This window comes from Bacillus silvicola (assembly GCF_050524305.1).
GTDB classification, from domain to species: Bacteria; Bacillota; Bacilli; order Bacillales; family Bacillaceae_G; genus Bacillus_A; species Bacillus_A cereus_AT.
On the sequence record NZ_JBNGVC010000012.1, the window covers coordinates 1,797,501 to 1,853,701 of the forward strand.

Genomic DNA, 56,201 nt, shown 5'->3' on the forward strand with positions numbered 1-56,201 from the left:
GATCAAACGTTATTAAAAGCTAATATTACAACGGCTCACACTATATTAATAACAGCAGATAAAGAAAAAAATGAAAGCTTAGCTGATACACAGTCCATTTTAAATATTTTAACTGCAAAAGGGCTCAACCCAAATATTCACTGCATCGCTGAACTTCTTACTTCTGAACAAATCCAAAACGCAACGAGAGCTGGTGCATCAGAAATTATAGAAGGAAATAAATTAACGAGCTATGTATTTACTGCATCTCTTTTATTCCCTTCCATTTCAGGTGTACTATTCTCACTTTATAATGAAATCTCTGATAACAAATTACAACTGATGGATCTCCCTTCGTCCTGCACCGGACAAACCTTTGCAAATTGTAGCTATACTCTTTTAAAGCAAAACATTCTCTTACTAGGTGTAAAGCGCGACGAGCAATATATGATCAATCCAGTTCATTCTTCCATTCTTATCGAAAGCGACATACTCATTGTTATTCACCATTAAAAAAATGATTTTCTAGTTCTTGTACCAATACTTTACCAATATTGACATACTTTCTCTTCACATCTCCATCTGGATCTTGCGGCTCCGCAAATTGATCCAATCCACTCGTTCCAGCTGTTAAAGCATTAACATTATCATCTAGTTCGTCTTGATATACGTGCGAAAGAATATACGGTGTTTCAAGACGGACTATTACACCAGGCACATCTAGTTCCCCATCCACCGCTGTAAATGGTACGCGTAAAAATTGATACCCTTCTTCTTCGTCGATTTTATAATCAAAGCATCCTTTATCATAATCCCAATTGCCGCCAATACTATATCCAAGTGGTTTCATAACCTCTTCTAACTTATATAACGCATATGTACTTCCTTCTAAATTTGATTGAATCGGAATCAAGCCCATCCCTCCTAGACTTTTCCTTTAGCATGTCCATTCCATTCTGAATATATATGAGATTCAACACAGAATGTAAGTTACTCGCCAAAAAATCACAAAAAAAACTGTTGGGGGCTCGTCCCCAACAGTTTTTTTATTTTAAACGCTCTTCTAATTCTGCTTTTAATTCTTCAAATCCTGGTTTACCAAGTAAAGCAAACATGTTTTTCTTGTATGCTTCTACTCCTGGTTGGTCAAATGGATTTACGCCTAATAGATAGCCGCTCATCGCACATGCTTTTTCGAAGAAGTATACAAGGTAACCGAATGTGTACTCATTTAATTCAGGGATGTTTACGATTAAGTTTGGTACTCCGCCATCGCTATGTGCAAGTAATGTACCTTCGTACGCTTTTGTGTTTACGAAGTCTATCGTTTCACCAGCAAGATAGTTTAATCCATCTAAATCGTTGTCATCTAATTCGATTTTTAGTTCGTGTGTAGATTTACCTACTTTAAGAACTGTTTCGAATAGATCACGGCGACCTTCTTGAATGTATTGACCTAATGAGTGTAAATCAGTTGAGAAGTTTGCTGAAGATGGGAAAATACCTTTTTGATCTTTTCCTTCACTTTCACCAAATAACTGTTTCCACCACTCAGAGAAGTAGTGAAGTGCTGGCTCATAGTTAACAAGCATTTCAATTGTTTTCCCTTTATTGTATAGGGCATTACGAACTACTGCGTATTGGTAAGCTGGGTTTTCTTCCAGTTCTGATGTCCCGAAGTCATCCTGACCAGCAGCTGCACCTTTCATCATCTCTTCAATATTTAAGCCACTTGCCGCGATTGGTAATAAACCAACTGGCGTTAATACAGAGAAGCGGCCGCCAACATCATCTGGAATTACGAATGTTTCGTAACCTTCGTTATCAGCTAATGTTTTTAATGCGCCACGTGCTTTATCTGTAGTTGCATAAATACGCTTGCGAGCTTCTTCTTTTCCATATTTCTCTTCTAATAACTTACGGAAAATACGGAATGCGATTGCAGGCTCTGTTGTTGTACCTGATTTGGAAATAACGTTAATAGAGAAGTCTTTACCTTCTAATACATCCATTAAATCTTTCATGTAAGTGGAGCTAATGTTTTGTCCAACAAATAGCACTTGTGGAGTTTTACGTTGTTCTTTAGATAGCGTGTTGTAGAAAGAATGGTTTAACATTTCGATTGCTGCACGTGCTCCTAGGTAAGAACCACCGATACCTACAACAAGTAAAATGTCAGAGTCATTTTTAATTTTTTCTGCGCATTTTTGAATGCGAGCAAATTCTTCTTTGTCATATTGAAGCGGAAGGTCTACCCACCCAAGGAAATCGTTCCCAGCTCCAGTTTTTTCGTGGATTGCATGATGTGTTACTTTCACTGCATCACGCAAATAAGTTAGTTCATTTTCACCGATGAAGGATAACGCTTTAGAATAGTCGAACGTTACATGTGTACTCATCTTTTTCCCTCCAATTATGTATATGTATTTCTGTATTCACTTTAGCGAAACTAAAGTTGTAAATCAAGCGATTCAACAATTGTAAACGTAACCAATATATATTTTTTAGAAAAAGTTCATTTTTTGCATAAAAATTCGCTTTTTCGGTATAGATGTATATACATCCTTTTTAAACACATTTTTTATGTATAAAAACAACATAACTGCACCATTCTATAAAAGAGTTGATTAACTCAGCTCTTGCTCATGCTTCACAATTAAGGGGGGCTTTTTCATGAGTACATTGCAACGTATCGCATTAGTCTTTACTGTAATTGGTGCTGTAAACTGGGGACTAATCGGGTTCTTCCAGTTTGACTTAGTAGCAGCCATTTTCGGCGGACAAAACTCAGCTCTCGCACGTATTATTTACGGCATCGTTGGTATATCTGGGCTTATCAATCTTGGTTTACTCTTTAAACCATCTGAAAATCTTGGTACACACCCAGAAACAAACGAAATTCGATAACCAGTATGTCCTCTTCACCTCCGACATACGAATATGATTGCATGCAATCATATTTGCAAATATATATCATAAGATAAAGTAAAAGAGGAACGCTCATATGCGTTCCTCTTTTACTTTGTTAACTCGGACTCTTCAATCCATTCTGTCAGCTTTTCTCGCAACGTATTAAATCCGTCCTTAGATGGATTCGGTATAAGAATCCTTCCTTGTTTTCTTTTCGCCGCTTTTAACGATAAACTCATTTTTCTGTGCTCTTCATCAATTGAAAGTACTTTTACTTCTACTGTATCGCCGACTTTCAAAAAGTCATGAATATCCTTTACATATCCATTTGTAATTTCAGATATATGCACAAGTCCTTGTGTTTCTGCATCTAACGCTACAAATGCACCGTAATCTTGAATTCCAGTCACTTTCCCTGTTACAACCACTCCTGTTGTATATTGTTCTGACATATGAAACACTCCCATACGTTTACCATTTTCTCTACAAATGTAGATTGCAAAACAGATGTACTTATTATTAAATATCCGATTGGTGAATAAGTACCTTAAGTAAAATACCTAGGATACTCACACCTTATATTAGTAAATTATACCACTATGATAGAACTCATTCAAAATTCACGAAAAAATTTCCTGCAATACGTATAATTCTCCAATATTAGGATAGAATACTAACACATGGCTTTCTAGTATTCCCCCCCTTTTATGGACAAAACGTATTATGTTTTGTCCTTTTTTTATTCTCTATGAACCGTTCCATTCTCTTCATCGCTTCCATAAGTTGCTCAAGCGATGTTGCATATGAACAACGAATGAATCCTTCACCACTCTCACCAAACACACTTCCAGGAACAACAGCCACTTGTTCTTCTAATAATAATTGTTCTGCAAATTCTGCTGAAGATATTCCGGTTGAAGCTATAGAAGGGAAAACATAAAATGCCCCGCCTGGTACATGACATGTTAAGCCCATTTCATTGAAAGATGTCGCCATAAAGTTACGGCGTTTCTTATAGCTATCTCTCATTCGAATTACTTCATCATTTCCCCCACGTAATGCTTCAAGTGCTGCAAATTGAGACATCGTTGGTGCACACATCATTGAATATTGGTGGATTTTGAGCATTAATTCTGAAAATTGCACAGGGGCTGCAATCATCCCAAGACGCCATCCTGTCATCGCAAATCCTTTTGAAAATCCTGAAATTAAAATCGTATGTTCACGCATGTTTTGAATGCTCGCGAAACTTGTATACACTTCGTCATATACAAGCTCTGCATAAATTTCATCAGATAATACGATTAAATTGTGCTTCTCAACAATAACTGCTAGCCTTTCTAATTCAGATTTGTTTAACATTGCACCTGTTGGGTTATTGGGGGAGCAAAGTAATATTGCCTTTGTTTTCGCTGTAATAGCCGCTTCAATTTGTTCTGGTTGTACTTTAAACTCGTTTTCTAAAGTAGTCGCTACAGGAACTGGAACTCCTCCAGCTAATGATACAAGCGGTGCATAAGAAACGAAGCTCGGTTCAATAACGAGCACTTCATCATCAGGATTTATAATGGCGCGCATCGCTACATCTAACGCCTGGCTTGCTCCAACCGTAACAATGATTTCATCGTTTGGATCATAAGATACTGCAAATTGTTTTTTTAGATACTTTGCTATTTCTTGACGGAGCTCCAATAATCCTGCATTTGCTGTATATGACGTATACCCTTGTTCCAAAGAACGAATACATGCTTGCCTTACATTCCAAGGTGTAACAAAATCCGGCTCTCCTACCCCGAGAGAAATAACACCTTTCATATTTGCTGCTAAATCGAAAAATTTCCGAATACCAGATGGTTTTAAAGATTCTGCTGATCTGGATAGTTCAAATCGCTTCATGGTGTCACCACAATTCGCTTATCATCATCGTCTTTTTCATAAATAACGCCCTCATGTTTATACTTCTTCAAAATGAAATGAGTAGTTGTAGAAACGACAGATTCAATTGTTGCTAATTTCTCAGAAACAAACATCGCTACTTCCCCCATCGTTTTCCCTTCTAATGTAATAGAAAGATCATATGTCCCTGACATTAAATAAACGGATTTCACTTCTGAATAACGATAAATTTGTTCAGCAACCGCATCAAACCCAACGCCGTGCTTTGGCGTAACTTTCACATCGATCATCGCCGTTAAACCTGTATGTTCTTTCACCTTCGTCCAATCAATATGTGTTACATAATCCACAATAATCTTTTCATTTTCTAATCTCGCAACCATCTTCTTCACTTCTTCTACCTCTATATTTAACAGCTTCGCTAATGTATCTACAGATAATCGACTACTCTTTTCAAGACAAGCTAATAATTCTAATTCTTTTTCTGTCACCATATAAATCATCCTTCCTTTTCGTTTGTGCCTAAATTATACAAATACCTTTTCCTGTTTGAAAAGAAGATTTTTTTAGAGAATTATGTCAAAATGAAGTGAAACTTTAATCAGCGGGGGTTTTATTCATCCCCACTGATTATCAGCTGCACCAATCGGGATTAAGAGGAAAGGGGATGGAACCGTGAAACCAAAAGTATATATTGCCGAACCAGTTCCAACATTTGTAGAAAACTATTTATCAGAACACTGTGATTTTGATAAATGGGATCAAAACGAGAAAGTACCTCGTGATGTTCTATTGGAGAAAATAAAAGATAAAGATGGGTTATTAAATTTCGGATCTGCTATTAATGAAGAATTGTTAGATGTAGCTCCTAACTTAAAAGTAGTGAGTAACATTTCTGTTGGTTACGATAATTTTGATTTAACAGCGATGGAAAAGAAAAATGTTATCGGAACGAATACTCCATATGTATTAGATGATACAGTAGCTGACCTCGTTTTTGCTCTTATGTTATCTGCTGGTCGCCGTGTTTGCGAACTCAATTCCTATGTAAAAAATGGTGAATGGAACGCTGAAATCGGAAAAGAACACTTCGGACTAGATGTACATCATAGTACGATCGGTATTATCGGAATGGGACGAATCGGAGAAGCTGTCGCAAAACGAGCGAAATTTGGATTTGATATGGATGTCCTTTACTATAACCGTCGCCGTAAAGAAGAAGCCGAACAAAAATTTGATGCTACATATTGTGATTTACAAACTCTAATCAAACAATCTGACTTTATTATTCTTCTTACGCCATTAACAGATGAAACATATCATCTTATCGGGGAGAAGGAGTTTTCATTAATGAAAGAAACAGCAATTTTCATTAATGCCTCTCGCGGGAAAACAGTAGATGAAACTGCATTAATTCATGCATTAACAGAAAAGCAAATATTTGCAGCCGGTATCGACACATTTACACAAGAGCCTATCCAAAAAGATAATCCGCTCTTATCATTACAAAACGTTGTAACTTTACCGCACATCGGATCTGCAACATTAAAAACAAGACAACAAATGGCAATGACAGCTGCTGAAAATTTAGTTGCAGGATTACAAGGAAAAACACCACCTAATATTGTTCGTAGGTAATTATAAAGTGAAACTTTAATCACCCCTCACCAATCGGGCTCTTACGGGCAGTAAGACTCCCACAAATAGCGGGATAAATAAGCGAAAGGCAAGATGACGATGTCATCTTGCCTTTTTTTGTTAACATATTTTTTTCGCCCTTGGAGATGATATGAACAAAAATCAATGGAGTGACAAAAAATGAACCATGAATGCAAATGTCCTTACTTCACTTTTTCCACTCGCGGCACTACTATTCATTACGAATTGTATGAACATAATAATAAAAAAGAGCGACCTACTTTCGTACTCGTTCACGGCTTCTTATCTTCCTCATTTAGCTATCGACGGCTCATTCCTTTACTAACAAAGGAAGGTACAGTAATCGCCCTTGATTTACCACCATTCGGAAAAAGTGATAAATCTCATCTCTTTAAGTATTCTTATCACAATTTAGCAACAATTATTATCGATTTAATTGAACATTTATCACTCTCAAATATTGTATTAGTTGGTCATTCTATGGGTGGGCAAATTTCTCTCTATGTAAACCGTATACGTCCTGAACTAATCTCAAAGACGATTTTACTATGTAGCTCTAGCTATTTAGCACGCGCAAACTTACCTTTAATGTATACTTCTTATTTACCGTTCTTTCATTTATACGTAAAGAACTGGATTATACGGCGCGGTATTGTTCACAACTTAATGAATGTCGTTCATGATCACTCATTAATTGACGATGAAATGAAAGAAGGTTACTCCGCCCCTTTTTATGATGATCGTATATTCCCTGCCTTAACTCGAATGATAAGAGACCGTGAAGGTGACCTATCTTCAAGCGAATTACAAAAAATCGAAACACCAGTATTACTCATTTGGGGTGAAAAAGATCGCGTCGTTCCTGTACATGTAGGACACCGTCTTCATAAAGATTTACCTAATTCAACATTTATCTCTTACGAAAATACAGGGCACTTACTACCAGAAGAAAAGCCCGAGCATGTTTATGAAGAAATCATGACATTTTCCGCACTGTGAAGCCAAACTTTAATCAATCCGAACGAACTAAAATAAACAAAAAGGCTGTCGTAAATTCCGACAGCCTACAATGAACAACTTCCGCCCTCTTTTAGTACAAGTAACTCCACAGCTAATTTCTCACATTTTTCAAGTGCAGGTACTTCCTCAAAAGACATAAAGTATATATGTTGAATCTTCTTTGCGATATATTTTGGATCGTCAAACACACTTACAACGTTCACAACATCGCTCGCTTCTGTTTCATAAAACTCCGGTCCCATTTGAAACGGGTCCCAATTTTTCACAAGCTCAATCATCTTTTCATATGCACCCATCTATTCCCCGCCTTTTCACTTTTTAATACTTTTCTTTATCCTATCACATCAGCTATTCTATAAGAAGAGAGAGAGAACTTTCATAACTTAACGGTTTTACAGAAGAAGGGGGCAAACATATGCAACTATTTCATAAAACGGTAAATCGGCGTGGTACACACAGCACAAAATGGGACACATATAAAAACGAAGAACTTCTCCATTCCTGGATTGCAGATATGGATTTTGAAGTACCAAAACCAATTCAAACTGCATTACAACAGCGTATAGAACATCCTATTTTCGGCTATACAATTCCTCCAGAAAATATTGGGGATATTATTTGCGATTGGACAAAAAGCCAATACGGTTGGGATATAAAAAAAGAGTGGATTGTATTTAGTGCAGGCATCGTTCCAGCTCTTAGTACGAGCATACAGGCATTAACGCAAGAAGGAGAATTTGTACTCGTACAACCTCCTATTTATCCACCATTTTTTGAAATGGTCAAAACAAATAATAGACAATTATGTGAGAGTCCCTTATTTAAACAAAATGGCACATATAAGATAGACTTCGAGCATCTAGAAACTCAATTTAAACAAGGTGTAAAACTAATGCTTCTCTGTAGCCCTCATAATCCTATTGGACGTGTTTGGACGAAAGATGAACTAACAAAACTCGGTTCGTTATGTACGCAGTATAATGTAACCGTTGTCGCCGATGAAATTCACGCCGATATTATTTATAAAGGCCATACTCATACACCGTTTGCTTCTTTATCTGAAGAATTAGCAGCATGCACTATTACTTGTATGGCTCCGAGCAAAACATTTAATATCGCAGGATTACAAGCATCTACCATTATTATTCCGAATGAAAATCTCCGTAATGCCTTTATGTCTATCCAACATAGACAAGGATTCCACGGATTAAATACATTTGCTTATACAGCAATGCAAAGCGCGTATACAGAATGTAATGATTGGCTAAATGAAATTCGATTGTACGTTGAAGATAATGCTCAATTTGCTTGTGAGTATATTCAAAATCACATACCAGCTCTTTCTGTAATTAAACCAGAAGGTAGTTTTTTACTGTGGATTGATTGTTCCCGCTTGAACCTTTCTCAAGATGCACGAACAGCATTACTTGAAGAGAAAGGTAAAATCATCGTTGAACCTGGTGAGAAATACGGGACAGGCGGGGAAGCCCATATCCGAATTAACATCGGCTGCCCACGATCTGTTTTAGAAGAGATTTTAAACAGACTACACCATACATTCTCATAACAACAAAAGCTACCTTTCACGGTAGCTTCTACTTTTTCTTCATATCCGACGCTTTTTTAACAATAACACCACAAGCAATTCGGTCACCAGATTTTCCTACTGGTTGTGTCATGCCATCATCAGCGTTTTCTGTAATAATAATAGACGCCCCATCTTTTCTATGAATCGTCGTTTTTCCTTCTTCAAGCGTTATATGCGGTGCATCGATTTCTGCTTTAATCTTTCCAGAACCATCTGCCACTACATTCGGTAAATCACCATTTTCCGCACCTTTCGGATTGAGGAGCCCATGTTTTTTATTATCTGGATTAAAATGATTCCCGGATGATTCGAAACTAGGCGCCTTACACTCTCCGATTTCGTGTACATGTAGCCCGTGTGGCCCTGGTGTAAACCCTTCCGCTTTGATCGTAATTTTCACTCCACTTGTTTGCTGAACTACTTTTGCAGTCCCCACTTCATCACCTGAAGCATTATGTAATTTCACATCAATTTCTTTCGGCTTCCCTTGGTCACAACCCGCCATTAGAAATAATAAACAACAACTGAAAAAAAGCCGTTTTTTCATTCTATTCCCTCCAAAATACTTTCTGCCCTTAGATTGTCCGAGCATAAAGGGAAACATACAATAATGAATTACTGTTTCTTTTCAGCTAAAAGCTTTTCTTCTACTTTCTGCAATCGCTCTGCTTCTCGTTTTGATACACGAATAAACATACGCCATGTAGCAACGGCACCAATGATAAATAGAACGCAAACAATACCTGGAATAATATACTCCGTTTTATCTTCAGGAAAATATAAAGGCATCATATAAAACACTCCTTATCAGGGAATTTATGAAAAGAATTATCATCAGAATTTTCTGTCATATTATTTTAAATTATAGTTGAAGCCTGTCATATTCTCAAGGACATTCAAAAATCAACTGATTTCTTTGACTCCTTCTTATACTTTCCTTACTATAAACTTGAGGTGAAAAATATGAGAGAAACATTTGAAATTGGTGAAATCGTTACGGGTATTTATAAAACGGGAAAATACATAGGCGAAATTACAAATAGCCGTCCTGGCAGTTACGTCGTAAAAGTATTAGCTGTTTTAAAACATCCGGTGCAAGGTGATTTACATAATGTAAAACAAGCTGATGTACCATTCTTCCATGAAAGACGCGCTTTAGCTTTTCGTGAACAGACGAACATTCCAGAGCAAATGGTGAAAAAATATGAAGGAGAAATTCCGGATTATACAAAGTCACTAAAATTAGCATTAGAAACACAAATGAATTCATTTTCTGAAGATGATTCACCTTTTGCGGGGCGTAGTCTAGAAACACTTCAGCAATTGAAGCAAGATTACAAACTTTAAAAAACAAAACGACCAAATTACATGTTGTGCAATTTGGTCGTTACTGTGTACTCACGTTCTTTAACACTTTCGAAAAATCAACAAGTTCGCCTAATGTCGGAGGTGCTGGTTTGACTAAATACTCTTTATCTTTTTCTACTAATTTAAAAATATTATATGTCGTCATCGCATCATCAAGCGCACAATGATGCTTTCCTGTTCCTGCTTTTCCATATGCCTCAATTGCTTTCCACAGCCCTGTTTGATTTCTCTCTCCAAAAAACTTCTTATACTCAAGCGATAAATCACGACACTGTCCAAAGAATGGAAATTCTAAACCCGCCATTTCGCAGTTATGCTTTAAGACTTTCATATCCATATTTCCCCACGTTACAATTGTCGGTTTACACCTCTTTTCATATTCTGCAAGTTTCTCAACAAGTTCATGAAAAGAAATTCCTTTGTCCACTACTTCCTGTTTAATTCCTAAAAATTTTTTACATCGATCCGTTAAGGACGGAAATGTTTTTGGCCTGACATGTGATGCATACGTATCTTCCACCTTACAACCAACAACTGAAACGAGTCCTACCTCAATAATTTCCGGGAAAAAACCTTTTGGCTTTTTTCTATGCTGGGGCATCGTAAACTCAAAGTCTAAAAATAAAAATCGTTGTTCATCCATACGATCCCTTCCTTATCATCTTTGTCATTCCTTTCTATTTGACACTCCTACACGAACAAGCTCGAATGCTGATTCCATTTGAAATATTCAGATTGGATGTATCTTATATATATGTCAAATGCCCACAAATATTTTTAAAAATAAGAAAAAATGACCTATGCAGAAAATATGACAAAATAAACCCTTTCATTTACATCCGCCATTTTTCTACTTTATAATGGCGTTATGTGTGTTTCATCTAGTTAATTTTTTGACACACTAAGAAAAGTGAATGAAAGGAGATGAGAGTTTTGCATGAAACAACGCAAGAGCTCGCAAACTGGCAGTATTATTTCGCTATCGCAGTCTTTTTAATTACATATGCCATTATTATTTCTGAAAAAATTAACCGTGCTGTCATCGCACTTCTTGGTGCAGCATTCATGGTAATTGCAGGGGTCGTTGACTTACACAATGCCTTTACGAAACATATTGAATGGGGAACTATTACGTTACTCATCGGTATGATGATACTAGTAAACATTACAAGTAAGTCAGGTGTCTTCCAATACGTTGCCATTAAAGCCGCAAAAGGAGCACAAGGAAATCCAATTAAAATTTTAATTTCACTTTCCTTACTTACCGCGCTTGGCTCCGCATTTTTAGATAACGTTACAACAGTACTTCTTGTTGTTCCAGTTACTTTATCTATTACGCGCATCTTGCAAGTAAATCCTGTTCCATATTTACTTTCTGAAATTATTTTTTCAAATATCGGAGGAACAGCAACATTAATTGGGGATCCACCAAATATTATGATTGGTTCTGCAAATAAGCATTTAGATTTCAATGCTTTCTTACTAAACTTAGCACCAATTGTAATTATTATCATTGCAGTAACAGCAACAATGCTTTACTTCATGTACCGTAAGCAATTAATTGCTGATCCTGTACAAATTAAGAAATTAATGAGCTTAGATGAAAAACAATACATTAAAGACCCAGTATTAATGAAAAAATCTTTAACAGTACTTGGACTTACGATTGTAGGTTTCATGACTCATTCTATTTTCCATATTGATGCAGCTATCATCGCCTTAACTGGTGCTACTGTCCTTATGTTAATCGGTGTGAAAGAACATGAAATTGAAGAAGTATTCGCTAGCGTAGAATGGGTAACAATCTTCTTCTTCGCGGGACTATTCGTACTCGTTGGAGGACTTATCGATATCGGTCTTATCAAAACGTTAGCTCAAAAAGTAATCGGAATAACAGGCGGGGATATTTCTCAAGCATCTATCCTTATTCTATGGGTATCTGGTATCGCCTCTGCAACAATCGATAACATTCCATTCGTTGCAACAATGATCCCACTTATTAACGATATGGCAGTTGGGCTAGGTTTATCACCTTCTGATGCACAAATCGACGTACTATGGTGGGCATTAGCATTAGGTGCTTGCCTAGGTGGAAACGGAACATTAATTGGGGCTTCTGCTAACGTAATCGTAGCCGGAATCGCAAGTCGTGAGGGGCATAAATTCAGCTACATGGAATTCCTTAAAGTCGGCTTCCCCATTATGATCGTTTCATTAATCATTTCTCACATTTACATTTATTTCCGCTACCTTATGTAGTAGAAAAAGCGCCCTGTTAAGCAGGGCGCTTTTTTATGTCTCATTCAGTACCGATTTTTGGAAAAGTTACTCGTTATACCTCATCGGCTCATTTCGAATAATGAATAAATGAATCGGCAAGAAAACCGAAAATGTGATTACATGAATAATCGTAAATAATATCGCATTCGTTCCATATCTGTCCAAAATAGCGTAAATGAGATAAATAGACAGTACAATCGACACAGCCGCTGCTAGCAGACTTATAATTGGTACATAATTAAAAATAAAGCATGCGACATATATACCGAATACTTTCCACCCTGCTTCTTCTTTCAAGAAATCCGGCAATTTATCTTTCGCTAAGTCCCCCCATGTCTTACTATTTAAAAAAGGAATAAAAGCAAGAACACCATCCGTCGCCCCATCATTTTTCGCCATCGTATAGAGTGCAAAAGCCGTTAACAAGTACGAAATAATTGCCCAAATTATTATAACAAGAATAAACGCAAAGCTAAGAGCAAAGAAACCTGCTAGTACGCCTTGATCTTCCATCTTATCCTCTCCTCTCTCTTCTCAACATATTTCATTACAGTGCAAGTTATGTTTTAAAATTCACCCAAACTCTTTGTATAATAAGAGAAGAAAAATAATAAGAGAGGAGCACATACCTATGCATCCATTTGTAAAGGCATTACAAGAGCATTTTACAGCTCATCAAAATCCCGAAAAAGCAGAACCGATGGCACGTTATATGAAAAATCACTTCCCTTTTCTAGGTATTCAAACACCTGAAAGAAGACAATTATTAAAAGACGTTATTCAAATACATACTCTCCCAGATAAAAAAGACTTCCAAATTATCGTACGTGAGCTTTGGGATTTACCAGAACGTGAATTTCAGGCAGCTGCACTTGATATTATGCAAAAATATAAAAAGCATATAAATGAAACTCATATCCCATTTCTAGAAGAACTTATTGTCACGAAATCTTGGTGGGATTCTGTAGATAGCATCGTTCCTACCTTTTTAGGTGGTATCTTTTTAAAACATCCAGAATTAATTTCTGCATATATTCCAAAGTGGATTGCATCAGAAAACATATGGTTACAACGTGCCGCAATTTTATTCCAGCTAAAATATAAACAAAAGATGGATGAAGAACTTCTTTTCTGGATTATCGGACAACTACATTCTTCAAAAGAATTTTTCATTCAAAAAGCGATTGGGTGGGTCCTTCGTGAATACGCAAAAACAAAGCCAGATGTAGTATGGGAATACGTTCAAACTAACGAACTTGCCCCGCTCAGTAAACGTGAAGCTATTAAACACATTAAACAAAACTATGGAATAAATAATGAAAAAATAGGCGAGACTCTATCATAGATAGACACGTTCCTCTATTGAGATTTAAAAAAGAACGTGTTAGAATATGTTCATTATTATTAATATAAGTAGCGATGACGGACTTATAAGTACTTGCACAAAAAGCGATTTGGGGATAGTGAAAGCCTGAAGCAGCAAGGAAACGGCAGTCTCGAGCAATACATTATAAAGTGGATGTGCATTTTGTACATCAACTAGGGTGGAACCGCGGGCAAACGCTCGTCCCTAGGCGAATAAGCCTTGGGATGAGCGTTTTTTTATGTTTTTTAAAGCATATACTGCTCGTTTCACAAGTACCAGAGTACGTCATCGCAAATACGTTAACTTTCAAAAGGAGGATTTTATTATGTATTCAATGGAACAAGTTGTAAACTTAGCGAAACATCGCGGTTTCGTTTTCCCTGGTTCTGAAATTTACGGTGGTCTTGCAAACACATGGGATTACGGTCCACTTGGAATCGAATTAAAAAATAACGTTAAAAAAGCTTGGTGGAAAAAGTTCATTCAAGAGTCTCCACACAACGTTGGTTTAGATGCAGCTATTTTAATGAACCCAAAAACTTGGATCGCTTCTGGTCACGTTGGTAACTTCAACGATCCAATGATCGACTGTAAAAAATGTAAAGCTCGTCACCGTGCTGACAAATTAATTGAAGATGCATTAGATGCAAAAGGCATCGAAATGGTTGTTGACGGTCTTACTTTCGACCAAATGGCTGACTTAATGAAAGAACATGAAGTAAAATGTCCTGATTGCGGTAGTGAAGAGTTCACTGAAATCCGTCAGTTCAACTTAATGTTCAAAACATTCCAAGGTGTTACAGAATCTAGCACAAACGAAATCTTCCTTCGTCCTGAAACAGCACAAGGTATTTTCGTAAACTTTAAAAACGTACAACGCTCTATGCGTAAAAAACTTCCATTTGGTATCGGCCAAATCGGTAAAAGTTTCCGTAACGAAATCACACCTGGTAACTTCACATTCCGTACACGTGAATTCGAACAAATGGAACTTGAATTCTTCTGTAAGCCTGGTGAAGATTTAGAATGGTTCGCATTCTGGCGTGAAACTTGTAAGAACTGGTTACTTTCACTTGGTATGCACGAAGAAAGCATGCGTCTTCGTGACCACGGTGAAGAGGAATTATCTCACTACAGTAACGCAACAACTGATATTGAATTCAAATTCCCATTCGGTTGGGGCGAACTATGGGGCGTTGCATCTCGTACAGACTTCGATTTAAAACGTCACATGGAACACTCTAACGAAGACTTTAACTATATCGATCCACAAACGAATGAGCGTTACGTACCATACTGCATCGAGCCATCTTTAGGTGCTGACCGCGTAACATTAGCATTCTTATGTGATGCATATGAAGAAGAGCAATTAGAAAACGATTCTCGTACAGTTCTTCGTTTCCACCCTGCTTTAGCACCATATAAAGCAGCAATCTTACCATTATCTAAAAAGCTATCTGAAGGCGCTACTGAAGTATTCGCAGAACTAGCTAAAGACTTCATGGTAGACTTTGATGAAACTGGTTCTATCGGTAAACGTTACCGTCGTCAAGACGAAATTGGTACACCATTCTGTATCACTTATGACTTCGACTCAGTTGAAGACAAAGCTGTTACAGTACGTGACCGCGACACAATGGAACAAGTTCGTATGCCAATTAGCGAACTAAAAGGTTTCTTAGAGAAGAAAATCCAGTTCTAATTATAAAAAAGAGGCCGCTCTAATGAGCAGCCTCTTTTCTATTTTTCACGTTTTTCTTTAATAGCTACTGTACATCTTGAAATACATAATAAGTCATCATTTTCATCAATGATACGAATATCCCAAACCATTGTTGAATGCCCTCTATGTATAGGTGTCCCAATCGCTGTTACAATTCCATCTTTCTTTGAACGAATATGATTTGCATTAATTTCTAAACCAAAACAAATACATTTCTCTTGATCAATTAAATTGTATGAACCAACGCTTGCTACCGTTTCTGCTAATGCAACCGATGCACCACCGTGTAAAAATCCAAATGGCTGATGCGTACGCTCATCAACAGGCATCGTAGCAACCACCTTATCTTCTGTCATCTCTAACAACTCAATTCCAAGCGAATCCATTAAAGTTTTTGACATATCGTTTCCCCCTTTTCCTCACTTTTAATCAAATGTATATTTTTACCTGTTTAATTTCAAACTACCTATAACACTTATATAAGGAGGTTTCACCTAAATGAAACAAAAATTTTGTATACTATCGCTTATATTCTCCTTGCTGACTATTGTACCAAATTGTGCACTAGCAGCCAAAGCATCTAACCTGACAATCGATGTTCAGACTGTAACGCAAAAAGGTAAGAAACCTTATATAGAATATCAAATTAATAGGCCTTCCTTTCACAACTTTTCTGACTCAAAATTTCAAAATAAGCTGAATTTCTATTACAAAAACTCTACTGCCAAATTTAAAAGTAAATTAGAAAAAGAAGCAAAGAAATATTATAAAGAAACAGAAGGATCTAGTACCCCTTTCCATCCATACGTTGCAAATGTTGACTATAAAGTAGCTTTAAACAAACGACCTTTTCTAAGTCTATATGTGAATTACTATCAATATACAGGCGGAGCGCATGGACTTTATACGTGGAAAGCAAATACATTTGATTTAAACGAAAAAAAGTTATTACACTTAGACGATTTATTTCAACAAGAGGATACATATAAAGAAATAATTCGTACGGAGATTGTAAGACAAATTAAACAAAATGAAGGCATTTATTTTCCTGATGCAGTCGAAAAAGTAACGAGCACAAAAAAGTTTCACTATTTTTTAGAACCAGATAATCTTGTGATTTATTTCCCTTTATATGAGATTGCTCCTTATTCAAGCGGAATCCCGCAATTTCATATTCCATATACGTTGCTAAGAGACTATTTAAAGCCTTCTTATCAAAATATTTTGATTGACAACAAGTAAATATTTTCGCTACGATAATGTTAACCTAAAAACAACAGGAGGTTAACATTATGAGAAGATTTCATGTTTTAGATTTAGCATTAGCTGCCATGTTCGTCGCTCTTATGGCTATTGGTGCAAACATTGTATCTTGGGCACCATTCTTGCAAGTAGCGGGCATCCCATTATCTATGCAACCATTTTTCGCAATTTTAGCAGGGCTTCTTCTTGGAAGTAGACTTGGCGCATTATCAATGACTGTTTATATGCTTGTTGGAGTAGCAGGTGCGCCAATCTTCGCTAACTTCAAAGCTGGATTTGGAGCACTTTTAGACCCTACTGGTGGTTTTATTATCGCATTTATTATCGTTGCTTACGTATCAGGAAAAATAGTAGAACAAAAAGAACGACCAACATTCAGCACCTTTGCAATTGCTTCGTTCACAGGAATCATTTTAACGTATATTATCGGTACTACTTACATGTACGGAGCGGTCAATATTTTCATGGGTGGTAATATGAGTTATAAAGCTGCGTGGATGATTATGATGTGGTTCGCAGTAAAGGACATTGCATTTACAATTATCGGTGCTATTATCGCACCCCGCATATACTATGCTGTACGTCGCTCGGCTTATCAGCATTCTCATTCGACGATTTCATAAGAAAAAGGAGTTGTTCCAGTAGGAACAACTCCTTTTTTATATTAAGACTCTTGATTCGTTTGCTCTTCTAAAATTTTCTTCATCATTGTGACCATGTCATCGCGTAATTCTGGGTGTTGCAGAGCCATTTCAATTGTCGTTTGAACGAATCCTAACTTTTCACCTACGTCGTAGCGTTTTCCTTCGAAGTCGTAAGCAAATACACGTTGAATTTCATTTAAGCTTTGAATTGCATCCGTTAACTGAATTTCGCCGCCCGCTCCAACTTGTTGCTGTTCTAAGAACATAAAGATTTCAGGTGTTAAAATGTAACGTCCCATAATCGCTAAGTTTGAAGGTGCAGTACCTTGCGCTGGCTTCTCAACAAAATTACGAACTTGATAACGACGACCCTCTTGCTCTAACGGATCGATAATTCCGTAGCGATGTGTTTCTGCTTCAGGAACAGTTTGCACACCAATAACAGAAGAAAGTGTTTTGTCATACTCGTCCATTAATTGACGTAAACATGGTTTTTCAGCTTGAACGATATCATCGCCTAATAATACTGCAAACGGCTCATCACCAATAAATTTACGCGCACACCAAACAGCATGTCCTAATCCTTTTGGTTCTTTTTGACGAATGTAATGGATATCTACCATTTTAGAAGAAGCTTGTACTTTTTCAAGTAACTCATACTTTTTCTTCTCTAATAAGTTTTGCTCTAATTCAAATGCATTATCGAAATGATCTTCGATAGAGCGCTTTCCTTTACCAGTAACGATAATAATATCTTCGATGCCTGATTTTACTGCTTCTTCTACGATGTATTGAATTGTTGGTTTATCTACAATTGGAAGCATTTCTTTTGGCATTGCTTTCGTTGCTGGTAAAAAGCGTGTTCCTAATCCCGCTGCCGGGATAATTGCTTTTCTCACTTTTTTCATGACAAATACCCTCGCTTTTCCTTTTAATTCTCTTAGTAAGGTGCAAATTTATAACATTATCTCTTAATAATCCTCTACATCATACAAAACTATAAGAAAAGAGGAGGCCGTTCTCCGTTCTCCCCTTTTCCTATCAGTAGCACTCTATTCTATTATAAACGATTCATAATATCTTCTTTAATAGTAAGTAACTTTTGTTCACTATTTTGTAAGGAATCATCTTGTACACCAAAGTAGAATTTAATTTTTGGCTCTGTGCCCGATGGACGTAAGCAGAACCAAGAACCATCTTCTAATTGATATTTTAACACATTTGATTTCGGTAAGTGAATCTCTTCCTTATTTCCACCTTGTAACGTTGTAATGATGCTCTCCTTATAATCCTCAACTGCAACGACTGTGAAACCAGCTACTTCTTTCGGAGGATTCCCGCGGAATGTTGCCATCATCTTTTGAATCTGTTCAGCACCGTCTTTTCCTTTTAACGTTAACGATACAAGATCTTCACGGAAGAAACCATGTTTCTCGAATACTTCTAACAGACCATCATATAACGTTTTGCCTTGTGATTTGTAGTACGCAGCTACTTCACATGCAAATAGAACAGATTGCACCGCATCTTTATCACGGCAGAATGGACGGATTAAATAACCGTAGCTTTCCTCATAACCGAATTGGAATTCATATTGTCCGCTTTCTTCATACTGTTTAATTTTCTCACCGATAAATTTAAATCCAGTTAACGTATCAACTGTATCTAAACCGTATGCTTTTGCGATTGTACGGCCAATTTCAGACGTTACGATTGTTTTTAAAACAACACCGTTTTCTGGAAGCGTTCCGTTTTCTTTCTTTTGTGATAATAAGTAATCAAGCATTAACGCACCTGTTTGGTTCCCAGTTAACACTTGGAACTCACCATCGTGATTACGAACTGCTACGCCTAGACGGTCTGCATCAGGATCTGTTGCGATTAACACGTCTGCGCCTACTTTTTCACCGTCGCGAATTGCATACTCAAACGCTGCATGCTCTTCTGGGTTTGGTGATTTCACTGTAGAGAAGTTTGGATCTGGTAACTCTTGCTCTTTTACAACTGTTACATCTGTAAATCCAACTTCTTCTAAGCCACGGCGTACAGAAATATTTGAAGTTCCATGTAATGGTGTAAAGACGATTTTTAAATCTTTTCCTACTTCTTTCACCATCTCTTTATTAATAATGACATTGTTCAATTCTGCTGCATATGCATCATCTACTTCTTGTCCAATTATATGTAATAAACCGTCAGCTTTTAATTGCTCTACATCAGCAACTTCAACTGTTAATTCATCTTCTACTGCATTTACGTAACTAATTAACTCATCAGCTTCTTTTGGAGGCAATTGTCCACCATCGTCACCATATACTTTATAACCGTTATATTCAGGCGGGTTATGGCTTGCCGTAAGAACGATTCCACTTACTGTATGTAAATGACGAACTGCGAAAGAAAGCACTGGCGTTGGGCGTAAGCTTTCAAACACATATGTTGTAATACCGTGTGCACCTAGTGTAGCGGCTACTTCCATTGCAAATTCAGGTGATTTATGACGAGAATCATACGCTACAACAACACCACGTTTCTTCGCTTCTTCACCTAATTTTTCAATAAATTTCGCTAATCCTTGTGTCGCTTTACGAACTGTATATACATTTAATCGGTTCGTACCAGCACCAAGTTCACCACGCATACCACCTGTGCCGAACTCTAGATTTTTATAAAAGCTATCCTCGATTTTCTTCTCATCTTGCTTCATGTTTTCTAGCTGTTCTTTTAATTCTACATCTAATTCTGCATATGAAAGCCAGCGACTAAATTCTTGTTTCCAATCCATACTTCTATCTCCTCCCGCTTGTCATACCTTTATTATATGAAAAAAACAACCTGTATCTCAATATTTTATAAAATCTAGCAGGATTTTACTAGGAATATTTGTATACACTATGATTAAATACTCCACCAAAGGGAATGAGGATTATGCAAGAATGGGGCTTGTCAGAAGAACTCAAAATACAAACAAAACAAATGATTGAAATTGCTGAAAAAGAATTATCAATTATGAGACAGGCAATTGATAAAGAAGATGAATGCATTTTATGCAAAATGGAAGATATTCATCACATGTTAGCAAATGTACAAACATTGGCAGCTACATACTATATTCAGGCGTATTTATCACCTTATACAGAAAGCTCACATTTTATCACAACTGCTGTCCAACATTTAAGTGCCCGCAAACACGGTGCTCTTATCGTTGTGGAACGAAACGAGACGCTTGAATCTTGTATTCAAACTGGGACCACATTAAACGCTCATTTAACCGCACCGTTACTCGAATCAATTTTTTATCCAGGTAATCCTCTTCATGACGGAGCCGTTCTCGTTAAAAATAATCATATTGTTTCAGCAGCTAATATTCTTCCGTTAACGAAAAGTACGGAAGTTGATCCTGAACTAGGAACACGTCACAGAGCTGCAATTGGCTTATCAGAAAAAAGTGATGCACTTATATTAGTTGTCTCTGAAGAAACAGGACGCACTTCCTTTGCTTTAAGTGGGACCTTATATACGATTTCTTTATAAGACGAGTCTTTCACTATGTCATACGTTATTAAACGGCATAATAGTAAATGAAATGGTATCGACTTACCAACAAAAACTAATCATACTCGTACCATATCAATAAGAAAAGACTGTCTCAAATGTTTGAGACAGTCTTTTCTTCAAAAATTATTCTTCCTCGAAACGCTCCACAAGTGTTGCAAGTGTACGTACCATTGCACCTGTTGCCCCGGCCGGCCCTAAATCATGCGCTCCTGATGTTTCAGATGTTCCAGCGATATCTAAGTGTACCCATGGTGTGTCTTCAGCGAATTCACCTAGGAATGTCCCAGCCATAACCGCATGTCCTTCACGACCTGGTGAGTTATTTAAATCAGCAAATTTACTGTTTTTGACACGTTCTTTATCGCGCTCGAAAATCGGTAATTGCCAAATTGGCTCATCCGTTTCCATTGATGCTTCTAATACTTGTTCAAACAACTCTTCATTATTTGTCATCGCACCTGTTGTATGATTTCCAAGTGCAACAATTACGCCACCTGTTAATGTTGCAACATCAACTAAGTAATTTGCACCAAGCTTCTTCGCATACGTAATACCGTCAGCTAACGCTAGACGACCTTCTGCATCTGTATTTAATACTTCGATTGTTTTTCCGCTCATAGATGTAATCACATCATCTGGCTTGAATGCAGTACCACTTACAACGTTATCCGTTGATGGAATTACAGCGATAACATTTTGCTCCGGGCGAAGTTCACCAATAATTTCCATCGCACCAAGAACAGCTGCTGCACCGCCCATATCACCTTTCATACCAACCATGCCTTCACGTGGTTTTAAAGAGTAGCCGCCTGTATCGTATGTAATCCCTTTTCCAACGAATCCAATTACATCTGTCCACTCTTCTTTTCCTTTATAAATAAGAGCGATCATTTTCGGTGGCTCTACACTACCTTGGTTTACTGCAAGTAATGCACCCATACCAAGATCTTCCATTTCTTCTTTCTCAAGAACTTTATAATCCATATCATACTTTTCCGCTAATTCAACCGCATACTCAGCAAGCCTTGTCGCTGTTAATACGTTTGGCGGCATATTTACAAGTGTACGAGCTGAATTTGTTGCATGTCCATGTACGTAACCAACTGTTAATGCCGCTTCAATTTCTTGTGCATCTTCCGCTGTAATAGCCGTGAACTTCTCTAGCTCTACACGTTCCTTTTTATCTGATTTATACGTTTGTAATTCATATGTACCAAGACCTTGTACTTCTGCTGCAATATGAGCAACATCAATCGCGTCTAACTTCTCTGTTACGAAAGAATCAAGTAAGATTGCTGCCTCTTGTACTTTGGCTGCCTGCAGTGTTTTAAACGCCTTACCAAGAGCCGCACGTAATGTTTCCGTCGTATAAGATTCTTTCTTTCCTAAACCAACGAAATAATAACGTTTCACATTTGTTTTTCCTAAACTATGTACTTTTGAAATAGCTTTCTTCTTAGTAGAAAGTTCTTTCTCTTCTAATAAAACTTGTAATTGCCCTTCAAACGCTTTGTCTAGTTCTTGTACAAAACTACTCGTTTTCTCTTCTTCAAATAAGGCAACAATCACCGCTTCATGGCTTGCTAATTCTTTTTGTACTTGAAACATGTTCAGACCCCCTAAATTTCTCTACTCTGCCTTTATTATAACTTTATTTTCGATAAAATGCGACAATTCTAACTTCTGTTACATCCTATATACTCCATATTTCTTCTAATAAAAAATAAAAAAAGTCTAGCGTAATTACCACTAGACTATCTTTGTTTTAAATATTGGCCGCGAAACACTTGCATCGTTTCGTCTTGATTTAACATCGTTAACTCTTCTTCTGAAAACTTACCATTTCCAACTTTCACTACATACACATTTACTTTTTTCTTACCCCATTGGCTATAAACATCTTTCACCGTATCATAATACAGATCAAGACGGTTTCCTTTTATTGCACCGCCCTTATCAGCTACTACACCATACCCATAACCCGGTACGAATAGAATCGTTCCAATTGGGAATACGCGTAAATCCGCAGCGATCGTGGAATATAAATCCCTTTTCACCTTAACACCTGAATATGTAATACCATACTCCGGATGTCCCGGGCTCTTACCGGTTGACTCTATGCCTGATGTATAACCTGTTGCAGTCATTTCAATTGAACGATATTTAGACCAGTCGTTTGCCTGTTCTAAAGCATTTATCACTTCTTTACTCGGAGCAACATTTCTCTTAACTTCTGCTGCATGTACTTCTTTTGCACTCGTTCCCTCATATTTCTTTACAATCTCTAATAAAGAAACTCCTGTGAAAGCATTCCATGTTACGCATAATGCGGATACAAGTAAACAAGTCATCATAATGCGAATACAATATCGTTTTAACATTTTTATATTCCACACTCCTTCATCGTTAATCATTCCCTATACAATGAAGGAATATGCAAAAAAATAATCTCCAAATGAATTGGAGATTAAAACATTTGATATCCGCTTTTCCGAAGTTTCTTAATCACGATTCCTGCTAAAGCAGCACCTACTAACCCAGTAGATAAAATAAACACATCTGCTTGTCCTAAATGCGATACACTTGTCCCAAATGAAGAAAATGTTTCTTTTGGCTTTGAAAAATAATCCCACACACTCGCCTTATTAATAATAAGCATACAAACAATCGGATACACAATAACCATTACCCATGTCGCTCGCAATATCATGTTGAGTAAAAATCCAATTCCAAAAAACAAAATAAAAAATAACATCATTGAAATAAGCAGTACCGGTATACTCACTCTTTCTCCCTCTCCTTCTCATGCGCCGTAAATACGTGGTAAGCCGTATAACCAAATTGTTCTCCTGGATTTAATGTTTTGTCCATTTCAAGATGGAATTCTGATTTTCTTTCTAACAAATATTTAATAAGTACAGACGTATTTGGATCGTCTGCAATCGTATCTGGATGTAGAAACGCTACTTCAGACAATTCCTTCTCCTGTACAATAATATTTTCCCCTTCAGGTTCCAAAAGGAAAATAATCATATTATCACTAATTTCATTGCGAATCACGCCCGATCGAACGCCAATAATTCCCTTCACATGAGCGACAATACCTGTCTCTTCTAACACTTCACGTTTCACAGCTTCATCAACCGTCTCACCTTCATTTACAAAACCAGCCGGCAAAGACCATTTCCCCTTTAATCCACTGTATTTCTTCTTAACGAATAGCCACCTGCCATCTTTTGTAGCTACTAGGCCACTAACAGCTAACCATACTTTCCCGCGCTTCCCCATGATGCAACCTCCTCTACTAGAGAGAACAGAATATTCTTTCTTTTTTATATATTATACTATATTTTTAAGTACACTGTGACTTTTCCTTTCTTAGAATAATGCCCCATTGCCACCAACTTAAAAAATTGGCATTTCCCTATATCGAAAAAAATGAGCCGAATTATTATAAATAACTCTGGAAAGATAAAATTTTCATTTTGGGGATACTTCAAAATATCAGCCTGATGGACATAGGTATCACCACATGTCCATGGATTAAAGAAAAAGCATATTATTAAACTGTGCCCTACTCTTTGGGTCGGAAGAGGTGCTATAGATGAATATAAAGGCATATAGGGCTCAACTGTTTTCTTGGTCTAAGGAGTCCAAGGTAGAAATAGTAGAACTCATTTCCGCTGGCATAGGTATGGCCGGACCTGTTCTGTTCGCCACATTTCTAGGCTATCCCGCTCTTGGTTTTGCTGCATCGGTCGGAAGTTTGGCAGTCAGTAGCGTGAAAGTCGGTTCAAGTTTTATAAATCACGGGGAAAAGTTGGCGTCAGCGCTCATATCAGTAGCACTCGCTGCAATTGCTGCTGGTCTCTCTTTCGGACAAGGCTACCTGACATTCGGAGTCTTGACCCTGCTGGTAATCCTTGCTACGTTAATTGGCGGATATAGTCGGGCTTTGGCCGTGGCAACAACACGCTTTGTCATATTCCTGATCATCATCCTCAATATGTTAGACCAGACGGAGTACCCGATGGCACTAATTTTTTCAATCTTAGCAGGAGCGATTTGGACCATCAGTATCAGCTTGGTACTAGGCATCTGGGTACACCGCTGTTTTAAATCATCGCTGGATGGAGCTATGAAAGGGCCAACATCGAAAAAAATCATTCTATGGTGGAATTCTCTTGCACACCTATCCAGTTGGCAATTCCCAATCAGGCTCGCATTATGTCTAGTTATAGCTGAGGGATTACGAATACTTTGGCCCGAGCACCACTTCTATTGGATTGCAATTACTGTAGCGATCCTTACTCAGCGGAAAATAGAATTCTTTCCAATCAAAACAACACAACGAGTGCTTGGTACAATAATCGGCGTGATTGTTGCGAGCTTGCTTCTCGCAACTAGTCTACCAATTTGGGGATTAGTTATAAGTATCGGTCTATTCGCAAGTGTTCGACCTCTTCTAAAGGTTCGAAATTACCTTGTATACTCTGCAACCATGATTCCGCTCATTATTTTGATCATGGAAGCCGGCAAGCCGTTCCAGTCTATCATTCTGTTCGACCGTGTATTTGCAACCCTTATCGGTGCAGTCATCGTGATTGCAGTGAACTTGATATTCAGTAGAGCGCTGGCGAAATCAGTGTAAAGGTGGTTATCTAGCGAAAGATGCTTTCATATTTTTCTCATTTTTTCCAGTTGAACAAAATCCCCTAAAATGAAAAAATACGCTATTCTTTCTGTATGATCCTAAGAAAGAATGGCGTTTTTGTATGTCTATTTCTGTATCTGATAAATGACAATTATTTGTTAAATAACTATATAGAATGGAAGTATGAAGAAAACGAAACAGGGGCCTCACGAATCTGCATTTTCTTTCTTCGGAAACGCAATTATTTTATATTTAATTCCTTTCACTTCCCCCTTTTTCATTACTATATCGAAAACGTGTATTATACAAAAAAAGCAGAAACAGCTCATAGCCGTATCTGCTTTTCTCCACTATATATTAAAATAACTTCAATTTACCTTTTTTAAGAACTAATAAAGGTCCACCTAATAAGAATAGGTAACGGTTATCAATAACTTTCTTCATGAAGGAAGCTTTCCAACCTGTTAACTTTTTGCCCATAACAACGCCCATTGCATCGTCATGACCTAAAGAACATACAGATCCTTTATTGTCGAATGCGAATGTTTTCATTTCGCCTTTGCCACGAACTAACACAGTTAAGTTGTGTGCAATGTTGTAACCTTGTTGAATTGCGATTTGTGCTGTTGGTGGGTATGGACGGTTAATTTCTTCGTTAATGATTAAGGCTGCGTCACCAACCATGAATACATCTTCGTATCCTGGAGCGTGCATGTACTCATCAACTTTTACACGTCCGCGCATTGCTTCAAAGCCAGACTCTTCCACAATACCGTTACCACGAACACCTGCAGCCCAAACTACTGTTTCAGACTTAATTAATTCAGTATCATCACCATTTGCAACGATAATACCTTCTTCAGTTCCTTCTTTAATTGCTGTACCGATGCGGAATTCTACGCCTTTTTTCTCAAGTTGTTTTACAGCGTATTCTACTAATGCTGGATCGAAACCTGGAAGTGCTGTTGGAGCAGCTTCAACGCAAATAATACGTGCTTTTTCACGTGGTACATTGTACTGTTTGCAAAGTTCAGGAACACGGTTTGCAAGCTCACCTACGTATTCGATACCAGTAAATCCAGCACCACCAACAACGATTGTTACTAACTCATCGCGTTGTTCAGTTGCATATTTAGCGAAACTAGCTTCCATATGCTCACGAATTTGACGAGTTGCATTAATGTTAGCGATTGAGAATGCATGCTCTTTTAATCCTGTAATTCCGAATGTTTCTGATTCGAAACCAAGACCGATTACTAAGTAGTCATACTCTAACTCGCCGTCTTTTAAGATAATGCGTTTTTCAGCAGCTTTAATTTCTACTACTGTATCTTGTACAAAGTTCACTTTATTTGTATCGATAACGTCTTGAATATCTAGACAGATTTTTTCATCTTGTAATGTACCAGCTGCGCTCTCATGTAACCAAGTCGCTTGGTAGTGATAGCTGTTGTTGTTTACTAACGTAATTTCAGCTTCATTTACAGATAATGCTTTTTGCAGACGAACAGTCGTAATCATCCCGCCATAACCTGCACCTAAAACTACGATTTTTGGAGTCTTCACCAAATCACAACCCTTTTCTTTATATAATAGTAATGAAAAATAATACCAAGTACTAAAAACTCTATTTGTCAAGAATGTGGAATTTATCACATTCTATATCATAACAACACGCATTCAAAAAATCGTACGAAATTTGTCATAGAAATTTAACATAATACTTCCCTATATTAGTCGGTTTTATTCCAGAATTCAAGCACCTAGCGAATTATCAATATTTTAAAATAACATAGCGTTTTCAAGGGTTTTTCAGCCTTTTTTTCATGTATTTTCCTTTCCCTGTATTTTATACAATTAAAAAAGCATCTATGCGAAAACTTACACACAATTCAGTCGTTTTCAGAAGTATTATAAACTTAAATATGCTATCATTTATTTGAAAGTGTCATCATTTGCAGGATTTTCATGTACATATGAACAATATATGAAATCAATATTAAAATTCCATCATCTATAGGGGGAATGAAAATGACAGAAAATCAAAAGGTTTACGACATAACAATTATTGGTGGTGGCCCAACAGGACTATTCACCGCATTTTATGGCGGAATGAGACAGGCAAGTGTAAAAATTATTGAAAGCTTACCTCAACTTGGGGGGCAATTATCTGCGCTATATCCTGAGAAATACATTTATGATGTAGCTGGATTCCCGAAAGTACGCGCACAAGAGTTAGTTGATAACTTAAAAGAGCAAATGAAGAAATTTGATCCAACCGTTTGCTTAGAGGAAGCTGTTGATACTCTTGAAAAACAGGCTGACGGTATATTTAAGCTTGTTACAAATAAACAAACCCACTACTCTAAATCTGTCATTATTACTGCTGGTAATGGTGCTTTCCAACCACGCCGCTTAGAATTAGAAGGCACAGCAAAATACGAAAAGAAAAACTTACATTATTTCGTTGATGATATGAATAAATTTGCTGGAAAACGTGTCGTTGTATTCGGCGGCGGTGACTCAGCAGTAGACTGGACGATGATGTTAGAACCGATTGCAGACAAAGTTACAATCGTTCATCGCCGTGATAAATTCCGTGCACATGAACATAGCGTAGAAAGCTTACTGAATTCCCGTGCAGAAGTAAGCACACCGTATGTTCCAGTTGAGCTCATCGGTGATGACACGATTGAACAAGTTGTTCTTCAACACGTAAAAACAGAAGAAAAAGTTATCATTGATGTTGATGACGTAATCGTAAATTACGGCTTCGTGTCTTCGCTTGGTCCAATTAAAAACTGGGGCTTAGATATTCAAAAGAACAGCATCCTCGTGAATTCAAAAATGGAAACAAATATTCCTGGCATTTATGCTGCCGGTGACATTTGTACATATGAAGGAAAAGTAAAACTCATTGCTTGCGGCTTTGGTGAAGCACCGACAGCAGTAAATAATGCAAAAGCTTACTTCGATCCAAACGCAAAACTCCAACCAATGCATAGCTCAAGTATGTTTTAATATAGAAATGAAAAGAACTCCTTTTACATGAAAGGAGTTCTTTTCATTTAAAGATTCCTAATCGAAATTCCTCTTTTTCCTAAATAAAATACATTTCAACTTAATAAAAAACACTACTCCCTTCCAAAATATGTTATAATAAAAACAGAACGTACGTTCCGTCCAATAAAGGGAGGTTTTATTAATGAAAGAACCGATTATCGTAACAAAAGAAGCTTTCCAAGCAATCGGCGTCTCTATTACGACGACAAACGAAAAAGAGGCATCTACTGAAGGAGAAATTCCAAAGCTTTGGAATCGCTACTTCCAAGAACAAATTATGCATCAAATTCCAAATCAACAAACAAAAGAAACATTCGCCTTCTATTCAAACTACGAATCGGATGAAACCGGTATATATCAATTTACTATTGGCATGCCCGTTTCTTCACTGGAAGACGTTCCTGAAAATATGACAGCTATAACAATACCTGCCACAACGTATGCAGTATTTACAACGAGAAAAGGCCCTGTGTCTGAAGTCGTGTGCGAGGCTTGGGAATATATTTGGCAATGGTCGAAAGAAAACAAACGCGCTTTTACAACAGATTTCGAACTGTATGATGAAAAAGCAACGGATCCAAATAACGTACAATTAGATATTTATATTGCTTTAGCTTAAAAAAAGATGCCCTTCGGCATCTTTTTTGTCGTTAAATAGCCACTGTGCAAATCCAACATTATTGTCTACAATGAGAAAGTGCAGTATAGAAATATTAGAAAGTGTATAAAGTGAAACTATACTCAGTGGGGGTTTTGTTCATCCCCCCACTGAGTATCAGCCCTCACCAATCGGGCGTTTACGGGCAGTTGGTCTCCCACCTAACTTCTTTGCTCGAGCCAAATTTTGAGGTGGGAGCTTTACTGCCCGTTAACGCGGGATAAAACGATTGTTAACAGGTTTTTTAGTTTAAATTTGTCACATAGAAAGGAAGCAATATGGAGGAACTACAACAAAATAAATCTGCTTTAGAGGGACGCGGAAAACCGTTATTAAAAAATACGAATTTCCTTTTTCTTTGGGCAGCTACTCTTTTTTCAAGTTTTGCTTTAGCCTTTTTTACTTTTTCACAAACGTGGTACATAGCAAAAACATTAAACCTTGAAGCTTCACTCGGTGTTGTTTTCGTAGCTCTTAGTGTTCCAAGGCTTATTTTTATGATTATTGGCGGCGCTGTAGCTGATAAATTCCCGAAAAAAAACATTATGTTTTATTCTAATATTATTCGTGCTATTCTCGTCGCAACCATTCTTACATGGTTCATCGTAGGTGATGTAACACTATATACATTTGCTTTATTTGCTTTATTCTTTGGACTTGCTGATGCTTTTTTCTGGTCAGCTGATGGATCTATCTTACCTGAACTTGTAGAAAAAAGCCGTTTAACACAAGCAAACTCACTTACACAAATGACAAACCAAGCATCGGTCATCTTAGGCCCTGTACTTGGCGGAATTCTTATCAAATTTACGAACTATGAAACGATTTTTTCAATCACGATTTTATTACTGATCGTCGCAGCCATACTCGTTCAAAAAATACAATTTACGATGCCAGAGCAGCAAAATACAGACAAAGGCATGTTCACTTCTATTAAAGAAGGAATTTTATACGTAAAGGAATCACCATTCCTTTCAACTTTCCTTCTTTGTAGCGCCTTTTTAAACTTATTTTTAATTGGTCCGATGCAAGTCGGTTTCCCGCTTTTCGTTAAAAATGTTTTGCACGGCGACTCACTCCAGTTCAGTTACTTAGAAGCATCTGTAGGAGGCGGAATGGCAATAGGCGCGGTCATTGTCGGATTAAAAAATATTAATCGTAGACGCGGCCTATTTTGCATTATCATGATGCTACTGTCTGGTGTCTTCTTCTTATCCATCAACTTTAGCACCGTACTTTGGCAAGCATTATTAGCTGGCATGTTTTACGGTATTACGATTGCAATGGCTATCGTTCCGCTTATGGCGATGATTCAATCGACAGTAAAAGAAGAAATGATGGGACGCGTAATGAGTTTACTTATGCTATCATCAATGGGCTTTATTCCGCTCTCTTATGCATTCACATCTATTGCGCTTGCAATAGGAATTCCAATCGTAACCGTTATGAAAAGTGGTGCAATCGCGGTTATTGTCTTCGTACTATTTGTAGCGATTCGTGTGCCAGTCGTAAGAAAGTTCGATTAGCTAATTAGAGTCATGTACTATACGCATGGCTCTTTTTCAAATGGATCAAACAGCGATATCCCCTTACTTCTCCTTGATGCAGCTCCCCACTCTAATCCAACCTCTAAAAATAAATCCCGCACTGTACTATTTATAAGACTGATTATATCAGGGGCGAAATAAATAGGAAAACCAAATGTTTGGCTACGCCAAACCGAAATTCATCTCCCACACGCCACTAGACTATCGTCTTTCACACGCCTGAGGAAGGAGACTTCTTTCGGATAATACGTTAAACGCTTCTTTACTTCGAAATTCACTGTGTGGTTTCATTAAATTATATAAGCTTCCCATTTTTATCACCTCATTTATAGGTAAGAGTCAGGAAGAAAAATTGGCGTGATATTTTAAATTTTTTTGGAGGTGACAATATGATCGTAATAAGTGCTTGTTTAGGTGGTATCGCTTGTCGGTATGATGGAAATGACAATCTCGTTTCAAAAATAGAGGAGCTACTGCAGAAAGAAGATACAGTCCTCGTTTGTCCTGAAGTATTAGGAGGATTACCAACGCCTCGTCCTTCAGCTGAAATTATTGGTGGGAATGGCGATGACGTTTTGGATGGAAAAGCGAAGGTGATGACAAAAGACGGAAAGAATGTCACAGAAGCCTTCGTAAATGGTGCTTATAAAGCGTTAGAACAAATTAAAGATTTACATCCAGAGTATATTATTTTAAAAGAACGTAGTCCATCTTGTGGTAGTTCTACGATTTATACTGGAGAATTTAACGGTAATAAACAAACTGGTTACGGGGTAACAACTGCTTTATTTAAAAGACATGGCTTTACAGTCATTTCAGAAGAGGATTTTGAGAACGAAAAAAGGAATTGACCCTGTTCGTCAATTCCTTTTCTATCTGTCTTATTTCACGCCTAATTTTTCTTTCACTTTCGCTGGAAGTTCGTCTTTTTTCACTTCTTCCCAAGCTGTTACACCTTTTTTATCTGAGTGGTATAAGCGTAAGAATGCTTCTTTACGAAGATTTTTCACAGCTGTAAATTCTAACTCTTTTTCTTTACCTTCTTTATCAAATGCAGGTAACTTATATTGATAATCTTTATATGGTTCACCATTACTAGACTTACCATTATACTCTTTTCCATCTACTGTAATTTGAACGTAATACTCGTCTTTACCCATACGGTTAATATCACAACCAACTAACAAACTTGCAAATACAACTAAAATACTAAATAGTGCAATGTATCTTTTCATTTCCTTCACCTCATATGTTTTTTCTTATATTCTTATCTTAAAGCCCAGAGCTTAAAGAAGAAATTCAAAAACATGACATGAACATTACACTTTTGTAAGATAATAATTATTTCTTCACTTTAGAAACCGTCATCCCGTCACCAATTGGAATAAGTACAGATTCTAAACTTGGATGATTCGCTACTACTTCATTAAACTTCTTCATAGCTTCTGTATAACGTTTTGATTTCACACTTTCATCAGCTACACTACCAGCAGCTAGAACATTATCTGTAACAATTAATGCGCCTGGCTTAGCAAGCTGAATGCAGTATGTTAAGTAATTTTCATAATTCTCTTTATCAGCATCGATAAAGAAGAAATCAAATCGCTTATTACCTGCGGCTAATTTTTCAAGACTTAGTAAAGCAGCACCAGTCATATACGACACTTGTTTTCCAAATCCCGCTTTATGTAAATTGCTGTGCGCTACCTTTGCATATTTCTCTTCTAGTTCAAGTGAAGTTAACGTGCCTTCTTCTCCAAAACCTTTCGCAAGACAAATTCCGCTATACCCACCTAATGCACCTATTTCTAAAATATCTTTCGCTCCAGAAATGGAAACTAACATCGTTAAAAGTTTACCCGAAGAAGGTGATACTGATATCGGCGGCATTTCGTTTTCTTTTATGGAAGCAATCACTTCATCCAAAAGAACATCTTGACCACAAAATACAGAATCAATATAACGATTAATTTGTTTCATCAGATGCAGTCCCTTTCTCTAAATCTGCCTTCTCATCTAACATAGACGCTTCTTCCGTTTCACTCTCATGTATTTCAAATAGTTGTGTAAATTCATTAATAACCATATCAATTGCCTTTAATTCCCCGATTAAAATTTGCTGAATAGACTGGAATTCTGGCTTACTTAACTGTTGTTTAATTGTCACTCGTTTTAAATTCATCATTTCTAAAAAGGCAATTGCTCTCCCGCGGCGAAATGTTTTCGGCCCGCGATGATGAGATCCATCTCTCCCCCTATGACGCTCACCACGGTGACGGCCTTCTTTCATAAACTTATCTTCTCTCATTTCAAATCCCCCTTTGTATACAAATGTATACGTTTATTTTGTATTTCAAAGTGTATACGTTTGTATACAAAATGTCAAAATAAAAAACCTTAAGGGAAATGAATTTTATAATTCATCTCTCTTAAGGTTTTTTCTCCGCTATCTCTTTACTGCCAATTTTTCTATGTACCTATTACCGCCAATAACGTCTTTCACGCCAGTTTCGCCACTTATCACGGATTTTATCACGTAATTTCCTTATACCGTTTATTACACCTTCTATTATGCATTCTATTATAATATCTATCACAATGTATCTTATAAACCTAAAAATAGAGCCTATCACGTACTTCACTACAAATTCAAAAATATCTTCCAACATATATCCCCTCCTCTTTCTATCCTTCAATTATACTTGTAAGAAAGAGAACGATTAAAGCAAAATAAAAGACCTCCTTAACGATTTTATTCCATCGCTAAAAAGGTCTTTTTCTATTTCGGCCAAAAATTTAGCACTCTTCTGGCTTACCAGCATTCGAAGCTGTACGGAAAGATGATCCACATCCGCATGATGCGATTGCGTTTGGATTATCGATTGTAAACCCACCGCCAAGCATAGATTGTTTATAATCAACTTTTACTCCTTTAACAATTGGAGCACTTTCTTTATCAATAACAAATTCAACACCGAAAAATTCAAGAACTGTGTCGTCTTCGTTTGGTTCTACTTCAAATCCTAGGCCGTAAGAAAGACCACTACATCCGCCGCCATGTACAGCAAGGCGCACGTACTTCTCTCCATCTTCAGCATCTTTTAACATATCTTTAATTTGAAAAGCTGCTTGTTCTGTTACTTCAATCATGAAATACACCATCCTTTCTGTTCTCGTTCTATTATACATCTTTACGCTTCTATCTTGTACTCATACACTCCGCGGCAAATTACTTCCGCAGGTCCTTTCATTAACACATTCCCTTCTTCTGTCCATGCAATCATTAAATCGCCACCTGCTAAGTGCACTGTAATTTCTTTACCACGTTCCATTTTTCCATTGAGAATCGCCGCAACTACAGCTGCGCATGCTCCTGTCCCGCAAGCTTGCGTTACACCAGATCCACGTTCCCAAACGCGGAAATTCATTTCTTCATCATTCAAAATCTCGATGAACTCAACATTCACTCGCTCCGGGAACATTTCATGCGTCTCAAGAACTGGCCCTAACGTTGTAAGAGGCGCTTTTTCTACATCATCAACAAAAATAACCGCATGTGGATTCCCCATTGAAACAGCTGTAAATGCATAACGGTGATTATTGTATAAGAAGTTTTCACGAATAAATGGTGTTTCTCCTTCACCAAGCATCGGTATCTCTTCGCGTGTTAAACGAGGTGCCCCCATGTCGATTTTCGCTAACGTAACTTTGTCATCTTCTACCGTTACTTCTGCCGTAACGATACCAGCTAACGTTTCAATTGTGAAAACTGTATCTTCTACTAGTTTATGCTCATACGCATATTTCGCTACGCAGCGTAAACCATTTCCACAGCTCTTTCCTTCTGAACCATCGTTATTAAACATACGCATTTTTACTGGTGCCACATCAGAAGGACAAATTAAAATCATTCCATCCGCACCAATACCAGTATTAATATTCGAAACCTTTTCTGCTACAAGAGCTAAATCTTCTTCTCTAATTTGTTCCTCAAACATATTTACATATATATAACTATTGCCAAGACCATGCATTTTTGTAAAAGAAAATTGGCTCATTTTTATTCACTCCAAAAATAATTTATTATTTCAAGTATAAAATGCATGCTTTTAGAACACAATATGAATGTCCCCCGTTTCTCATATTTGACAACGTTTTGGCGATAAGTCATTCTTACACAAATCGTGTAAGAAAAAAGCCCTTCTAAAAGGGCCTTTTTTTATTTATATTCCGTATTATCCTCCCCTGCGAAATAACCTTTTATCTAATGAAAAAGGTGTTGCCGATTCGCAACACCTTAAAACATTGGATTTTCATCCAAATAATCATATACATTATTAACAAGTTCTTCTACTGTCGCACCTTGTACTACTTCACCATTCACAAGGGCAAATGGTCCTTCAAAACAAATACCACAATATCCTAAACAACCATACTCCATTACATCTAAATTCGGATCTTTTTCTAATTTCTCTAAAGCTGCTTGTGAACCACTCGCAAGGTTACCTACACAAAATTCAATTAACGGTTTAATCAAAATTCTCCCCCCTGTACTACAAAACAAATTACCTTCTGACTTCATCTATAAGAAGAAAACTAAGCTGTTTCTTGTTGTTTTCGTTACATTTACTAAACTATTCAATTCCTTCACTATTTCACTTCAAAGAAAATATTCTTATCTATATAAATATATTCACGACACCGCTTTTCGGCCTTCATAATGAAATAGTAACTAGAAAAAGAAAACAGTTTACTTTACTTTTCTTCTTATTGTACAACAGAGTATTCATTCATGCATTGTTATTTGTTCACAAATTCGATATAATTTGATTGAGTAAAGTCAAAATATTTTATTAATATAAAATTTTAGGATTAGGGGATATTTCAACAGAAAAGGGGTAATCCATCATGAAACACCTCGTAATACTAGGTGGTGGCTACGGTGGAATGAGAATTCTGCAGCGGCTACTTCCAAGCAACCAACTTCCAGATGATGTACAAGTGACATTAATCGACAAAGTACCATACCATTGTTTCAAAACTGAATATTATGCATTAGTAGCGGGTACAATTTCAGAAACGCATATTCGCATACCGTTTCCTGAGCACCCACGCCTCAATATTCAATACGGCACAATAACAAATATTGATCTCGAAGAAAAAGCTGTTCATCTTGATGGCGGCGAAGCAGTCCAATATGATGATTTAATTATCGGACTTGGCTGTGAAGATAAATATCATAACGTTCCTGGGGCGAAGGAATATACACACAGTCTACAATCGATTGAACAAACACGTAAGACATATGAACAATTAAATAGTCTAGAACCAAATGCAACAGTTGCTGTCGTTGGTGCTGGCTTAAGTGGCGTTGAAGTAGCGAGTGAACTTCGTGAGAGCCGTTCTGATTTAAAAATCTATTTATTTGATAGAAAAGATAGAATTTTATTCCCATATCCAGAGAAATTAAGTAGATATGTAGAAGAATGGTTTATAAAACATAACGTTACCATTATACGAAACTCTAATATTACCAAAGTCGAACCAAATATTGTGTACAACCACGATGAACCTCTTGAATGTGATGCAATCGTCTGGACAGCTGGTATTCAAGCCAATGAAGTTGTTCGAAACCTTCCGGTTGAACAAGATGGTAGCGGACGGGTTGTTTTAACAAAATATCACAATATTCCAAATGACGAGCACGTTTATGTTGTAGGAGATTGTGCAGCACTTCCACATGCACCATCTGCTCAACTTGCTGAAGGTCAAGGAGAACAAATTGTCCAAATATTATTAAAACGTTGGAACAATGAACCACTCCCTGATGAACTACCTGTTATTAAATTAAAAGGCGTTCTCGGTTCTCTCGGCAAAAAACACGGATTTGGTTTACTAGCAAACCAACCATTAATGGGGCGTGTACCGAGATTATTAAAATCCGGTCTTCTTTGGATGTACAAATATCATAACGGTTAATACTTTAAAGGCTTTCTACTATGTAGACAGCCTTTTTCTATTCATTTTTTTAAAAATAACTTTCTCAATATAGATTCATAAAATCCTTCTATTTCAATATTAAAAATTACAGATTAAAAGTGTATACTATATGTAATAGTTATTTCATTTTATTATTTTCTTTAGGACCGAATACGTTCGGTCTTATTTTTTATGCTATAAGTACTACACGTAATAGGAGACATTTCATTTCACTTATGAACTTAACAAAGCTAAATAATCGAATAGAAGTGAAAAAGAGGGAATTAATCCACCTCGTTGAAAAGTATGGATTTACTCACGATAAAGTCATTTCTCTCAGTCAAGACTTAGATCGTTTACTAAACTTATTAACGAAACTAAATACTTCCGTCTCAAAATGCTCTAATCCTGCAAACAAAGAAAAAAGAGACTCCCTCTGAATAGACTTTATTTTTCTATTTTTCTTTCTTTTTGATACGATATAACTAGAATTAGAAAGGAGCAATTTATGTTTATATTAAAAGACATCAAATATAAAGATATTCTACACATTCCTTATTTACAGATTCAAAAAGAAAAAACTACTTGTATTATCGGTGAAAGTGGTAGTGGCAAAAGCACACTACTTCGTATGTTAAATGATTTACAATCACCAACATCTGGAGCAATTGAATATAATGGAAAATCTATTTTAGATTATCCCCCCATTCAATTACGACGTGAAGTTGTCATGCTCGGACAAACTCCGCCTATTTTTGATGGAACAATTAAAGATAATTTATTAATGGGACTGCGCCTTTCTGAAAAGCCATTTCCAAATGACGATGCCCTGCGGGACGCATTAACGACTGTTAGCCTAGATAAAAAATTAGAAGATAGCGCCTCTTCTTTATCAGGCGGTGAAAAACAAAGACTTGCTTTCGCTCGTATTGTACTAATGGATCCACCCGTCTATTTATTAGATGAACCAACTTCGGCACTAGATAGTGATACAGAACGACGCGTTATGAAACAATTCACTCTACTGGCAAGACAAAAGAAAAAAACAGTTATCTTCATCACGCACTCGCAACAACTTCCAGAAGAAATCGCAGACGATATTATTGAAATTAGTAAAACAAACGGTGCAACTAGAAAGGAAGTGCTATCAATTGAAGGGCGTTATTGAACTACAAATTTGGCAACTTGCAGCTGCATATATTTTCATCCTTATTTTAATCGGGCTTGTGAAATTAAAAGGAATACCGCGTGAGAAACAAATTACAATTGCTACATTACGTATGACGATTCAGCTCGTACTAGTCGCATATGTCCTTACATACATATTTGAAAATAGTAATCCGTTTTATACAATAGCTCTCATTACTTCTATTACTACATTTGCGATTTTCAATATTTATAAACGAGTTAATATTCCAATGTCAAAAGAATTAAAACGAGTAGCTGCCCTCTCCATGATTGCTGGATCAATTGGCCCTCTTCTACTATTTATCTTTGTCATTATTGGACACGATCCTTGGTATGCTCCGCAGTATATCGTTCCTATTGCCGGTATGCTAATCGGTAACGCTATGACAGGCATTTGCCTCGGGGCAAATACCTTTTTAAGCAGCATGAAATCACAAAGAGACCATATTGAAGGTGCACTTATGCTTGGGGCAACTCCAAAACAAGCAGCTGCCCCGCTCATACGGGACGCTTTCGATTCTGCTATTTTACCGACAATCAATTCTATGGTTGGAATGGGGATTATAAGTCTTCCAGGCATGATGACTGGTCAAATTTTATCCGGTGTATCACCGTTTACAGCGATTCAATATCAAATTGCGATTATACTTGGCATTTCTGGAAGTACAGCTTTCTCTGTTATTATCTTCTTACAACTTGGGTATAAAACATTCTTTAATAAGCGGTGTCAGTTGAAAGAAGTTGAAGTACAATCATAAAAAAGAAGCTCTGCAAGTTACTTACAGAGCTTCTTTTTTCTTTGCTAATCTTACGCCTTCTTAACGAACTGTGATTTTAACTTCATAGCTCCGAAACCGTCGATTTTGCAATCAATATCGTGATCTCCTTCAACTAGACGAATACTCTTTACTTTCGTACCAATCTTTACAACTGAAGAAGTTCCTTTTACCTTTAAATCTTTAATGACAGTAACAGCATCGCCGTCTTGAAGAACGTTTCCGTTCGCATCTTTTACAACTTTTTCACCATCATTATTTTCAGCTTCTGCTTCTTGGCCCCACTCATGAGCACATTCTGGACATACGAAAAGAACGCCATCCTCATACGTATATTCTGAATTACATTTTGGACAATTTGGTAAAGTAGCCATAAATTCATTTCCTCCGTTCATTATTTATACGTAAAAATCAAATGTGATGTTTACATCTCGATAAATAAAATTTGTATAGCATTTCTTTATACTGCCATAGTCTCACGTTATTGACAAGCCTACCTCAAATTCTCATTTTTTATTGTATTTTACAAAAGTTCAATCAGTATGGCGTTTTGTATTCACATTTTTCGTTAATTAACTTACTCGACATGTACTTCTTCCATCCAGCTGCTCGTCTTAGATTTCACTACTATTAAATGCTCATTTTCCCATTTTAGTTTGCCTAAAAATCTAGAATAGACTACTTCATTCCCTACTTCTTCTACGAGTAATTTATTTACCACTCTTAGTCCTTTATCGTTATACACTTCACACATTAGCTGAAATCCTTCCGAACGATGAATTCCTTTTAATATGGCCGTTTTCTTTCGGCTTGGGCTCTTCTTCGGTGTTTTATCCACTAAAAATACAATCTCATAATTCTCTTTCTCTATTTCTTGAAGCGCTTCGTTCACATGCTCTTTAATCATTTCTATTGATATTTTTGAATACTTTTCAATAGCTGGTACGACATAGAGGTGAACCAACTCACAAAAATGCTTATATTTCTCCTCAACTGATTCCAGATTTAAAAATTGCATATAATCATAAGGTACGAATATACAAATTTCACCCAGGGTCTCGTGTAGTTCATAAGAAACATCTTTATTAGGGTTTGCTAGGCAATATATATCTATATTTTCTACAGTTCCTAATCCAAGATCCAACCTACTTAATCTCTTTGAAAAAATCAATTCAAAAATTCTCATTTCATGTAATCTATTATAATGTTTTTTAGGACGTTTCTTAGCCCAATCATAAAAATGAACATCCATCATACTACCTTTTCCTCCTAATATTATTTACTTTTCTAATATACAAAAAGAAGAACCTTCACAAGATTCTTCTTTTTAAAATGAACGAGTTTCTCTCTAGAAAAACCACATATTTTCTTCAACATAGATTTGATACTCTTCAGCTTCTTCTTCACTCAACTTTTTATTATTTAAATACACTTCTTGCCATTCAAAGTAATCATCATTTAAATATACAGCGAATTTAATTTTCACATTTTTCTTTTCTTCATAATCATAACCAGTAAATTCTACTACATCATAATCTTGTTCTTTCTTTACATACTTCCAATTTGGTTTATCTGTAATAGACTCTAAAGCCTCTCCTTCAAGACTTAAGCGAACAACGTTTTTAATATTAGGTTCAGTTGGTATAGAAGCTAAACCGAAACTAGCGCCTGCAAAGAATACAAATACTATCACCTGTAAAGCAATCATAAGCCCGATATGAGCGCCACCTTTTGATTGTAAATAATACTCTTTCTTATACTCAGGCACATCCTCTTCCTTATGAAAAATACGGATAACATGCTTATAATATAATCGGTTTCCTTGCCACCCAGTAAACAGCATCGTTCCAGCATATATGATAAAATCTATCCACATCGGTATATCAATAAAAGTAGCTATAATTAAAGTAGGTACCGCCAATAACGTAAGTATAATAAATAACTTATACATTTTACGATAAGCTAACCAAAAAGACGGGAAGAAAAAGGCTACCCAATTCCATGTATTCCCTTGTGCTGGATTTTCTACTTTGCCCCATTTAAAGTCATAATAAGCTGTATTCTTTTGAACAACTTTATGTAACTCTTGTGGAGAAATTGTTTCTTGTAAAACTGTGTCCTTCACGTACATCATCCTTTTCTTATTTCTACATCAATTTATTTTATAGAAATAAAAAGAAGTAATCTAACAAAAAGGGCATATATTTCAAAAAATTGAACGGAAATCGAATATATTCCGACAATTACCCACTTATTATTCTATTTTACTTCTAAATGTATTAAAATGATCATATATCATATCTTTAATACACTAAGTTAATTATTTTATATATTCACTAAAAGTGATGTTAATGAATCACTTTTAGTGAATATATAAAATACTATTGGAATATCGCCAAATCTAAAATCTCGACTTAAGAGACTTCACAAATTAGCGTTCTACTATTTCAAACATATTTCCACTTACACAACTAATGAATAATCTATCATTAACTTCCTCAATCGATACAATAAAATCTATTTCAACTACATTTTTAGGCAGTTTAATAATACCTTTTACTTCGCCACATTCAGCATCAAGTATTATTAATTCTAAATTTGAAGTAGCAATGTAAATTTCACCATCTTTATATAACAGAACCCTTGCAATATCATGTAGAGTAGTATGGCTCCAAATCACTTTACCCGTTTGAATATGAACACCATAAATTCTGCCTTCTCCTAAGGATAATACCATCATCTCTCCGATAAGAAACGGAGGCAATTCAATTTCAGAAGGTACATTTACTTCATATAACTTTTGACCGTTCTTATGATCATAACATTGTATTTGTGTACTTACACCTTCGTATCTATACTCAGTTCTTGTTACTACTATTTTTGATTCCTTTGATACAATGTAAGAGTATTCTACTTCATCAAGGACTTTTTCAAAGATTACGTTACAATCTTCTTTACCATATTCCCATTTTCGTAGTAAATCTGCTGCTATACATATAAAATTTTCATTGTCTAAAACAACTGGATCATTCGGATAACAATCTTCTATCATTTGTTTCCATAGTGTAGAAGCGTCTAATAATTGCATGGCAATTGCAACGTTACTATATGCATCAACTTCCCCATCTTCATCAAAAGGATTTCCTGCTAACACATAGTAATCTGAGCCAAGATGGCACTGCAACTTTTCTCCTCCGACTCGGACATTCTTTTCCCATACTTTCACTCCACTTTCAAGCTCTAATAAAACATTGTAGCCTTCCTGTGTAATAACTAATAAACGTGGTAATTCTTCCCTCGTAGTTTTTACATCTTGTATAATATGCCCTTCTATTTCTAAATTCCATAGAAACTCTCCAGAACTTGATGAAATAGCGTACAATTTCGCAATATTTTTTCCAAATCTATTCGCATGCCAAATAATTGTGACCCCATTCACAGTTATGCAATTACAATCTTCTACTAGTGGAAGATTGCACTGCCAAATCTCTTCTTTCGTTTCACTATCGAGTTTACGAATTTCGTGGTTATTTTCCTCCACATAAAAGATACTCTTCTCATTATGAGATAGTACCGGAGTAAATATCGGTTCAATCTCTATTCCTTTTACATACTGCCAATTTAATTCATATTTATCACTTGTAGCATGATAAATTCGATACATAATTGTGTCATTTCCATTTACAAGTTTAGAAACAAATGGTTCAATTTCTAACATTCTATGATAAGCATCTTTAATTCGAAAAGAATCCACCCCACTTACGTAAATCTGCTCTATCTCCTTTTTAAGAAACGCAAAGATTACTCGTAAAAATTGCTCACTATCAACACTAGCTAACTTCTTTCCTCTCTGATCAAGAATAAGAAATTCCCCATCCTTCTTCTTAAATTCCACCTTTTTTTCATATTCATTCAAAAAAATCACAGCATCATCATATTTAAAAAATTCAACCCAAGCGTCAAACAACCAACAAATCGGGTCTATTATGTCTGTTTTTTCTTGAAACACAATACTTTCATCTATACTAAGTACTATTTCTCCAGTATTTTCTGTTGGCAATTTATTTAGTTCAATTTGAAACTTTTTCATTATTTTCTCCCTCTTAATCACGTTGAAATACTATGTTTATTTACCCCACATTCCCCTGCACTTTCTCAATAACATCTTCTATACGTTCCGTTATACATTCTTTCTCCCATTCTCCCTCACCGTGCATAGCCGTATAAACTGGATAATTCTCATCGTTACTATCTACAAAAATCGGATCTCCAAGATACGAATCTATCCCAATTACAATCCATCCTTCTTTCCAATCTCCTTCTTCATTCCCGGCTAAGCTTTGCCCTTCTTCATCAAAACTATAACCAAGTTGCCCTTCTTCTATTTCTTCACTATTAAACAATTCTATCGTCATTGGTTCAAATTCATACTCTAGCTCAATTTCATTATCCTCAGCACGATCTACATGTGCTAAAAGTTGTTTAATTTTATTATGGTTAATCATGATATCTTCTCCATTCTATCTTAAAGAATCTAGCTTTATTCATAATGAGCTGCCGCAAGTAACATTTGGGCGATAAAGTGAAACTTTAATCAGTGGGGGTTTTGTTCATCCCCGCTGATTATTAGTTGAACCAATCGGGCTTTTATGAGCAGTTGATCCCCCGCCTAACTTCTTTGCTTTCACTGAATTTTGATGTAGGGGGTCTTACTGCCCGTTAATGCGGGATAAACTGCCATGGAATATTTTCTGGAAGCCTCTCCCCTTGATTTATATAAACACCTTCATAAGCACCTAACCAACCATGGAATGCCTCTAAATAAGTCTCTATCTCTACGTTCTCCCATTCATCTTTATTCTCTTTTAAATCCTTTTGGAGATATACAAGAAACTTCAACAAATCTTCTTCATAATTCACATTATCAAATTATTCAAATACACCCATATTTTGTCCCTCTTTCTATTGCTCATTATTCAAACTAACTATACTATATGAAATAAGATTCTTAAAACTATTATTTGAGGTGACCAATATGAAGACTACACTTTGGACAGAAGATGACTATTTAAAATTAGCACCGATTAACGACGAACTAATAAAAAAAGCTGAAGAAGTACTAAACGTAAAGCTTCCAGAATCGTACATAAACCTGCTAAAAGAACAAAATGGGGGGACGCTTCGCCTTGATGCTCACCCTACTCCAAAGCCAAATTCTTGGGCAGACGATCACGTTAATGTGTCTGGTTTATATGGCATTTCTTTTGATGAAAATGATTCTAGTATTTTAGAGAGCCGTTATTTAATTAAAGAGTGGGAAATGCCTGAGAATCTCGTACTTTTATCTGGGGACGGACATACATGGATTGCATTAGACTATCGAAATGTAGCTGAAAATCCTCCAGTTATATTTATCGATAATGAGTTTGAGGAAATTATCGAATTAGCACCTAACTTTGAAAGTTTCTTACAAAACTTAACTACTTACGATTATGATGAAGAATAAACTTAATCTTAAAGAAGAGCGAGATTTCATTACAAATTTACATGCTACTTTAAAACCACTCGGCTTTAAGAAAAAAAGACATACATTTTTCAAAGCTGATAATGGATTTTACAAGCTTATCAATATACAAAAAAGCCAGTTTGGGGATGACTTCTATATAAATATAGGAGTTCACCCTATCGGCCTCCCGCAGCTTATTACGGACCAATTACAAATAAGAGAAAATATTTCAATATTCGATTGTATTCTACAGACGAGAATAGAGCCTATAAACATTAAAAAGAGCTATCTATTGCATAATGTTTCACATGAAACTATCCACATTCCGGATTATCTTTCGACTTCTCATTCTTTGTAAAGCGTTTTTTTATTATATAAAAATAACAAAAGCATCCTTGTATATGAAGGATGCTTTTACTATTCACCTACCAATTCTCCCTGCACTCTTCAATCAAACACAGCAAGTACCTCTTCGTCATATCTGCCCTTCTCCACCTTGAGAGCATTCGCTTTTCTTTTGGATTATGCCGTATTCTCTCTACTTCTTTTAATAAAGGGTCCCATTCTTTCGCTGAACGTTCTAATAAGTATTGTAATCCTCTATCTTTTGAGACAATTGTTTTATGATCCAGTGTATATAAAATACGTCCCATCGTAACGACAGCTGATTCCACCCATTCTTCTATGAAAAATAAATATGGCTGCTTCGCTTTTTCACTCCAGTAATGTTCTACGTTGTATTTCATCGTATTTACTACATCGTCCCATCGTATTTGAAACGAAAGGTCTTCTGCTTCTCCCCCGGCAACTGTAATACCTTGATTTTTCAATGTCCACCATGTGACCGCATTAATATCCCAATGACCTATATTCGCCTTACCGTCTGCACAATACACGTACTCATTCATTTCATCATTGTATTTCCCTAAGTCAGCAAGAGGAATATACATACCATCCATTCTTTTACCTAACGTACTTTTACTAAGCTTTTTATGAAATTCTATAATTTGTTGTTTTTCAGCTTCATTTACGGAATCACTTATTACCGTAACAAAATCAACATCGCTCGTTTCTATATGAAATGCTCCTAACGCGATCGATCCGTAAATGTATACCCCGACTATTTTTTCATCCGAAAAAATTTCTTTTAACTCTACTATGTACTGATTCATTAACTGTTTTACTTCTTCTGGTAGAGCCTGCTTTATTCCGTTCTCCACATCTATCCCTCCATATAAAAAGGCCTTTGCAAATTCGCAAAGGCTTCATGCTTTATAAATATTTCTCGATTTCTTCGTAAACATCCTTCAAACGAGGATTTCCTTCTCCAACGATTTCACCATTTACAAGAACGACCGGATAAAATAGATCTTCCTCCACTACGCGCTCTGCGAATGCTTTTTTATCTTCATTCTCTTGTTCTTCTTGAAAATCAATATACTCGAAATTAAATTTATTTTCTTGTCCTTCATATTTACGACCAATCGCCGCTTGTAACCATTCAAACGTTTCTGTTGAAGATGGCATTCCAACGCAGCTCGCACAAATTACTTTCGTCCCATACACTTGAACATTAACCATTTCTTCTCCCCCACTTCTTGTTTCAACAGCATATTCAGATGTCTTAGTACATAAGCACATCATTTTACAAACTTATTCCATACCCCTATACTGAAAAAACACGTTGTACACACGATACAATATTTCGACAATAAAACAAGAAGAGAAAAAATAGATTTTCCCCTCTATCTTGATTATAATAAAACTGATGAAAGGAGTCGATAAAAATGGAAAACCCACATATGCAAGAACAAGTATTAGAAGTATTAGATAAATTACGTCCATTCTTACTTCGCGATGGCGGAGACGTTGAATTAGTAGACATTGAAGAAGGTATCGTAAAACTACGCCTTATGGGTGCATGCGGAAGCTGCCCAAGTTCTACAATCACACTAAAAGCTGGTATCGAACGCGCGTTACTTGAAGAAGTACCAGGCGTTATTGAAGTAGAACAAGTATTTTAATTAAAAGCGGAAGCGGCTCGTTCAGAATCGCTTGCTAAAAAGAGACCCAAATGGGTCTCTTTTTTTATTCACATAACTATTCCGCTTTAACATCATAAAACAAAATTGGAAATCCTTCTCAAAAAATGCGATAATTGATACTATATAGTGAATCGTTCACACATATAAATTAAAAAACATAGGGGGACGACACATGCCAAAAATGGGGAACACTTTTTTAACAATTCAAGAACTAGAAAAGAAAAAAGAGTATTTATTAGAACTTTCATCCGTTATACCAACATGGAATGCGAGCTATCAATTTTTATTTAAAGAAATCCAACAAGAATTATTGAGTAAAGTAAATGAGAAAATCGAAAAACATCAACTCATTTTACATATATGTGCAGATCAACAGGTAGGGGCATAATGTATTACATACAATTGTGGTATAAAAAAGAGACCTCAATCGGTCTCTTTTTTATACTTTTATGATAGCCAATCTAATTTTCTAATCCCAAGCTTATCAACTGGTAAACGAAGTGACCCGTAAAAATGCTTCATAAATTGCTCGGAGCGGTTCACATCGTGTAAAATGGCTTCTAAGCGATCTCTATATATGCTTTTTTGTTCTTCGTTTCCTGTTTGATAATATCGTTCAACCGTTTCAAAGTACTGGAGTGGGAACAGAATCCTTGCAAATAATAAGCGCCAACCAAATGAGGATAGCGAATAATTACGTTCATAATCTGTAATGAATTGAACTACCGTTTGCTCCCAGTCGTTCTTTTTTTCTGTCATCATATGGCGAATACATTCTGCTATATCCCGACTTGGGTGGTCATATACCCAATCAAAAGGAAGTTTTAAGCGCTTCGTTTGATGCCATAATAAAGGTGTAAATCGTTCTTGGCAAATTGTTGCCGCGTCAGTTATTTGCGGTGTATCGTCCATTTCTGTATCGACAACATATTGAATTGCATTTTCTGCAACTCCTAAGTAATACGGGAAGGATTCAATAAACAATTGATCGAATACGTCTGAAGGATGGTTCATCACTTGCGATTGCCAAAACTTTTCTAATTGATCGAGCCTTTTTTCCCATAATGCTTTCCATTCACCAATGCGGCTTAATTGCTCAACTTCTTCTGGAAAGAATGCACCACGTTTATGGAATATAGAAAGCTCACTTCCTAATGATGTAGCATGTCGCTCTAACATACGCATACCTTTTAATAAGCAATAATTTTTTTCTTCTATCTCACTTACATAGTAGCCGTGTATAGTTGGAACGAAAGTCGCAACAGTTATATCCCCTTGCTGGTTCATATAATCACTGAGCTTTTTCATCTCTACAAGTACTTCTTCCTCCATTTCTCCAATTGGAACAAGTACATAAATTTTGTTGCGAATCCAAAAGCTTTTATAGGGGCCAAGGGGGATTAATTCTTTAACATGCATGTGATAATGCTCATAAATATGCTGAATCATCGCAGTCGCCACCTATGGTTTTTCTTTATATATATGAGCTTGTGCTCGCCTTTCATTCCTATGCACATGATAAAGCAACGAAACGTATACAAATACTAAAAAGAAAAAAAGGTGATAAACATGAAAGAATCAAATCAACTACAAGAAAGAGCATTACAACTATTACAAGAACGCGGTGTAACAATTGACGATATTGCTGAACTTGTTCATTTTCTTCAAAAGAAATACCATGCAAATTTAGAGATGTCAGAATGTCGCTATAACGTTGAGCGTGTACTATCAAAACGCGAAGTACAAAACGCACTTATTACAGGCATTGAACTTGATGTCCTTGCTGAAAAGGGAATGTTAAGTCAACCGTTACAAGATATCGTAAAACGCGATGAAGGACTATATGGAATCGATGAAGTTATCGCACTTTCTATCGTTAACGTGTACGGTTCTATCGGTTTCACGAACTTTGGATATATCGATAAATTAAAACCGGGTATTTTAGAATACTTAAATGATAAATCATCTGGAAAGGTGCATACCTTCCTTGATGATATCGTTGGCGGAATTGCTGCCGCTGCTTCAAGTCGTTTAGCGCACCGTGCTGAGCATTCGGAATAAAGTGAAACTTTAATCAGTGGGGATTTTGTCCATTCCCCACTGATTATTAGCCTTCACCAATCGGGCTTTTACGGGCAGTTATCTCCCGCCTAACTGACTCGCATCCGCCGAATTTTGAGGTGGGAGTCTTACTGCCCGCAAATAGCGGGATAAAGTGTCTAGGCCGTCAGTTTTATACTGACGGCCTTTCGTATTCCATAAGCATAAACTCTCTTCCACGGCTCAAAAAAACAGGTCCTACTTGAAATCCAATGTTTTTATATAACCTAATTGCTCTTTTATTAAATGTCGCTACACTTAGTCGAAACATTTTTGAATTTAATTCCTCAGCAGCAAATGCAATTCCCGCTTGAAAAAATATTTCCCCCATCCCTTTCCCTGTTAAATCCGGCTTCATTCCAAGCCCGATATCTACTACATTTTCTCCCCTATATAAATTAGCATCTCTTCCGCCCGGAACTTGCGCATTTTCTCCAAAACAAAAATAGCCGATGAATTCTCCCTTCTCATCACAACAACCGTAATACGTCCCATCTAATAGCTCTTCTATTACTTCAACCTCTCCTGAAAAACTATATAAATTGTACGGTTCCTCATACGTCCACATATTTATCTCATTCGCTTCTTCTTCTGTTAACTTATGTATTTCCATTCCTCTCGCTCCTCATCAAATATTCTATATATATTTACTCATTCATTTTCAACACTCAATTTCCCTCTAATTACAATATGCATAATTGCATACGCACACCCATTTAAAAAATGTTAAGCTTTATTTGAATCGCTGTTGTTACACTTCTTGATTAAGAAAGACCGTTAACCGGAAAATTAACGTCTTATCAAATTCAAGCAATTGGCACATTTTGTCATCATCAAAGACACTCAAAAGAGTGTCTTTTTTTCTATAAATGAGCAGGACCTGCTCATTTATAAAATAAATACATAAATTAATATAACTCTTTAAACGCATTATTCCCTTTCTATACGCTAGGGTGTTCGTTACGACAGATTCGGATAATAAAAAGCACTCCAGCCAGAGTGCTTTTTACTTTCAAACAAGGAGGTTACATATATGGATAGTACTCTTGTATTTAACTTCGGCATTGGTATTGTCATCATTTTATTCGTCTTCTTTGTTCTTTGTATGAGCGGAGTATAGCAATCTTTTATGCTGATAACTCCTTTAAAGTATCACTTAATTTGAACTTTCTTAATTGTAATGAAGCAATCATTGCTGCCCCTGATCCAAGTATCACACTAGCTAGGGCCAATATGAAAACTTGATTATACGGAATAATAATAACCGTTAACTCTAAGCTTGATAACACAATATAACTAAACAAAATCCCACCAAAAATGCCAATACAACCAGCTATCGCTCCAAGTAAAGTTCCCTCTAATAAAACAATCCGTCTCATTTGCTTCGGGATAGCCCCTACCGCACGAATCATACTAATTTCAGCACGTCTTTCATGTAAGCTTGCGACAATCGCATTCATTAATCCTATACCAGAAATAATGAAAACAATTACAACTAACAAGCGAATTAACATCATCATTTGCGATAATAACTGCTCTTGTTCTTTCAATAAATCATAACTGTTTATAACTTCTACATTCTCTTTATTATTTGTAACTTGTTTTACTTGCTTCTTAATCGCTTCAAATGATTGATTAGAATTAGTCATAATTTGAATTGCTTCATATCCTTGTACGTGAAACTTATCGCGAGCCCATTGTTCATTTACAAAAATATCTAACCCTCTTAACCTTAATCCTTGCTCAATAATCGAAACAACTTTAATTGTTTGTTTTTCTTTCCCTTTTCCTTGTACGTCAATCGTATCATGCAACTGAAGCCCTAAATTTTTAGCCGTTTCCTTCGTAACGACTCCCTCACCATCTTGTAATGGCTTATTTAAACTTTGTCCTGCAATCACTTTCGCCTTTGTTATTTTTTGATACGCGACAATATCATTCCCCACAACTTCCATCAAATCAGGTTCAAAATTATTTTTCCTCGCATATTCATACCATTCTTGATTCGCTTTTTTAAAATTATAATTCACAAGCCTTGCTGTAAAATCGGTAGCATTCCCTACACTCGCCTCTACACCGTCAATTTCTCTAACCTTTCCATTTCAATAATATTCATCCCGATATCCCCTTCTCTCTCTATTTACCAATCTATATATTCTATTCAGAATGCAAAATTCCTACTTTTTTGTATTTTTTTGTAACATGCTAATATTTCTCATGTCAGAAAAATTGACTCGCGCAAAAAAAGTAACCATAATAGTTACACGAATACATAAAAGTTATTCACATATCCACAAATAGGAGGAAGAACAATGAAACATGTAATCGTTTATGCACACCCAAATACAGAAAGCTTCAACCATGCGATTTTAGAAACGGTAAAAAGTGAATTAGAAGGAAAAGGTCATGAAGTACGCGTTCGCGATCTATACGAATTAAACTTCAATCCAGTATTAGGCGCTTCTGATTTCATCTCATTTTCTCAAGGAAACACACCAGAAGATATTAAAGAAGAGCAAGAGCATATCTCTTGGGCTGATAGCATTACATTCATTTACCCAGTTTGGTGGGCAGGACTTCCTGCTATTTTAAAGGGATACGTTGACCGTGTATTTAGCCACGGCTTTGCTTATGCTTACGGTGAGAATGGCATTGAAAAGTTATTAAGCGGCAAAAAAGGATTATTATTATCTACAATGGGAAATACGAAAGAAGCATACACCGCAGGCGGTATGTTTGACGCAATGAAGAAAACAGCGGATGTTGGTATTTTTGAATTTACAGGAATTGAAACAATTGAGCATACATTCTATACGAGTGTTCCTTCTGTGGATGATAGTGTGCGTAAACAATATCTTGAAGAAGTTAAAGACGTTGTTAATCGTGCGTTTTAATAAAAAAACTCTGGTTATAACAACCGGAGTTTTTTTATTTCATCATCAATTTTGGAATATATCTTTGAAGCATACTTTCTAATTCATTCATATCTTCCTGTCTAATAAGTAAATTTACATTGTCATTCATTTTTTCTCGCCCGCGATATAAAAATATATTTTCTTTTGGATTTTCCCATGTTGATGTTTTATAGCCTTTTAATTCTTCATATGAATAAAAGTTCAATCCGTCTATTACACCTTTTTCATATATTTGTACACTTTTAATCAGATGGATAGCTATTAAAGTCATAAAACAGCTTGCTACAGCATAACTACCTGACTGAATGAGAAACTGTTCAAATGTACCAATATCACCACTTACGTATTGAGCATATATATACATACATTGTCCGATAAAGTACGCTGGTCCAAGTAAAACAATCCAACGTCGTTTCACCCGAGGATATGCTGCAATAAGCTTTCCCGCGCTTTTTTTCATTTCATTTATTTTATATATCTTCCATAGAACAAAGAATAAAACACATAATGTAAAAATAAACATAATACATGACATCCAGTACACTCTTATTTCCTCCCCTTCACATCATTACATATAAATTTTACATTTTATATCCCTATAGTACATATGCAATTGTGCATAAAAAAACAGGTAACCTCTTCCGGTTACCTGTTTTTCATTACATCTTCTCAATCCACTCCGTCAAGTTATGCACAACTTGCGTCGGTTGTACTTCATATTCTGTTAACTTCTCCACAGTTGTTACTCCAGTGTGGACAATAAGGGTATGCATACCAGCATTTATCCCCGCTAAAATATCTGTATCGTAGTTATCCCCAACCATTAATGCTTCTTCTTTTTCTATGCCAAGCACTTTTAACGCTTGTTCCATAATGATTGATTCTGGTTTTCCGATAAAGATTGGATCCACACCTGTTGATACTGCTACAACTGATGTTAATGAACCGTTACCTGGTAATAATCCGCGCTCAGTCGGAATGGCAATGTCCCCATTTGTGGAAATAAACGTTGCACCGTTACGCACAGCAAGGCAAGCTTTTGCTAATTTTTCATATGTGATATCACGATCTAAACCAACAACAACGAAATCAGGATTTTCATCCACAAGTTCAAAGCCTTTTTCCACAAGTGCAGCGTGTAAGCCCTCTTCACCAATCATATATACAGTTGCATCTTGTTTACGCTCATAAATAAAGTTCGCTGTAGCCATACTCGTTGTGAATACTTGCTCTGCTTTCGCTGGAATATCGAAACGAACGAGTTTTTCTGCAACTTGTTCTGGTTTACGAGTTGAGTTATTCGTAACGAATAAATACGGAATGCCGCGCTCTCCTAATGCTTTCACGAAGTCGCTTGCTTCTTCAATTTGTTCTTCACCACGATACATTGTACCGTCTAAGTCAATTAAATAACCTTTATACATCGATTATGTCTCCCCTTCTCTGCTGACGTTCTCATCTATCATACCACTCTTATATTACCCCCTTTTTCCAAAGAAAAAAACGCTTTACACTAAAGCGTCCCATAACGTTCATTTTTTCTCTTTTACTTGGTAAGAACAACTACAATCACCCTCGCACATGTTTGCTAGTGTCTTTACATCTGCATTCGCAAATAAACGCTTATACATCTCTTTTTCATCTTCACATACTTGCGGGAATCTCTCTGCAATTTCCTTTAACGGACAATTTTGCTTTTCAATTACGAAAGAGTTCTCTCCATCTCTCTTTATTTGAACCATATAACCATTTTTCTCTTGCATAGCAGCTATTTCCTGTACTTTATATGCTAAATTACTTTGATTGCTTATCTTCTTTTTTAACTGTTCTTCCATTCGTTTCGTTCTCGCTTGTAAAACATAACGAAGTATTTTTTCATCGCCCATTCGAGCTAAATCATCTAATATTTCAATAGCAAACTGCTTATATTCTTTCGGGAATGTATCTTCTCCCTTTTGACTTAGTCCATACAAATATGTTGGGCGTCCAACATGCTGCCTTACCATCTTTGAATAAATTAGCTCATCATTCTCTAGTTTACTTAAATGCCTTCGGATCGCCATCTCTGTAATTTCTAAAGCTTCGGCTAATTCTGCTACAGTATGCTCGCCCTTTACCTTTAATAATTGTATAATTTCTTCTTTCGTAGTACGTGCTTCCCCCATAGCTCATCCTTCTCCCTTTTCTCTCTCATATACAATATAAGATCCCCAAAAGGAATCCTCGGGGATCTTATAAGCATAATTATTCTGGTACAAATGCAGATACAGGCCCTAATTCCTTCTCTAAATAACTGCGAATATTTGCTGGGTAGTTCTCTACCACTGCAATATGTTTTTGAATCGTCTTATATAATTCATCATGATTCATTTGAATATAATCTTGCGTAAGCATTTTTCGAAGAAGGATAACTTCTTTCATTCCTTGTCCTTCTTCTGCACTTATCACTCGCTCGTCCATTAAAATATCGATAATATCTTCATAGCTTCCTGGATCGCGCATAATAAATCCATCAATCATCGCATTCCCTACATCTAATACGCAATCAATCATAAGATGGGCTATGCGCTCTAATGCATAAAATTCAAACTCGGTTTCATATATCTTCTTCTCTTGAAATGTATTTGTTGCTCGTTCTAAACATACTAGCATTTGTTCTATTTTTTTTCTGTCTACGAAGTACATTCATGTCACCTACCTGGAAATTAAAGCATTTACATTTTAATTGTAACGCTTTCTTCTGAAAAAATCGACAATTTTTCGAATTCACCTTTTCTCCTTTATTTGTTATAGTTATATTTGTATGATTTTTGAAATTGGAGGAATGGAATCTTGGAACGTGAACTCGCACTAGAAATTGTCCGTGTAACAGAAGCAGCAGCATTAGCATCCGCACAGTGGATGGGCCGCGGAAAGAAAAATGAAGCAGATGATGCAGCAACTACAGCTATGCGTGATATGTTCGATTCAGTAAACATGGCAGGTACAGTTGTAATTGGTGAAGGAGAACTTGATGAAGCACCGATGTTATATATTGGTGAAGAACTAGGAACAGGTAACGGTCCAGAAGTAGATATCGCCGTTGATCCATTAGAAGGTACAAACATCGTTGCAAAAGGTCTTGCAAATGCAATGGCAGTTATCGCAATCGCAGATAAAGGAAACCTTCTTCACGCTCCTGATATGTACATGGAAAAAATCGCGGTTGGTCCAAAAGCAGCTGGTAAAATTAGCTTAGATGATCCAATTGAAAAAACAATTGAAATTGTAGCAGAAGCTAACAATAAAAAGATTCGTGATCTAACAGTTATCGTTCAAGAACGTGAACGTCATCAAGATATTATTGACCGTGTTCGTGCAAAAGGTGCACGCGTGAAATTATTTGGTGATGGCGATGTTGGTGCATCAATCGCAACAGCACTACCTGGAACAGGTATCGACTTATTCGTAGGTGTTGGCGGAGCTCCAGAAGGCGTTATTTCTGCAGCAGCATTAAAATGCCTTGAAGGTGAAATGCAAGCTCGCTTAGTTCCAATGAACGAAGAAGAAGAAGCTCGTTGTCGTGAAATGGGATTAGAAGATCCTCGTCAACTGCTTATGTTAGATGACTTAGTATCTGGTGATGATGCAATCTTCTCAGCAACAGGTGTTTCTGCTGGTGAGTTATTAGACGGCGTGAAATTCCTTGGCGGAGATTTAGCTGAAACATATTCTATCGTTATGCGTTACAAAACAAGAACAGTACGTTTCATTAAAACGCATCACCATTTAGATCATAAACCACACTTAAACTTAGATATTTAATAAAGGAGCCATGTGTATGGAAGAACGTTTCTTTCTGTACGACGACACTGTCGCTACAAAAACTCGTTTCGTTAGCTTTATGGGAGAAAATGAGCGTCATGATTTAGCGCTTTTATACTCCGATCGTCATTACGGTAAAACAATTGTCCTTGATATGCAACGCAATAAATTTGCAATCATCGGTCCTGACGATTTAAACGAACCAGGCTACTTAGAGCACGCATTTTCTATGACTGAAGAAATTGCAGAAGAATTACGCTCATTTTTATTTGAACTTATATAATTTATCGTATGCACCAGCTATTTTAGCTGGTGTTTTTTCATTGTAAGAGTTTTGAATTTTCAATCTTCTGTGTTATAATTAAGAATAAATCTATTTGGATAGAAAGGACGTTATCTACGTATGCCAACATTTACTTTGTAATGGACCAGCAATTGGATAGCATTACTCTCAAAAAAGCACCGTGCTTTTTCAAGGGAGTAGTCTGCCCATTCCCATTACAAAGGAACGTAACGCATCTGTAGTATGATGTTTACGGAGGTTCCTCTTTGGGGAACCTCTTTTTATTTTTGTCTACTTCTCATATCTTCATACTACAAGACATCCAAATAGCTGTATTACGTTCCTTTACCAATATATAAGAGGTGAAGGAAAATGCAGAAAGTACAACTTTCTTGGAGTTTATATGAAAACGAACTAGCAACAATCGAA

The 56,201-nt window shown here is 36.4% G+C and carries 68 protein-coding genes and 2 pseudogenes (2 of these 70 cut by a window edge); 30 read left to right on the forward strand and 40 right to left on the reverse strand.

Annotation, left to right across the window (positions count from 1 at the left end):
- Positions 1-492 carry the 3' end of an ion channel gene (locus tag ACP6L7_RS21425; RefSeq protein ID WP_097832247.1) on the forward strand. 504 nt of this gene lie to the left of the window's left edge, so the window shows 492 of its 996 coding nt (coding positions 505-996); its start codon lies beyond the left edge, outside the window; its stop codon occupies positions 490-492.
- On the opposite strand, the gene ACP6L7_RS21430 is transcribed toward ACP6L7_RS21425, so the two are convergent.
- The gene (locus ACP6L7_RS21430; protein WP_141533510.1) at positions 479-892 is read right to left on the reverse strand and encodes a YugN-like family protein; all 414 of its coding nucleotides are present in this window, start codon (positions 890-892) and stop codon (positions 479-481) included. The two genes, ACP6L7_RS21425 and ACP6L7_RS21430, sit on opposite strands and share 14 nt — an antisense overlap.
- A 133-nt stretch (positions 893-1,025) precedes the next feature.
- Positions 1,026-2,378 (reverse strand): glucose-6-phosphate isomerase, encoded by a 1,353-nt coding sequence (locus ACP6L7_RS21435; RefSeq protein WP_430529379.1) that lies wholly within the window; start codon positions 2,376-2,378, stop codon positions 1,026-1,028.
- 274 nt (positions 2,379-2,652) lie between these two features.
- Between ACP6L7_RS21435 and ACP6L7_RS21440 the strand changes: the two genes are divergently transcribed.
- The gene (locus ACP6L7_RS21440) at positions 2,653-2,886 is read left to right on the forward strand and encodes a DUF378 domain-containing protein (protein ID WP_000105788.1); all 234 of its coding nucleotides are present in this window, start codon (positions 2,653-2,655) and stop codon (positions 2,884-2,886) included.
- A gap of 110 nt (positions 2,887-2,996) precedes the next feature.
- Here the strand turns inward: ACP6L7_RS21440 and yugI are convergent, their stop codons facing one another.
- From yugI to ACP6L7_RS21455, 3 genes are all read right to left on the reverse strand, one after another.
- The gene (gene yugI, locus ACP6L7_RS21445; protein WP_000003767.1) at positions 2,997-3,341 is read right to left on the reverse strand and encodes a S1 domain-containing post-transcriptional regulator GSP13; all 345 of its coding nucleotides are present in this window, start codon (positions 3,339-3,341) and stop codon (positions 2,997-2,999) included.
- A 253-nt stretch (positions 3,342-3,594) separates the two neighbouring features.
- Positions 3,595-4,785 (reverse strand): aminotransferase, encoded by a 1,191-nt coding sequence (locus ACP6L7_RS21450; RefSeq protein ID WP_097832243.1) that lies wholly within the window; start codon positions 4,783-4,785, stop codon positions 3,595-3,597.
- Positions 4,782-5,279: an Lrp/AsnC family transcriptional regulator gene (locus ACP6L7_RS21455; RefSeq protein WP_000255696.1), complete on the reverse strand. Its 498-nt coding sequence runs from the start codon at positions 5,277-5,279 to the stop codon at positions 4,782-4,784. The genes ACP6L7_RS21450 and ACP6L7_RS21455 overlap by 4 nt, the downstream gene beginning before the upstream one ends.
- Before the next feature lie 151 nt (positions 5,280-5,430).
- On the opposite strand from ACP6L7_RS21455, the gene ACP6L7_RS21460 reads away from it, so the two are divergent.
- Positions 5,431-6,423 (forward strand): 2-hydroxyacid dehydrogenase, encoded by a 993-nt coding sequence (locus tag ACP6L7_RS21460; RefSeq protein WP_097832241.1) that lies wholly within the window; start codon positions 5,431-5,433, stop codon positions 6,421-6,423.
- A 180-nt stretch (positions 6,424-6,603) separates the two neighbouring features.
- Positions 6,604-7,443 (forward strand): alpha/beta fold hydrolase, encoded by an 840-nt coding sequence (locus ACP6L7_RS21465; RefSeq protein WP_097832240.1) that lies wholly within the window; start codon positions 6,604-6,606, stop codon positions 7,441-7,443.
- A 65-nt stretch (positions 7,444-7,508) separates the two neighbouring features.
- Here ACP6L7_RS21465 and ACP6L7_RS21470 read toward each other — a convergent pair whose 3' ends face one another.
- The gene (locus ACP6L7_RS21470; protein WP_097832239.1) at positions 7,509-7,760 is read right to left on the reverse strand and encodes a YugE family protein; all 252 of its coding nucleotides are present in this window, start codon (positions 7,758-7,760) and stop codon (positions 7,509-7,511) included.
- A gap of 119 nt (positions 7,761-7,879) precedes the next feature.
- On the opposite strand from ACP6L7_RS21470, the gene ACP6L7_RS21475 reads away from it, so the two are divergent.
- Entirely contained in the window at positions 7,880-9,031 is a 1,152-nt protein-coding gene (locus ACP6L7_RS21475; RefSeq protein WP_097832238.1) for a MalY/PatB family protein, read from the forward strand.
- A gap of 28 nt (positions 9,032-9,059) precedes the next feature.
- Here ACP6L7_RS21475 and sodC read toward each other — a convergent pair whose 3' ends face one another.
- Together sodC and ACP6L7_RS21485 are read right to left on the reverse strand one after the other, a co-directional pair.
- Positions 9,060-9,599 (reverse strand): superoxide dismutase [Cu-Zn], encoded by a 540-nt coding sequence (gene sodC / locus ACP6L7_RS21480; protein WP_097809341.1) that lies wholly within the window; start codon positions 9,597-9,599, stop codon positions 9,060-9,062.
- 68 nt (positions 9,600-9,667) lie between these two features.
- A complete protein-coding gene (locus ACP6L7_RS21485) occupies positions 9,668-9,844 on the reverse strand; it encodes a hypothetical protein (protein WP_000982763.1) in 177 nt (58 codons plus the stop codon).
- Positions 9,845-10,015: 171 nt separating this feature from the next.
- Between ACP6L7_RS21485 and kapB the strand changes: the two genes are divergently transcribed.
- Complete coding sequence (gene kapB, locus ACP6L7_RS21490) at positions 10,016-10,399, forward strand: kinase-associated lipoprotein KapB (protein ID WP_097832237.1); 384 nt, start codon at positions 10,016-10,018, stop codon at positions 10,397-10,399.
- 40 nt (positions 10,400-10,439) lie between these two features.
- Here the strand turns inward: kapB and kapD are convergent, their stop codons facing one another.
- Positions 10,440-11,063 (reverse strand): 3'-5' exonuclease KapD, encoded by a 624-nt coding sequence (kapD, locus tag ACP6L7_RS21495; protein WP_097832236.1) that lies wholly within the window; start codon positions 11,061-11,063, stop codon positions 10,440-10,442.
- Positions 11,064-11,353: 290 nt separating this feature from the next.
- Here kapD and ACP6L7_RS21500 point away from each other — a divergent pair, with 290 nt between their 5' ends.
- On the forward strand, positions 11,354-12,679 hold the full coding sequence (locus ACP6L7_RS21500) for an ArsB/NhaD family transporter (protein ID WP_141533512.1): 1,326 nt from the start codon (positions 11,354-11,356) through the stop codon (positions 12,677-12,679).
- A gap of 66 nt (positions 12,680-12,745) precedes the next feature.
- Here ACP6L7_RS21500 and ACP6L7_RS21505 read toward each other — a convergent pair whose 3' ends face one another.
- Positions 12,746-13,213 carry a hypothetical protein gene (locus tag ACP6L7_RS21505; RefSeq protein WP_097832234.1) on the reverse strand — a complete coding sequence of 156 codons (468 nt, stop codon included), beginning with the start codon at positions 13,211-13,213 and terminating at the stop codon, positions 12,746-12,748.
- A 118-nt stretch (positions 13,214-13,331) separates the two neighbouring features.
- On the opposite strand from ACP6L7_RS21505, the gene ACP6L7_RS21510 reads away from it, so the two are divergent.
- Together ACP6L7_RS21510 and ACP6L7_RS21515 are read left to right on the forward strand one after the other, a co-directional pair.
- The gene (locus ACP6L7_RS21510) at positions 13,332-14,045 is read left to right on the forward strand and encodes a DNA alkylation repair protein (protein ID WP_097832233.1); all 714 of its coding nucleotides are present in this window, start codon (positions 13,332-13,334) and stop codon (positions 14,043-14,045) included.
- A 346-nt stretch (positions 14,046-14,391) separates the two neighbouring features.
- The gene (locus tag ACP6L7_RS21515; protein ID WP_000287143.1) at positions 14,392-15,768 is read left to right on the forward strand and encodes a glycine--tRNA ligase; all 1,377 of its coding nucleotides are present in this window, start codon (positions 14,392-14,394) and stop codon (positions 15,766-15,768) included.
- 38 nt (positions 15,769-15,806) lie between these two features.
- Here the strand turns inward: ACP6L7_RS21515 and ACP6L7_RS21520 are convergent, their stop codons facing one another.
- A complete protein-coding gene (locus ACP6L7_RS21520; protein ID WP_016093481.1) occupies positions 15,807-16,190 on the reverse strand; it encodes a hotdog fold thioesterase in 384 nt (127 codons plus the stop codon).
- Positions 16,191-16,287: 97 nt separating this feature from the next.
- Between ACP6L7_RS21520 and ACP6L7_RS21525 the strand changes: the two genes are divergently transcribed.
- Positions 16,288-17,031: a DUF3298 and DUF4163 domain-containing protein gene (locus ACP6L7_RS21525; RefSeq protein WP_430529380.1), complete on the forward strand. Its 744-nt coding sequence runs from the start codon at positions 16,288-16,290 to the stop codon at positions 17,029-17,031.
- Positions 17,032-17,081: 50 nt separating this feature from the next.
- On the forward strand, positions 17,082-17,675 hold the full coding sequence (locus ACP6L7_RS21530) for a biotin transporter BioY (RefSeq protein WP_097832231.1): 594 nt from the start codon (positions 17,082-17,084) through the stop codon (positions 17,673-17,675).
- 41 nt (positions 17,676-17,716) lie between these two features.
- Here the strand turns inward: ACP6L7_RS21530 and galU are convergent, their stop codons facing one another.
- Together galU and ACP6L7_RS21540 are read right to left on the reverse strand one after the other, a co-directional pair.
- Positions 17,717-18,604, reverse strand: coding sequence for a UTP--glucose-1-phosphate uridylyltransferase GalU (gene galU, locus ACP6L7_RS21535; RefSeq protein ID WP_000757821.1), 888 nt, complete (start codon positions 18,602-18,604; stop codon positions 17,717-17,719).
- Between the two features lie 152 nt (positions 18,605-18,756).
- Positions 18,757-20,481 (reverse strand): phospho-sugar mutase, encoded by a 1,725-nt coding sequence (locus ACP6L7_RS21540; protein WP_097832230.1) that lies wholly within the window; start codon positions 20,479-20,481, stop codon positions 18,757-18,759.
- Between the two features lie 143 nt (positions 20,482-20,624).
- Here ACP6L7_RS21540 and cdaS point away from each other — a divergent pair, with 143 nt between their 5' ends.
- Entirely contained in the window at positions 20,625-21,230 is a 606-nt protein-coding gene (gene cdaS / locus ACP6L7_RS21545; protein WP_097832229.1) for a sporulation-specific diadenylate cyclase CdaS, read from the forward strand.
- A gap of 147 nt (positions 21,231-21,377) precedes the next feature.
- Here cdaS and pepA read toward each other — a convergent pair whose 3' ends face one another.
- The 4 genes from pepA to ACP6L7_RS21565 all read right to left on the reverse strand — a co-directional run bounded on the left by pepA (position 21,378) and on the right by ACP6L7_RS21565 (position 24,542).
- A complete protein-coding gene (gene pepA / locus ACP6L7_RS21550; RefSeq protein ID WP_097832228.1) occupies positions 21,378-22,862 on the reverse strand; it encodes a cytosol aminopeptidase in 1,485 nt (494 codons plus the stop codon).
- 146 nt (positions 22,863-23,008) lie between these two features.
- On the reverse strand, positions 23,009-23,635 hold the full coding sequence (locus ACP6L7_RS21555; RefSeq protein WP_128856461.1) for a 3D domain-containing protein: 627 nt from the start codon (positions 23,633-23,635) through the stop codon (positions 23,009-23,011).
- An 86-nt stretch (positions 23,636-23,721) separates the two neighbouring features.
- Positions 23,722-24,039, reverse strand: a complete 318-nt coding sequence (locus ACP6L7_RS21560) for a YuiB family protein (protein WP_000027019.1) — start codon at positions 24,037-24,039, stop codon at positions 23,722-23,724.
- Positions 24,036-24,542, reverse strand: coding sequence for an NUDIX hydrolase (locus ACP6L7_RS21565; RefSeq protein WP_071743944.1), 507 nt, complete (start codon positions 24,540-24,542; stop codon positions 24,036-24,038). The genes ACP6L7_RS21560 and ACP6L7_RS21565 overlap by 4 nt, the downstream gene beginning before the upstream one ends.
- Before the next feature lie 316 nt (positions 24,543-24,858).
- Between ACP6L7_RS21565 and ACP6L7_RS21570 the strand changes: the two genes are divergently transcribed.
- The gene (locus tag ACP6L7_RS21570; RefSeq protein ID WP_071770898.1) at positions 24,859-25,905 is read left to right on the forward strand and encodes an FUSC family protein; all 1,047 of its coding nucleotides are present in this window, start codon (positions 24,859-24,861) and stop codon (positions 25,903-25,905) included.
- A gap of 360 nt (positions 25,906-26,265) precedes the next feature.
- Here ACP6L7_RS21570 and ACP6L7_RS21575 read toward each other — a convergent pair whose 3' ends face one another.
- On the reverse strand, positions 26,266-27,474 hold the full coding sequence (locus ACP6L7_RS21575) for an NAD(P)/FAD-dependent oxidoreductase (protein ID WP_071770899.1): 1,209 nt from the start codon (positions 27,472-27,474) through the stop codon (positions 26,266-26,268).
- Between the two features lie 465 nt (positions 27,475-27,939).
- On the opposite strand from ACP6L7_RS21575, the gene ACP6L7_RS21580 reads away from it, so the two are divergent.
- The 4 genes from ACP6L7_RS21580 (at position 27,940) to ACP6L7_RS21595 (ending at position 32,027) form a co-directional block, all read left to right on the forward strand.
- Positions 27,940-28,929: an NAD(P)/FAD-dependent oxidoreductase gene (locus ACP6L7_RS21580; protein ID WP_128856434.1), complete on the forward strand. Its 990-nt coding sequence runs from the start codon at positions 27,940-27,942 to the stop codon at positions 28,927-28,929.
- A 184-nt stretch (positions 28,930-29,113) separates the two neighbouring features.
- A complete protein-coding gene (locus ACP6L7_RS21585; protein ID WP_097832225.1) occupies positions 29,114-29,590 on the forward strand; it encodes a GyrI-like domain-containing protein in 477 nt (158 codons plus the stop codon).
- 317 nt (positions 29,591-29,907) lie between these two features.
- Positions 29,908-31,155, forward strand: a complete 1,248-nt coding sequence (locus tag ACP6L7_RS21590) for an MFS transporter (RefSeq protein WP_097832224.1) — start codon at positions 29,908-29,910, stop codon at positions 31,153-31,155.
- Between the two features lie 410 nt (positions 31,156-31,565).
- Positions 31,566-32,027, forward strand: a complete 462-nt coding sequence (locus ACP6L7_RS21595) for a 2-thiouracil desulfurase family protein (protein WP_097832223.1) — start codon at positions 31,566-31,568, stop codon at positions 32,025-32,027.
- A gap of 30 nt (positions 32,028-32,057) precedes the next feature.
- Here ACP6L7_RS21595 and ACP6L7_RS21600 read toward each other — a convergent pair whose 3' ends face one another.
- The 7 genes from ACP6L7_RS21600 to ACP6L7_RS21630 form a co-directional block, all read right to left on the reverse strand.
- Complete coding sequence (locus tag ACP6L7_RS21600; RefSeq protein ID WP_097832222.1) at positions 32,058-32,411, reverse strand: YxeA family protein; 354 nt, start codon at positions 32,409-32,411, stop codon at positions 32,058-32,060.
- 106 nt (positions 32,412-32,517) lie between these two features.
- Complete coding sequence (locus ACP6L7_RS21605; RefSeq protein ID WP_264448381.1) at positions 32,518-33,156, reverse strand: O-methyltransferase; 639 nt, start codon at positions 33,154-33,156, stop codon at positions 32,518-32,520.
- Positions 33,143-33,484 carry a hypothetical protein gene (locus tag ACP6L7_RS21610; RefSeq protein ID WP_097832220.1) on the reverse strand — a complete coding sequence of 114 codons (342 nt, stop codon included), beginning with the start codon at positions 33,482-33,484 and terminating at the stop codon, positions 33,143-33,145. Before ACP6L7_RS21610 ends, ACP6L7_RS21605 begins: the two co-directional genes overlap by 14 nt.
- A 172-nt stretch (positions 33,485-33,656) precedes the next feature.
- Positions 33,657-33,845, reverse strand: coding sequence for a hypothetical protein (locus ACP6L7_RS21615; RefSeq protein WP_097832219.1), 189 nt, complete (start codon positions 33,843-33,845; stop codon positions 33,657-33,659).
- A gap of 127 nt (positions 33,846-33,972) precedes the next feature.
- Positions 33,973-34,326: a HesB/IscA family protein gene (locus ACP6L7_RS21620; protein ID WP_097832218.1), complete on the reverse strand. Its 354-nt coding sequence runs from the start codon at positions 34,324-34,326 to the stop codon at positions 33,973-33,975.
- A gap of 41 nt (positions 34,327-34,367) precedes the next feature.
- Complete coding sequence (gene dapF, locus ACP6L7_RS21625) at positions 34,368-35,234, reverse strand: diaminopimelate epimerase (RefSeq protein WP_097832217.1); 867 nt, start codon at positions 35,232-35,234, stop codon at positions 34,368-34,370.
- A 239-nt stretch (positions 35,235-35,473) separates the two neighbouring features.
- A complete protein-coding gene (locus ACP6L7_RS21630; RefSeq protein WP_000595025.1) occupies positions 35,474-35,713 on the reverse strand; it encodes a YuzB family protein in 240 nt (79 codons plus the stop codon).
- A 371-nt stretch (positions 35,714-36,084) separates the two neighbouring features.
- Here ACP6L7_RS21630 and ACP6L7_RS21635 point away from each other — a divergent pair, with 371 nt between their 5' ends.
- The 4 genes from ACP6L7_RS21635 (at position 36,085) to ACP6L7_RS21650 (ending at position 39,101) form a co-directional block, all read left to right on the forward strand.
- The gene (locus tag ACP6L7_RS21635) at positions 36,085-37,155 is read left to right on the forward strand and encodes an NAD(P)/FAD-dependent oxidoreductase (protein ID WP_097832216.1); all 1,071 of its coding nucleotides are present in this window, start codon (positions 36,085-36,087) and stop codon (positions 37,153-37,155) included.
- A 236-nt stretch (positions 37,156-37,391) separates the two neighbouring features.
- The gene (locus tag ACP6L7_RS21640) at positions 37,392-37,595 is read left to right on the forward strand and encodes an aspartyl-phosphate phosphatase Spo0E family protein (protein ID WP_097832215.1); all 204 of its coding nucleotides are present in this window, start codon (positions 37,392-37,394) and stop codon (positions 37,593-37,595) included.
- A 68-nt stretch (positions 37,596-37,663) separates the two neighbouring features.
- Positions 37,664-38,323, forward strand: coding sequence for an ABC transporter ATP-binding protein (locus ACP6L7_RS21645; RefSeq protein WP_097832214.1), 660 nt, complete (start codon positions 37,664-37,666; stop codon positions 38,321-38,323).
- Positions 38,307-39,101: an ABC transporter permease gene (locus ACP6L7_RS21650; protein ID WP_097809355.1), complete on the forward strand. Its 795-nt coding sequence runs from the start codon at positions 38,307-38,309 to the stop codon at positions 39,099-39,101. Before ACP6L7_RS21645 ends, ACP6L7_RS21650 begins: the two co-directional genes overlap by 17 nt.
- A gap of 50 nt (positions 39,102-39,151) precedes the next feature.
- Here the strand turns inward: ACP6L7_RS21650 and phnA are convergent, their stop codons facing one another.
- The 6 genes from phnA to ACP6L7_RS21680 form a co-directional block, all read right to left on the reverse strand.
- Complete coding sequence (phnA, locus tag ACP6L7_RS21655) at positions 39,152-39,493, reverse strand: alkylphosphonate utilization operon protein PhnA (protein WP_097832213.1); 342 nt, start codon at positions 39,491-39,493, stop codon at positions 39,152-39,154.
- A 203-nt stretch (positions 39,494-39,696) separates the two neighbouring features.
- A complete protein-coding gene (locus tag ACP6L7_RS21660) occupies positions 39,697-40,374 on the reverse strand; it encodes a hypothetical protein (RefSeq protein WP_264448383.1) in 678 nt (225 codons plus the stop codon).
- A 93-nt stretch (positions 40,375-40,467) separates the two neighbouring features.
- Positions 40,468-41,250 carry a DUF2628 domain-containing protein gene (locus tag ACP6L7_RS21665; protein WP_097832211.1) on the reverse strand — a complete coding sequence of 261 codons (783 nt, stop codon included), beginning with the start codon at positions 41,248-41,250 and terminating at the stop codon, positions 40,468-40,470.
- Between the two features lie 300 nt (positions 41,251-41,550).
- Positions 41,551-43,209 carry an outer membrane protein assembly factor BamB family protein gene (locus ACP6L7_RS21670; protein ID WP_430529381.1) on the reverse strand — a complete coding sequence of 553 codons (1,659 nt, stop codon included), beginning with the start codon at positions 43,207-43,209 and terminating at the stop codon, positions 41,551-41,553.
- 40 nt (positions 43,210-43,249) lie between these two features.
- Positions 43,250-43,624, reverse strand: a complete 375-nt coding sequence (locus ACP6L7_RS21675) for a hypothetical protein (protein ID WP_097832209.1) — start codon at positions 43,622-43,624, stop codon at positions 43,250-43,252.
- A 214-nt stretch (positions 43,625-43,838) separates the two neighbouring features.
- A complete protein-coding gene (locus ACP6L7_RS21680) occupies positions 43,839-44,039 on the reverse strand; it encodes a DUF7660 family protein (RefSeq protein WP_430529382.1) in 201 nt (66 codons plus the stop codon).
- A 115-nt stretch (positions 44,040-44,154) separates the two neighbouring features.
- On the opposite strand from ACP6L7_RS21680, the gene ACP6L7_RS21685 reads away from it, so the two are divergent.
- Both ACP6L7_RS21685 and ACP6L7_RS21690 read left to right on the forward strand, forming a co-directional pair.
- Positions 44,155-44,625, forward strand: a complete 471-nt coding sequence (locus ACP6L7_RS21685) for an SMI1/KNR4 family protein (protein ID WP_097832208.1) — start codon at positions 44,155-44,157, stop codon at positions 44,623-44,625.
- A pseudogene (locus ACP6L7_RS21690) lies at positions 44,612-44,968 on the forward strand (DUF4304 domain-containing protein); the annotation flags it as partial. The gene ACP6L7_RS21685 and the pseudogene ACP6L7_RS21690, both read left to right, overlap by 14 nt.
- Before the next feature lie 82 nt (positions 44,969-45,050).
- On the opposite strand, the gene ACP6L7_RS21695 reads toward ACP6L7_RS21690, so the two are convergent.
- Complete coding sequence (locus tag ACP6L7_RS21695) at positions 45,051-45,851, reverse strand: nucleotidyltransferase domain-containing protein (protein WP_240523228.1); 801 nt, start codon at positions 45,849-45,851, stop codon at positions 45,051-45,053.
- A gap of 46 nt (positions 45,852-45,897) precedes the next feature.
- Positions 45,898-46,206 (reverse strand): YuzD family protein, encoded by a 309-nt coding sequence (locus tag ACP6L7_RS21700; RefSeq protein ID WP_000248596.1) that lies wholly within the window; start codon positions 46,204-46,206, stop codon positions 45,898-45,900.
- 206 nt (positions 46,207-46,412) lie between these two features.
- Between ACP6L7_RS21700 and ACP6L7_RS21705 the strand changes: the two genes are divergently transcribed.
- Both ACP6L7_RS21705 and ACP6L7_RS21710 read left to right on the forward strand, forming a co-directional pair.
- Positions 46,413-46,649: a NifU family protein gene (locus ACP6L7_RS21705; RefSeq protein WP_000431159.1), complete on the forward strand. Its 237-nt coding sequence runs from the start codon at positions 46,413-46,415 to the stop codon at positions 46,647-46,649.
- Between the two features lie 193 nt (positions 46,650-46,842).
- Positions 46,843-47,058, forward strand: a complete 216-nt coding sequence (locus ACP6L7_RS21710) for a carbonic anhydrase (protein WP_097832205.1) — start codon at positions 46,843-46,845, stop codon at positions 47,056-47,058.
- Positions 47,059-47,117: 59 nt separating this feature from the next.
- Here ACP6L7_RS21710 and yutH read toward each other — a convergent pair whose 3' ends face one another.
- Positions 47,118-48,119 (reverse strand): spore coat putative kinase YutH, encoded by a 1,002-nt coding sequence (yutH, locus tag ACP6L7_RS21715; RefSeq protein ID WP_097832204.1) that lies wholly within the window; start codon positions 48,117-48,119, stop codon positions 47,118-47,120.
- Between the two features lie 120 nt (positions 48,120-48,239).
- On the opposite strand from yutH, the gene ACP6L7_RS21720 reads away from it, so the two are divergent.
- Entirely contained in the window at positions 48,240-48,731 is a 492-nt protein-coding gene (locus ACP6L7_RS21720) for a phosphatidylglycerophosphatase A family protein (RefSeq protein ID WP_044740520.1), read from the forward strand.
- A 172-nt stretch (positions 48,732-48,903) separates the two neighbouring features.
- On the opposite strand, the gene ACP6L7_RS21725 is transcribed toward ACP6L7_RS21720, so the two are convergent.
- On the reverse strand, positions 48,904-49,383 hold the full coding sequence (locus ACP6L7_RS21725; protein WP_097832203.1) for a GNAT family N-acetyltransferase: 480 nt from the start codon (positions 49,381-49,383) through the stop codon (positions 48,904-48,906).
- Positions 49,384-49,897: 514 nt separating this feature from the next.
- Positions 49,898-50,866 (reverse strand): annotated as a pseudogene (locus ACP6L7_RS21730) (ABC transporter permease); the annotation flags it as partial.
- A 216-nt stretch (positions 50,867-51,082) separates the two neighbouring features.
- Here ACP6L7_RS21730 and ACP6L7_RS21735 point away from each other — a divergent pair.
- Positions 51,083-51,664: an NAD(P)H-dependent oxidoreductase gene (locus tag ACP6L7_RS21735; protein WP_000683439.1), complete on the forward strand. Its 582-nt coding sequence runs from the start codon at positions 51,083-51,085 to the stop codon at positions 51,662-51,664.
- Between the two features lie 34 nt (positions 51,665-51,698).
- On the opposite strand, the gene ACP6L7_RS21740 is transcribed toward ACP6L7_RS21735, so the two are convergent.
- The 4 genes from ACP6L7_RS21740 to ACP6L7_RS21755 form a co-directional block, all read right to left on the reverse strand.
- Entirely contained in the window at positions 51,699-52,229 is a 531-nt protein-coding gene (locus ACP6L7_RS21740) for an iron ABC transporter substrate-binding protein (protein WP_097832202.1), read from the reverse strand.
- 115 nt (positions 52,230-52,344) lie between these two features.
- A complete protein-coding gene (locus ACP6L7_RS21745) occupies positions 52,345-53,109 on the reverse strand; it encodes a TIGR01457 family HAD-type hydrolase (protein ID WP_097832201.1) in 765 nt (254 codons plus the stop codon).
- Between the two features lie 108 nt (positions 53,110-53,217).
- The gene (locus ACP6L7_RS21750; protein ID WP_097832200.1) at positions 53,218-53,850 is read right to left on the reverse strand and encodes a helix-turn-helix transcriptional regulator; all 633 of its coding nucleotides are present in this window, start codon (positions 53,848-53,850) and stop codon (positions 53,218-53,220) included.
- 79 nt (positions 53,851-53,929) lie between these two features.
- Positions 53,930-54,370 carry a DUF86 domain-containing protein gene (locus ACP6L7_RS21755; RefSeq protein ID WP_087949220.1) on the reverse strand — a complete coding sequence of 147 codons (441 nt, stop codon included), beginning with the start codon at positions 54,368-54,370 and terminating at the stop codon, positions 53,930-53,932.
- 147 nt (positions 54,371-54,517) lie between these two features.
- Here ACP6L7_RS21755 and glpX point away from each other — a divergent pair, with 147 nt between their 5' ends.
- The 3 genes from glpX to ACP6L7_RS21770 all read left to right on the forward strand — a co-directional run.
- A complete protein-coding gene (gene glpX / locus ACP6L7_RS21760) occupies positions 54,518-55,489 on the forward strand; it encodes a class II fructose-bisphosphatase (protein WP_000439096.1) in 972 nt (323 codons plus the stop codon).
- Positions 55,490-55,505: 16 nt separating this feature from the next.
- On the forward strand, positions 55,506-55,772 hold the full coding sequence (locus ACP6L7_RS21765; RefSeq protein WP_000392609.1) for a DUF3055 domain-containing protein: 267 nt from the start codon (positions 55,506-55,508) through the stop codon (positions 55,770-55,772).
- Positions 55,773-56,144: 372 nt separating this feature from the next.
- Positions 56,145-56,201, forward strand: the beginning of a protein-coding gene (locus tag ACP6L7_RS21770; RefSeq protein WP_097832198.1) for a cytoplasmic protein. The gene runs 441 nt beyond the window's last position; only the first 57 of its 498 coding nucleotides appear in the window; it begins with the start codon at positions 56,145-56,147; the stop codon falls past the right edge of the window.

Coding starts and splice junctions, on each gene's coding strand:
- ACP6L7_RS21435 (WP_430529379.1), bottom strand. CDS start 2,378: ATGAGTACACATGTAACGTTCGACTATTCTAAAGCGTTATCCTTCATC.
- ACP6L7_RS21440 (WP_000105788.1), top strand. CDS start 2,653: ATGAGTACATTGCAACGTATCGCATTAGTCTTTACTGTAATTGGTGCT.
- yugI (WP_000003767.1), bottom strand. CDS start 3,341: ATGTCAGAACAATATACAACAGGAGTGGTTGTAACAGGGAAAGTGACT.
- ACP6L7_RS21450 (WP_097832243.1), bottom strand. CDS start 4,785: ATGAAGCGATTTGAACTATCCAGATCAGCAGAATCTTTAAAACCATCT.
- ACP6L7_RS21455 (WP_000255696.1), bottom strand. CDS start 5,279: ATGGTGACAGAAAAAGAATTAGAATTATTAGCTTGTCTTGAAAAGAGT.
- ACP6L7_RS21465 (WP_097832240.1), top strand. CDS start 6,604: ATGAACCATGAATGCAAATGTCCTTACTTCACTTTTTCCACTCGCGGC.
- ACP6L7_RS21470 (WP_097832239.1), bottom strand. CDS start 7,760: ATGGGTGCATATGAAAAGATGATTGAGCTTGTGAAAAATTGGGACCCG.
- ACP6L7_RS21475 (WP_097832238.1), top strand. CDS start 7,880: ATGCAACTATTTCATAAAACGGTAAATCGGCGTGGTACACACAGCACA.
- sodC (WP_097809341.1), bottom strand. CDS start 9,599: ATGAAAAAACGGCTTTTTTTCAGTTGTTGTTTATTATTTCTAATGGCG.
- ACP6L7_RS21485 (WP_000982763.1), bottom strand. CDS start 9,844: ATGATGCCTTTATATTTTCCTGAAGATAAAACGGAGTATATTATTCCA.
- kapB (WP_097832237.1), top strand. CDS start 10,016: ATGAGAGAAACATTTGAAATTGGTGAAATCGTTACGGGTATTTATAAA.
- kapD (WP_097832236.1), bottom strand. CDS start 11,063: ATGGATGAACAACGATTTTTATTTTTAGACTTTGAGTTTACGATGCCC.
- ACP6L7_RS21505 (WP_097832234.1), bottom strand. CDS start 13,213: ATGGAAGATCAAGGCGTACTAGCAGGTTTCTTTGCTCTTAGCTTTGCG.
- ACP6L7_RS21510 (WP_097832233.1), top strand. CDS start 13,332: ATGCATCCATTTGTAAAGGCATTACAAGAGCATTTTACAGCTCATCAA.
- ACP6L7_RS21515 (WP_000287143.1), top strand. CDS start 14,392: ATGTATTCAATGGAACAAGTTGTAAACTTAGCGAAACATCGCGGTTTC.
- ACP6L7_RS21520 (WP_016093481.1), bottom strand. CDS start 16,190: ATGTCAAAAACTTTAATGGATTCGCTTGGAATTGAGTTGTTAGAGATG.
- ACP6L7_RS21525 (WP_430529380.1), top strand. CDS start 16,288: ATGAAACAAAAATTTTGTATACTATCGCTTATATTCTCCTTGCTGACT.
- ACP6L7_RS21530 (WP_097832231.1), top strand. CDS start 17,082: ATGAGAAGATTTCATGTTTTAGATTTAGCATTAGCTGCCATGTTCGTC.
- galU (WP_000757821.1), bottom strand. CDS start 18,604: ATGAAAAAAGTGAGAAAAGCAATTATCCCGGCAGCGGGATTAGGAACA.
- ACP6L7_RS21540 (WP_097832230.1), bottom strand. CDS start 20,481: ATGGATTGGAAACAAGAATTTAGTCGCTGGCTTTCATATGCAGAATTA.
- cdaS (WP_097832229.1), top strand. CDS start 20,625: ATGCAAGAATGGGGCTTGTCAGAAGAACTCAAAATACAAACAAAACAA.
- pepA (WP_097832228.1), bottom strand. CDS start 22,862: ATGTTTCAAGTACAAAAAGAATTAGCAAGCCATGAAGCGGTGATTGTT.
- ACP6L7_RS21555 (WP_128856461.1), bottom strand. CDS start 23,635: ATGTTAAAACGATATTGTATTCGCATTATGATGACTTGTTTACTTGTA.
- ACP6L7_RS21565 (WP_071743944.1), bottom strand. CDS start 24,542: ATGGGGAAGCGCGGGAAAGTATGGTTAGCTGTTAGTGGCCTAGTAGCT.
- ACP6L7_RS21570 (WP_071770898.1), top strand. CDS start 24,859: ATGAATATAAAGGCATATAGGGCTCAACTGTTTTCTTGGTCTAAGGAG.
- ACP6L7_RS21580 (WP_128856434.1), top strand. CDS start 27,940: ATGACAGAAAATCAAAAGGTTTACGACATAACAATTATTGGTGGTGGC.
- ACP6L7_RS21585 (WP_097832225.1), top strand. CDS start 29,114: ATGAAAGAACCGATTATCGTAACAAAAGAAGCTTTCCAAGCAATCGGC.
- ACP6L7_RS21590 (WP_097832224.1), top strand. CDS start 29,908: ATGGAGGAACTACAACAAAATAAATCTGCTTTAGAGGGACGCGGAAAA.
- ACP6L7_RS21595 (WP_097832223.1), top strand. CDS start 31,566: ATGATCGTAATAAGTGCTTGTTTAGGTGGTATCGCTTGTCGGTATGAT.
- ACP6L7_RS21600 (WP_097832222.1), bottom strand. CDS start 32,411: ATGAAAAGATACATTGCACTATTTAGTATTTTAGTTGTATTTGCAAGT.
- ACP6L7_RS21605 (WP_264448381.1), bottom strand. CDS start 33,156: ATGAAACAAATTAATCGTTATATTGATTCTGTATTTTGTGGTCAAGAT.
- ACP6L7_RS21610 (WP_097832220.1), bottom strand. CDS start 33,484: ATGAGAGAAGATAAGTTTATGAAAGAAGGCCGTCACCGTGGTGAGCGT.
- ACP6L7_RS21615 (WP_097832219.1), bottom strand. CDS start 33,845: ATGTTGGAAGATATTTTTGAATTTGTAGTGAAGTACGTGATAGGCTCT.
- ACP6L7_RS21620 (WP_097832218.1), bottom strand. CDS start 34,326: ATGATTGAAGTAACAGAACAAGCAGCTTTTCAAATTAAAGATATGTTA.
- dapF (WP_097832217.1), bottom strand. CDS start 35,234: ATGAGCCAATTTTCTTTTACAAAAATGCATGGTCTTGGCAATAGTTAT.
- ACP6L7_RS21635 (WP_097832216.1), top strand. CDS start 36,085: ATGAAACACCTCGTAATACTAGGTGGTGGCTACGGTGGAATGAGAATT.
- ACP6L7_RS21640 (WP_097832215.1), top strand. CDS start 37,392: ATGAACTTAACAAAGCTAAATAATCGAATAGAAGTGAAAAAGAGGGAA.
- ACP6L7_RS21645 (WP_097832214.1), top strand. CDS start 37,664: ATGTTTATATTAAAAGACATCAAATATAAAGATATTCTACACATTCCT.
- phnA (WP_097832213.1), bottom strand. CDS start 39,493: ATGGCTACTTTACCAAATTGTCCAAAATGTAATTCAGAATATACGTAT.
- ACP6L7_RS21660 (WP_264448383.1), bottom strand. CDS start 40,374: ATGATGGATGTTCATTTTTATGATTGGGCTAAGAAACGTCCTAAAAAA.
- ACP6L7_RS21665 (WP_097832211.1), bottom strand. CDS start 41,250: ATGTACGTGAAGGACACAGTTTTACAAGAAACAATTTCTCCACAAGAG.
- ACP6L7_RS21670 (WP_430529381.1), bottom strand. CDS start 43,209: ATGAAAAAGTTTCAAATTGAACTAAATAAATTGCCAACAGAAAATACT.
- ACP6L7_RS21675 (WP_097832209.1), bottom strand. CDS start 43,624: ATGATTAACCATAATAAAATTAAACAACTTTTAGCACATGTAGATCGT.
- ACP6L7_RS21685 (WP_097832208.1), top strand. CDS start 44,155: ATGAAGACTACACTTTGGACAGAAGATGACTATTTAAAATTAGCACCG.
- ACP6L7_RS21700 (WP_000248596.1), bottom strand. CDS start 46,206: ATGGTTAATGTTCAAGTGTATGGGACGAAAGTAATTTGTGCGAGCTGC.
- ACP6L7_RS21705 (WP_000431159.1), top strand. CDS start 46,413: ATGGAAAACCCACATATGCAAGAACAAGTATTAGAAGTATTAGATAAA.
- ACP6L7_RS21710 (WP_097832205.1), top strand. CDS start 46,843: ATGCCAAAAATGGGGAACACTTTTTTAACAATTCAAGAACTAGAAAAG.
- yutH (WP_097832204.1), bottom strand. CDS start 48,119: ATGATTCAGCATATTTATGAGCATTATCACATGCATGTTAAAGAATTA.
- ACP6L7_RS21720 (WP_044740520.1), top strand. CDS start 48,240: ATGAAAGAATCAAATCAACTACAAGAAAGAGCATTACAACTATTACAA.
- ACP6L7_RS21725 (WP_097832203.1), bottom strand. CDS start 49,383: ATGGAAATACATAAGTTAACAGAAGAAGAAGCGAATGAGATAAATATG.
- ACP6L7_RS21735 (WP_000683439.1), top strand. CDS start 51,083: ATGAAACATGTAATCGTTTATGCACACCCAAATACAGAAAGCTTCAAC.
- ACP6L7_RS21745 (WP_097832201.1), bottom strand. CDS start 53,109: ATGTATAAAGGTTATTTAATTGACTTAGACGGTACAATGTATCGTGGT.
- ACP6L7_RS21750 (WP_097832200.1), bottom strand. CDS start 53,850: ATGGGGGAAGCACGTACTACGAAAGAAGAAATTATACAATTATTAAAG.
- ACP6L7_RS21755 (WP_087949220.1), bottom strand. CDS start 54,370: ATGTACTTCGTAGACAGAAAAAAAATAGAACAAATGCTAGTATGTTTA.
- ACP6L7_RS21765 (WP_000392609.1), top strand. CDS start 55,506: ATGGAAGAACGTTTCTTTCTGTACGACGACACTGTCGCTACAAAAACT.